The sequence below is a fragment of the Bifidobacterium sp. M0404 genome, assembly GCF_016101415.1.
GTDB lineage: Bacteria > Actinomycetota > Actinomycetes > Actinomycetales > Bifidobacteriaceae > Bombiscardovia > Bombiscardovia polysaccharolytica.
This window is the reverse complement of the sequence record NZ_JACFQP010000002.1, coordinates 57672-115342: the sequence shown is the minus strand read 5'-3', so window position 1 is coordinate 115342 and position 57671 is coordinate 57672. Positions and strand designations below refer to the sequence as shown.

The 57671-nt window shown below is 60.3% G+C and carries 41 protein-coding genes, 2 pseudogenes and 1 riboswitch (2 of these 44 cut by a window edge); of the genes and pseudogenes, 18 read left to right on the top strand and 25 right to left on the bottom strand.

All coding sequences use genetic code 11. From position 1 onward, the window contains the following. The 3 genes from H3T93_RS04590 to H3T93_RS04580 all read right to left on the bottom strand — a co-directional run. Positions 1-941 carry the 5' portion of an MFS transporter gene (locus tag H3T93_RS04590; RefSeq protein WP_232348678.1) on the bottom strand. Its footprint begins 367 nt before the window's first position, so the window shows 941 of its 1308 coding nt (coding positions 1-941); the start codon lies at positions 939-941; its stop codon lies off the left edge, out of view. Between the two features lie 7 nt (positions 942-948). Then, complete coding sequence (locus H3T93_RS04585) at positions 949-3138, bottom strand: beta-galactosidase (protein ID WP_144177870.1); 2190 nt, start codon at positions 3136-3138, stop codon at positions 949-951. 106 nt (positions 3139-3244) lie between these two features. Then, entirely contained in the window at positions 3245-4207 is a 963-nt protein-coding gene (locus H3T93_RS04580) for a LacI family DNA-binding transcriptional regulator (RefSeq protein ID WP_144177872.1), read from the bottom strand. A 314-nt stretch (positions 4208-4521) separates the two neighbouring features. On the opposite strand from H3T93_RS04580, the gene H3T93_RS04575 reads away from it, so the two are divergent. Both H3T93_RS04575 and H3T93_RS04570 read left to right on the top strand, forming a co-directional pair. Further along, positions 4522-4917, top strand: a complete 396-nt coding sequence (locus tag H3T93_RS04575; protein ID WP_144177873.1) for a VOC family protein — start codon at positions 4522-4524, stop codon at positions 4915-4917. 302 nt (positions 4918-5219) lie between these two features. Then, positions 5220-6113: a 3-hydroxyacyl-CoA dehydrogenase gene (locus H3T93_RS04570; protein WP_144177875.1), complete on the top strand. Its 894-nt coding sequence runs from the start codon at positions 5220-5222 to the stop codon at positions 6111-6113. Positions 6114-6294: 181 nt separating this feature from the next. On the opposite strand, the gene H3T93_RS04565 is transcribed toward H3T93_RS04570, so the two are convergent. Genes H3T93_RS04565 through H3T93_RS04555 form a run of 3 tightly spaced genes read right to left on the bottom strand, consistent with a single transcriptional unit; the run spans position 6295 to position 11675 of the window. After that, complete coding sequence (locus H3T93_RS04565; protein WP_144177877.1) at positions 6295-7539, bottom strand: glycoside hydrolase family 1 protein; 1245 nt, start codon at positions 7537-7539, stop codon at positions 6295-6297. Between the two features lie 5 nt (positions 7540-7544). Further along, the gene (locus H3T93_RS04560) at positions 7545-10391 is read right to left on the bottom strand and encodes an alpha-L-rhamnosidase (protein WP_144177878.1); all 2847 of its coding nucleotides are present in this window, start codon (positions 10389-10391) and stop codon (positions 7545-7547) included. Positions 10392-10406: 15 nt separating this feature from the next. Then, entirely contained in the window at positions 10407-11675 is a 1269-nt protein-coding gene (locus H3T93_RS04555; protein ID WP_144177880.1) for an MFS transporter, read from the bottom strand. Positions 11676-11949: 274 nt separating this feature from the next. Here H3T93_RS04555 and H3T93_RS04550 point away from each other — a divergent pair, with 274 nt between their 5' ends. Both H3T93_RS04550 and H3T93_RS04545 read left to right on the top strand, forming a co-directional pair. Then, positions 11950-12756 (top strand): IclR family transcriptional regulator, encoded by an 807-nt coding sequence (locus H3T93_RS04550; RefSeq protein ID WP_144177882.1) that lies wholly within the window; start codon positions 11950-11952, stop codon positions 12754-12756. A gap of 338 nt (positions 12757-13094) precedes the next feature. Further along, positions 13095-14738, top strand: a complete 1644-nt coding sequence (locus tag H3T93_RS04545) for an MFS transporter (protein ID WP_144177884.1) — start codon at positions 13095-13097, stop codon at positions 14736-14738. Positions 14739-14747: 9 nt separating this feature from the next. On the opposite strand, the gene H3T93_RS04540 is transcribed toward H3T93_RS04545, so the two are convergent. Beyond that, on the bottom strand, positions 14748-15158 hold the full coding sequence (locus H3T93_RS04540; RefSeq protein WP_144177886.1) for a DUF4186 domain-containing protein: 411 nt from the start codon (positions 15156-15158) through the stop codon (positions 14748-14750). 189 nt (positions 15159-15347) lie between these two features. Between H3T93_RS04540 and H3T93_RS04535 the strand changes: the two genes are divergently transcribed. Beyond that, positions 15348-16637 (top strand): class I SAM-dependent methyltransferase, encoded by a 1290-nt coding sequence (locus tag H3T93_RS04535; protein ID WP_045935925.1) that lies wholly within the window; start codon positions 15348-15350, stop codon positions 16635-16637. A gap of 113 nt (positions 16638-16750) precedes the next feature. Here the strand turns inward: H3T93_RS04535 and H3T93_RS04530 are convergent, their stop codons facing one another. From H3T93_RS04530 to H3T93_RS04495, 8 genes are all read right to left on the bottom strand, one after another. Continuing rightward, positions 16751-17296, bottom strand: coding sequence for an FMN-binding protein (locus H3T93_RS04530; protein WP_144177888.1), 546 nt, complete (start codon positions 17294-17296; stop codon positions 16751-16753). 1 nt (position 17297) lies between these two features. Then, on the bottom strand, positions 17298-18125 hold the full coding sequence (locus H3T93_RS04525; RefSeq protein ID WP_110426047.1) for an ABC transporter ATP-binding protein: 828 nt from the start codon (positions 18123-18125) through the stop codon (positions 17298-17300). Positions 18126-18169: 44 nt separating this feature from the next. After that, on the bottom strand, positions 18170-19336 hold the full coding sequence (locus H3T93_RS04520; protein WP_186363955.1) for an ABC transporter permease: 1167 nt from the start codon (positions 19334-19336) through the stop codon (positions 18170-18172). Between the two features lie 16 nt (positions 19337-19352). Then, positions 19353-20663, bottom strand: a complete 1311-nt coding sequence (locus tag H3T93_RS04515) for an ABC transporter permease (protein WP_144177892.1) — start codon at positions 20661-20663, stop codon at positions 19353-19355. Between the two features lie 21 nt (positions 20664-20684). Continuing rightward, positions 20685-21959, bottom strand: coding sequence for a DUF2318 domain-containing protein (locus H3T93_RS04510; protein WP_144177894.1), 1275 nt, complete (start codon positions 21957-21959; stop codon positions 20685-20687). Between the two features lie 13 nt (positions 21960-21972). Beyond that, entirely contained in the window at positions 21973-22596 is a 624-nt protein-coding gene (locus tag H3T93_RS04505; protein WP_144177896.1) for an iron transporter, read from the bottom strand. Then, positions 22593-24407, bottom strand: a complete 1815-nt coding sequence (locus H3T93_RS04500) for an FTR1 family iron permease (RefSeq protein ID WP_144177898.1) — start codon at positions 24405-24407, stop codon at positions 22593-22595. The genes H3T93_RS04505 and H3T93_RS04500 overlap by 4 nt, the downstream gene beginning before the upstream one ends. 159 nt (positions 24408-24566) lie before the next feature. Continuing rightward, positions 24567-26057 carry an amino acid permease gene (locus H3T93_RS04495; RefSeq protein WP_144177900.1) on the bottom strand — a complete coding sequence of 497 codons (1491 nt, stop codon included), beginning with the start codon at positions 26055-26057 and terminating at the stop codon, positions 24567-24569. Positions 26058-26359: 302 nt separating this feature from the next. On the opposite strand from H3T93_RS04495, the gene H3T93_RS04490 reads away from it, so the two are divergent. Next, positions 26360-27823, top strand: coding sequence for an amino acid permease (locus tag H3T93_RS04490; protein WP_144177902.1), 1464 nt, complete (start codon positions 26360-26362; stop codon positions 27821-27823). A gap of 15 nt (positions 27824-27838) precedes the next feature. Here the strand turns inward: H3T93_RS04490 and H3T93_RS09265 are convergent, their stop codons facing one another. Together H3T93_RS09265 and H3T93_RS09315 are read right to left on the bottom strand one after the other, a co-directional pair. Then, entirely contained in the window at positions 27839-28636 is a 798-nt protein-coding gene (locus H3T93_RS09265; protein ID WP_332468167.1) for a substrate-binding domain-containing protein, read from the bottom strand. 66 nt (positions 28637-28702) lie between these two features. Beyond that, positions 28703-28819, bottom strand: a pseudogene (locus tag H3T93_RS09315) (helix-turn-helix domain-containing protein); the annotation flags it as partial. A gap of 156 nt (positions 28820-28975) precedes the next feature. Here H3T93_RS09315 and H3T93_RS04480 point away from each other — a divergent pair. The 4 genes from H3T93_RS04480 (at position 28976) to H3T93_RS04465 (ending at position 34833) form a co-directional block, all read left to right on the top strand. Then, on the top strand, positions 28976-30241 hold the full coding sequence (locus H3T93_RS04480) for an MFS transporter (protein WP_144177904.1): 1266 nt from the start codon (positions 28976-28978) through the stop codon (positions 30239-30241). A 49-nt stretch (positions 30242-30290) separates the two neighbouring features. Next, positions 30291-31157, top strand: coding sequence for an alpha/beta fold hydrolase (locus H3T93_RS04475; RefSeq protein ID WP_045925026.1), 867 nt, complete (start codon positions 30291-30293; stop codon positions 31155-31157). 214 nt (positions 31158-31371) lie between these two features. Beyond that, positions 31372-31550: riboswitch (Lysine riboswitch) on the top strand. Between the two features lie 180 nt (positions 31551-31730). Beyond that, positions 31731-33122, top strand: a complete 1392-nt coding sequence (locus H3T93_RS04470) for an amino acid permease (protein WP_411675001.1) — start codon at positions 31731-31733, stop codon at positions 33120-33122. Positions 33123-33327: 205 nt separating this feature from the next. Next, on the top strand, positions 33328-34833 hold the full coding sequence (locus H3T93_RS04465) for an amino acid permease (RefSeq protein WP_144177906.1): 1506 nt from the start codon (positions 33328-33330) through the stop codon (positions 34831-34833). Between the two features lie 311 nt (positions 34834-35144). Here the strand turns inward: H3T93_RS04465 and ilvC are convergent, their stop codons facing one another. The 6 genes from ilvC to fbaA all read right to left on the bottom strand — a co-directional run bounded on the left by ilvC (position 35145) and on the right by fbaA (position 42134). Then, the gene (gene ilvC / locus H3T93_RS04460) at positions 35145-36194 is read right to left on the bottom strand and encodes a ketol-acid reductoisomerase (protein ID WP_015022635.1); all 1050 of its coding nucleotides are present in this window, start codon (positions 36192-36194) and stop codon (positions 35145-35147) included. Between the two features lie 266 nt (positions 36195-36460). Beyond that, a complete protein-coding gene (locus tag H3T93_RS04455; RefSeq protein WP_195760154.1) occupies positions 36461-37717 on the bottom strand; it encodes an MFS transporter in 1257 nt (418 codons plus the stop codon). 399 nt (positions 37718-38116) lie between these two features. Beyond that, on the bottom strand, positions 38117-39085 hold the full coding sequence (locus tag H3T93_RS04450) for an FAD:protein FMN transferase (protein WP_144177909.1): 969 nt from the start codon (positions 39083-39085) through the stop codon (positions 38117-38119). A gap of 9 nt (positions 39086-39094) precedes the next feature. Beyond that, complete coding sequence (locus H3T93_RS04445) at positions 39095-40396, bottom strand: adenylosuccinate synthase (protein WP_144177910.1); 1302 nt, start codon at positions 40394-40396, stop codon at positions 39095-39097. Positions 40397-40538: 142 nt separating this feature from the next. Then, positions 40539-40877: a hypothetical protein gene (locus tag H3T93_RS04440; protein WP_144177911.1), complete on the bottom strand. Its 339-nt coding sequence runs from the start codon at positions 40875-40877 to the stop codon at positions 40539-40541. Between the two features lie 192 nt (positions 40878-41069). Further along, positions 41070-42134, bottom strand: coding sequence for a class II fructose-bisphosphate aldolase (fbaA, locus tag H3T93_RS04435; protein WP_144177912.1), 1065 nt, complete (start codon positions 42132-42134; stop codon positions 41070-41072). Between the two features lie 273 nt (positions 42135-42407). Here fbaA and H3T93_RS04430 point away from each other — a divergent pair, with 273 nt between their 5' ends. The 8 genes from H3T93_RS04430 to rlmB all read left to right on the top strand — a co-directional run bounded on the left by H3T93_RS04430 (position 42408) and on the right by rlmB (position 54947). Next, complete coding sequence (locus tag H3T93_RS04430) at positions 42408-43400, top strand: nucleoside hydrolase (protein ID WP_144177913.1); 993 nt, start codon at positions 42408-42410, stop codon at positions 43398-43400. A gap of 13 nt (positions 43401-43413) precedes the next feature. Continuing rightward, on the top strand, positions 43414-44817 hold the full coding sequence (locus H3T93_RS04425; RefSeq protein ID WP_110425990.1) for an MFS transporter: 1404 nt from the start codon (positions 43414-43416) through the stop codon (positions 44815-44817). A gap of 846 nt (positions 44818-45663) precedes the next feature. Further along, a complete protein-coding gene (dcd, locus tag H3T93_RS04420) occupies positions 45664-46245 on the top strand; it encodes a dCTP deaminase (protein WP_110425991.1) in 582 nt (193 codons plus the stop codon). A 247-nt stretch (positions 46246-46492) separates the two neighbouring features. Beyond that, positions 46493-50551 (top strand): fibronectin type III domain-containing protein, encoded by a 4059-nt coding sequence (locus H3T93_RS04415; protein ID WP_144177915.1) that lies wholly within the window; start codon positions 46493-46495, stop codon positions 50549-50551. After that, the gene (locus H3T93_RS04410) at positions 50541-51989 is read left to right on the top strand and encodes an MFS transporter (RefSeq protein WP_186363946.1); all 1449 of its coding nucleotides are present in this window, start codon (positions 50541-50543) and stop codon (positions 51987-51989) included. The genes H3T93_RS04415 and H3T93_RS04410 overlap by 11 nt, the downstream gene beginning before the upstream one ends. Continuing rightward, positions 51986-53068: a LacI family DNA-binding transcriptional regulator gene (locus H3T93_RS04405; protein WP_232348713.1), complete on the top strand. Its 1083-nt coding sequence runs from the start codon at positions 51986-51988 to the stop codon at positions 53066-53068. Before H3T93_RS04410 ends, H3T93_RS04405 begins: the two co-directional genes overlap by 4 nt. 18 nt (positions 53069-53086) lie before the next feature. Next, positions 53087-53863, top strand: coding sequence for a carboxymuconolactone decarboxylase family protein (locus tag H3T93_RS04400; protein WP_144177921.1), 777 nt, complete (start codon positions 53087-53089; stop codon positions 53861-53863). A 91-nt stretch (positions 53864-53954) separates the two neighbouring features. Then, positions 53955-54947, top strand: coding sequence for a 23S rRNA (guanosine(2251)-2'-O)-methyltransferase RlmB (rlmB, locus tag H3T93_RS04395; RefSeq protein WP_144177923.1), 993 nt, complete (start codon positions 53955-53957; stop codon positions 54945-54947). A gap of 417 nt (positions 54948-55364) precedes the next feature. On the opposite strand, the pseudogene H3T93_RS04390 reads toward rlmB, so the two are convergent. Next, positions 55365-56726, bottom strand: a pseudogene (locus tag H3T93_RS04390) (DUF4032 domain-containing protein); the annotation flags it as partial. A gap of 171 nt (positions 56727-56897) precedes the next feature. Further along, positions 56898-57671: the 3' portion of an ABC transporter ATP-binding protein gene (locus tag H3T93_RS04385; RefSeq protein WP_144177927.1), read on the bottom strand. Its footprint extends 354 nt past the window's final position; only the last 774 of its 1128 coding nucleotides appear in the window; its start codon lies beyond the right edge, outside the window; the stop codon is at positions 56898-56900.

Sequence of the window (57671 nt, the reverse complement as noted above, 5' to 3'; positions counted from 1 at the left end):
GAAACAGGACCGGCGCCGATGCACATGACGATTGCGGTCACCATCATGATCATGGAAATAGCCGAGACATATGCCTGCAGAGCGTTGCCTTTGAGCATTACATAGTCGGTCAATATGTAAAGCTGATATCCAGAAATCGCGAATGAAGCGGTTTGTATGCTGAGCTTACCGAACAAGGCCAGGTAATAGTCCCGCACATGATGGGTCGGGAATACAAAATTATCGGAGAACGTCTTCCACGTTACCGGAGAAACAGGCATGTTTTTAGTCGAACCTTCGCGCAGTATCAGAGCAGCCACAGGACCCGACAATAAAGACATGACTGCCAAAACCAAAAATCCGGTCTTAGGCATAGGCAGGAAGAAAGAGGCCAACATCTGCCCACCGTATTGTCCGGCCGAATTGCCGAGTGCGTAGACGGAAGATATCGTTCCACGGTACTTCGGCGCAGTCCGATCGGCAATAACCGCAATCAACGGCGCCACAATCATATTCAGGAAAATCATATATACCGAATCCGATAGGACCACTTGCCACACGGCAGAACATTGGCCCCAGAACAGCACACAGACAAAGGTCCCAACTGATCCGGCGACGATCCATGGCGTCCGACGACCCCATCGAGAACGTGTCCGATCCGACAGGCCGCCTTCCACGATGTTGGCGATAGTGGATACGATCATGGCCACCGTCGACATCAATGCGATATCGCCCGTTTTATTGGCAGGATCTATTCGCGCCACTTGCTGAGGAACCAGAACACCTACCAGGCCGAGATACGGTCCCAACCAAAGCAGGACACCAAGTGCGAGCGCCACACCCGTGCGCACAGGAACGCGATGCTGTTGATCATCACGGGGAGTCATCCAGGCAGCAGAGGGTTCATTATCCGTCTCCGCAGTCTTCCCTTGCGCACTGTTCATTGACCTTGCGGAATCCATATCATCCTCACCTTCCTGAATCCATAGGATTGTCGGCAAGGACCTGCGTCTCCTGTAGTAGAACCACGTCCCAGGGGCCCAGCTCAACACTGCTCAAAGGCTCATTCTTGCCCAGCAATGTACATGAAACAGGCACGGCGATCCTGTGCGTCTGCCAGCTCCAGTTGAAGAGGAAATGCAGCCGTCGGCCATATCGATTGACTGCCGAGGAGTGCGATATTGTCGTCTGACCAGCCAACCACGGATCGTCTGGAAGCAGATAGTCGAACAACGAAGCAGCCAGAGCCTCGTTGGGGACCGTGCCGATCATCGTTACTCTTCCCTGACCGGCAACATGGCTGGTGATCAGGGGAAATTGTGAGAAGTGGGGGTGGTTGCTTGTAGCCAGAATTTCCGCTCCCTCGCTCTGTAGACAATCAATCCACTCAGTGGCAGCAGATCCAGGACGCAATTTAAATGAGTCCGTTCCCTTAACTGATATAGGGGATTTGATATTGGAAAATTCCTGATAGTCCGCGCCAGCAAGATCATCAAGCATTGACGGTTTGGTTTCCATACGCGCACGTGCGTACTGATCCGCATATGCCGTACGCGGTCCCAGGACCAGATGCCCGCCGGCTTTTACATATTCACGCAACCAGGAGAGCAAGGCATCAGAGCATATATACGCCCCTGGAACCAGCAGCAGGGGGTACTGGTTGACGAATGCAGTCGGCGCGACTACAGGTTTTTCAGCAGAGCCATCGATAAGATGCGTATCCTGAATCATTCGCACCTGATGCCCAGTGCGGAATGCACCACGATAAAAAGCCGTAAGCATATGATCATACAATCCGGCATTGCGTGCACGGTGAGCATCTCCTGCACCATTTATCGCTGTGTATGGTTCGAATGTCAGGCCCCAACGTGACCCGACTGAATACAGGATGGCCACATCAGCATCCGGCTTAAGGTCCGTCACTGCATCGCCGGCAGCTGCCAGCTCTCCGCCAAGCTGAGATATCTCCGCATAAACACGTCCCGGCTTGCGGTCATGGGGGAGAATACCTCCCCAATACATCTCAGTACCATAATGCAGCTGCTGCCAATGCCAGTATTCGATGAGATCCGCTCCACGCGAGACGAATTGCCAACCAGCTTGGCGCCATTGCCCCTTATAGCCAGGGAAGTTGTCTGCGGAGCCGCCGATGGGTCCGCCGTCCGTTTCCAGCACAAAGAAAGGAGCGGATTTCAGCGAATACGTCCTATCGGCCATCTGGGCAATCGTCCAGGGGCCAGAAGGATACCAAGCATCTTCTGCCATATCCGGTTCAGGCAATTGCAAGCCGTCTTGCATATGGAAATACGGATCTGAACCTGCTACATCCAAATGCTCGGAAGACCTGGCCTCATCAACAGCCTCACGCCCCAAAGCCATATTCACCGTGATGAATTGATCGGAGCGACAATGCTGACGGATCAGGCGACTTTGCCAGGCGAGCATATCATCGGTGAGCAGCGCCTGATAACGATGCCAGGCAATATCGTATTGTGGCTGGCAGTTGCCTTCGGGCTTCCATAAGTCATCCCAAGTAGATAACTCATGAGACCAGTACGTCAACCCCCATGCCTTATTCAGATGTTCCACGCTACCGTATTCTTTACGCAGATAATCTTTAAAACCTTCGAAGGCATCTGTGGAATAGTTCAGCCGTAAGCCAGGTTCATTATGTAATTGCCAGCCGATGACTGATGGATGCCCGGCATAGCGATCCACAATCTTGCCGATAAGCCTGGCTGCGTAATACCGAAACACAGGGTGGCTATAGCTATGCTCCTCTCGCGAGCCGAAAGGAACCTTCTGACCATGGTCATCGCTCAAGGCAATCTCTGGATACTTACGCACCATCCATTGAGGTATGGCAAAGGTCGGCACCCCAATAATCGCTTGGATATTGTTCTCAGCAGCCTTATCGAGAACCGGCTCCAGCCAATCTAGTGAGAATTGTCCGTCTTCCGGTTCCCAGTGTGACCAGCTTCCTTCGCCCACACGGATCACATTGATATGGGCTTTACGCATGAGTTGCATGTCGGCATCAAGGTTCGAGCTGGGTTGATATTCGTCATAATACGCAGCGCCGAACAGTATATGGTCGAGAGACTTCATTGCCTTCCCTTTCTTAAGTGAACGTTCACTTAATAACTGCAAAGAATGCATAGCAATAAGTTAACATTGAATTACAAGCAGCTATGCATGTTATGCAGCAGTTGCATAATAAGCACGTTCACATTTACTGTCAAACGCATGTGGGGGCGCCGGAACGCTATCCTCTTGTCGACTCCCGGATGATCAGTCGAGGCTGCATCAGCAATTTCTTGACGCTTGCTCCATGAATCATGTCGATCGCACGTGAGACCGCCCGACTGCTGAGCGCGTCAAAATCCTGCTGAACGGTGGTCAGGGATGGAATCGTATAAGCCCCCATAGGAACACCATCGAAACCGGCCACCATCACATCATCAGGCACACGCAATCCACGATCACAAAAAGCTCTGATAAGCCCTATGGCCATTTGATCATTTGCCGAGAAGACGGCATCCGGCAGGTCATCGGCCATATCAAGACCAACGCGATAGCCCGACTCCTCGCTCCAATCACCTCGATAAACACGGCCCGCTGTCAGTGCGTAACGCGATGATGCCTGCATCCACTCCTCTAAACGGGCTTCAGACGAATACCATCCGTGGGGACCAGAAAGGTGGTCGATGCGTCGTGCCCCTTGAGCCACCAGATGATCCAACAAAGTGCGCACACCCTGTTGCTGATCAGTATCGACCACGGAGAATTGTCCTTCTTGGGCGCAGGAGGACCCGATACTGACAAGGGGCAGGTCAGCAACCATTCTGACGACAGGCTCTATCCATGTCTCTGTTGAGAGCACAATAATTGCCGAGACGTCATATTCAAGCAACTTGCCGACAGCTCGTTGGACATCATTGTCATTGTTGTTTTTCAGCAGGGATATCTTTGCCAAATACCCTTGTTCACCCGCAGCCTTTTCTACATTCCACAAGAGCTGACCTGGCCCAAACTGCTGCGAGTCCGAAGCGAGGACACCGATTCCATTAGAAACCGAGCTCTTCAGAGCCCTAGCATTCTCATTACGGTGATATCCAGTTTTCCGTATGGCAGCTCTGACCGCTTGCAACGTTTTTGGGCGCACAGATCCAGGGTCATTCAACACTCGAGATACTGTTTGATGGGAAACGCCGGCCACGCGTGCCACATCCACAATGGATACGGACCGTTTCCGTCCTTGCCCACTCCGCACAGTGTTCACACCCCTATTATTTGTGTCCTCTGCCTTGCGTACTCCCGTGAACTGCCAGCACAGAATATACGCACTATATTGCTTAGTGTACCGACGACGCTCTATGAGGCAGCTTTCCGCTGCTTCTCCAGCGGTAAATCACGTGTATTCATGTTTATCACCTCGCCGTATGTCTGCACCGCAGAACGCACCCACATCTGCCAGAACGACCATCGCCTAGAGTAGATAAGGAAGCATCGCAGCATCAAGGTACCAAAGGAGCGGCCATCATGAGACCAATGTCGGACTATGCCAAGGACCTGCAGCACTCGGGCATGATCGCCCGTGATCTGGACGAGACCATCGACTTCTACACCAACAAACTCGGGTTCGAGCTGGTCGGCATCTACCCCAACGGAGAGAACCGCTGCGCCTTCCTGCGTCTGGGACATTTGACCATCGAAACCTGGGAGGGCGAGCCTGCGCCCATGAGCACCGGAGCCATCAACCACTGGGCCCTGGACGCGCCAGATATCGATGCCGCTTACGAGCATGCCCTGGAGATGGGATTGAAGATCAAAGAGGACTCCATCCAGTCCATTCCCACCTTCTGGCAGCGCGGAATCCGCTACTTCAACGTCATCGGCCCCAACCAGGAAACCATCGAGTTCTGCCAGATTCTCTGAATCTTCTCTTAATATCCAGTAACTCTCTACTCTTGCAGACACCGAGGAATGCAGATGGCCAATCGCGTAATATAGCAGCCCTCGCCCCCCCCCCAACGACGACTGCCGCATAACATTCATGTGAGCAAAGCGACAAAATTCTCAGGGTTCCCCTCAGTTAATTGAGTGGTTGGATAATCTGTGTCTTCGCGCCTTATTCCAAGCTTCCGGCAATCTAGGAACGCCCAGAATAACCCCAGTCACCGCCGGTAATATGGAAGAAGTATCCAAAGATGGATGCATTGCAATGAAAAGAGGTTTCTATGACGAACATTCATAATGTCACGGTTGCCGGCGGCGGGGTGCTTGGCAGCCAGATTGCCTATCAATCAGCCTTCAAGGGTAAGAAGGTAACGATCTACGACATCAACGACCAGGCTGTGGCGGCTGCCGAGGAGCGCGTCAAGAACCTGCGCGATTCCTACAAGCACGACATCAATGCCACTGATGAGCAATTCGACGCCGGGCTGAACAACATGTCCTTCACCGCCGACATGGCCGAGGCCGTCAAAGACGCTGACCTTGTCATTGAAGCAGTCCCGGAGAAGCCCTCGATCAAGCATGACCTTTATCAGAACCTGGCCAAGCTGGCTCCCAAGGACACCATCTTCACCAGCAACTCCTCCACCTACGTACCCAGCACCTTCGCAGCCGATACGGGCAGGCCGGACAAGTTCCTGAACATGCACTTCGCCAACCAGGTTTGGCTGTACAACACGGCTGAGATCATGGGTACCGATCAGACCGACCCTAAGGTCTTCGACGAAATCGTGAACTATGCCAAGGAGATCGGCATGGTTCCCATCGTCCTGAAGAAGGAACAGCCTGGATACGTCCTGAACACCCTCCTCATCCCCCTGCTTGAAGCCGCCTCCTACCTTTGGGGTCAGGGCATCGCGGATCCGGAGACCGTGGACAAGACCTGGATGATCGCAACAGGCGCACCCATGGGACCCTTTGCCATCTTTGACGTTGTGGGACTGCGGACCGCCTTCAACATCACCAAGGAACAGCGGGGAGACAACCCTGACTTCAAGCCCTTCCTGGAGAAGATCCAGAAGATGATGGACGAGGGCAAGACCGGCAAGGATTCGGGAGAAGGGTTCTACACCTATCCCAACCCCGCCTTTGCGGATCCTGACTTCCTGAAGGCCTGACAAGGTACGGCAGGAATACGGCAATCCAGACAGTCGGCCAGAGGACAAGCGATTGATCGCTGAACTGTAGTCCGACGAAAATCGAATGACCCCAACGAACTCCTTTCACGGAATCCGCTGGGGTCACCTATCAGAAATCTCCGAACCGCCATACAACATGTCGTACGGTCGGACCCTGGTTTCAGATAACAGTATTGGTCACGATGTCGTGGTAAACTCCGGCACTCTTCTTGGGGGTGCGATCGAAGGTACCGTGCTCACGGTCCACTGAGCAAAGGCCAAAGTGAACGTCGAAGGCACTGATCCACTCATAGTTGTCCAGAAGCGACCAGTGGAAGTAGCCGAGGACCGGAACACCATCACGGACGAGTTCAATCAAGGGCGGTATGGACGCTTTGAGGAAGCGGCACCGCAGCTCATCATCCTGCGTGGAAACACCATGCTCGGTGACAACAACAGGCAGGCCCGTCAGATGATGGATGTAATTGACGGCATTGACCAGCGACTCGGGGTGGAGGGCGGTACCGGTCTCGTTGACCTCTTCGCCTGGCTGAGCTGGGATGGGACCATCGTCGCCGAATATCTCACGCTCATAGTTCTGGACGCCAACGAAGTCGTCTCCCTGGACGGCCTGAGCCCAAGGACCATAGCAGGACCGACGCTTGGCCATGGCTAACTTCTTACCCTCCTCAGTCCTATAACTTTCGTCAATTACAGCCAGGGAGAGGCCCACTGGCAGTTCGGGACGGACCGAGCGCACAGCCTGCACGGCAGCACGATGGGCGCGGATGAAGCCGAACTCCAACTGGGTCACCTCTTCAGGGATGACCACATTGCCTGAACGGTACTGTTTCACACCGGCCTTCTTAGTGGCCGCGTTGATGCATGCGCGCTGAAGGTCCACCGCCTCCTGGGGCAAGCTCCCGTTGTCCAGAATCCTAGGCAAATCAGGTTCATTGAATGTGACGGCCAAAGCCACCCGGTCCCCAATCCGGTCCAGAACACGAACGCACTCATCGGCGAACATGGCGGGAGCATCATGATTGAGCCACCCTCCCTTGGCTGCGAACCAGCTAGGAATCGTGAAGTGGCAGAGGGTGATCGCAGGATCAATCCCGCGCTCCAGGCACCCGTCCACCATACGATCGTAATGATCCAGGGCATCCTGGTCGACATTGCCCTCCTCGGGCTCAATCCGCGCCCACTCGACGGAGAAGCGGTAGGAGTTGAGTCCCATCCCTTTAATCAAGTCCAGATCGTCGGCCCATCGTTCCCAACTCCTGCAGGCATCTCCGGCTGGTTCCTTGAATACCGAGGGAGAAACGCTCTCCAGGAAGGTGGTATCGGCAGCGGTGTCACCTCCGTCCACCTGATGGCCGGCCGTAGAGGCCCCCCACAGAAAATGATCAGGCAGGATTGCTGTCATGGTAATTACTCCTTTTCCTTTGTGTGCAAATCTTGTTTTTTCAGACCAGCCAGAAAGCTCCTGCAGACCCGCTCTATCTCGTCTGCTCCCGGAACGTACCCCTGCTGGGAGGCGACATCGGGCAAACGGTCCAGATCCGCATCCAACCACGGCTTAGCCGCTTTGGTAAAGGCCACATCCGCCTGATCACCTGCATAAACCGGCGATCCGGATAACGTCAGAGCTTCGGTCAACCGGTCCATGGACACGGTCGAATCAATCAGGTCGCGAATAGTTCGGATCGGACTCGATGGCCCGCAGACCTGGTCTAATGGAATGTCCCAGGCATACCGGCCATGTCGGCAAGTCTCTTCCCTCGCTCCCGGCAGAGCTACACAGGCCTGGACGCCGACAGGAATCTCCAGCTCCAGATGGAATATTTGGCCGCAGATCGCCCAATTCAATCGAATAAGCCCGTAGGGCGTCTCCTGACTGATATCGACATGGGCGATTGCGGGATCGACAACTGGAGATACACAGACCTTCCTCCAACCTGGTTCGCGCATCTGCAGGCCGGCCAGACCCTCAAGCATCCAATGGACAATGGCACCCAGAGCGTAGTGGTTGAACGAAGTCATCTCCCCAGGGTTGATTGAACCGTCGGGCAGCATGGAATCCCACCGCTCCCAAATGGTGGTGGCTCCCATTGTGACTGGATAGAGCCAGCTGGGGCACCGGTCCTGCAGAAGGAGACGAATGGCCAGGCGTGGATGCCCACTTTTAACCAGGGCCGGGCATACCAGGGGTGTGCCGAGGAAGCCGGTGGAAATACGGAAACCGCTGACCCGAATGATGTCAGCCAGGCGATCACCCGCACCCTGACGCTGGTCTGGGGTCTCCAGAAGGTCCCAAACCAGCGCCATGGCGTAGACCGAGGCACAGTCAGAAATAATTGCACCGTTGGCAGTCACGTATTCTTCGCGGAAGGCACGAGCCACCTGGTCGGCCAACAGACTGTAGTGATCAGCCTGGTCCTCTTCTCCCAGTGCCTGGTGCGCCCGAGCCACCAGACGGGCCGAATGAGCAAAGTACGCAGTGGCCACTACATCCGGGTCGGCTTTGGAACCCCCGGGATTGTCTGGCGGTGCATCCGGATCCAGCCAATCACCAAACTGAAAGCCTCCACGCCAGAGACGGGAGCCCCCGCAATGGACTTCGACACCGTCTACGAACCGGTCCATCATGGGCAGGAAGCGACGCAATACCGCCTTATCCCCTGTAGCCTGATAGATCGCCCAAGGGACAAGTACAGCCGCATCCCCCCAGCCACAAGTCAGTTTGGGTCCGTCCAAAACGTCTGGCACTACTACGGGGATCCCCCCGTCAGAAGCCTGGGTGTCAGCCATATCCTCCAACCAAGATGCCAGAAATCCTCCGGCACGGAAGAGGGCGAGTGCCGTTGGAGCGAACATGGCAATATCGCCAGTCCAGCCCAGGCGCTCATCACGCTGGGGGCAATCAGTGGGAAGCACGATGAAGTTGTCCATAGTGGACCAGCGGGCGTTCTGGAAAAGCCGATCCAGCTCGGCTCGCGAGGACTTGAAAGTTGCCAGAGGCTTCATCTCGGCTGAGACCAGACAGGCTTCCAGATCCTGAGCCTGAAAATCCTCCACACCATCCACCTGAACATAACGGAAACCATGCTGGGTGAAGAGGGGCTCCAGGTCTTCCTCGCCTCCGGAGAGGATGAAACGATCTGTCGCCTTCGCGTTGCGAAGAGGACGAGTACCTAGTTCACCTTTTTCAAGCACCTCGGCATGGCGGAGGATCACTTCCTGCCCAAGTTGCCCGTGCCTGATGTGCATGCGGACCCAGCCGGACACGTTCTGGCCGAAATCCACAATTTTCCCTCCGGATGGGGTTGTAATGATCTCCAGGCCTGGCAAGCGATCAAGAATCCGCGCGGACGGTGCCTCCTGTGGTCTGATCCGCGCCGCCGGCATCGGCAAGGCCCGAACCGGGTGGGTCTGTCCCCCCTGGTTGAGCAGCGGAATGCGCATGTCCCGGGTTTGCCCGTCATAGAGGTCATTCGCCAGAATGGGCGAAGACCTCCACGTCCAATCCTGATCGGTGGCAAGCCTGTGCTCCCCATCCTGGTCCCGCCAGAATAGATTGGCCAGAAGCCAGAGATTCTTCCCATAGACTTCGGTTCGGCAGGTCCAGGTGAGTTGACCACGGTACCACCCGTTGCCCAAGATGACTGCAAGTTCGTGCCGGCCCGGAGCAAGCACCTGTGTCAGATCGTAGGTCAGAGCATTCATTCGTTTTCTGTAATCAGTCCAACCGGGCGTCAACTCATCGCAACCGATACGGCATCCATCCAGATAGGGGATGAAAATACCTCCCGCTGTCAAATCCAGGCGACCCAGATCACACCCCTGACCCACGGTAAAAGACCGCACCATGATAGGCGCTGGATCTTCCCGGCCAACACCCGGATCAGGCTCAATCGGTGAACCCGACCAGTCCTCATTGCTGAGCAGTCCGGTCTCCACCAGAGTTGGGTCGGACCAGGAGGACCAGTTACCGTCTTCTCCTGCAACCCGAACTCGAACACGGGCGCACTGACGCGACTTCAAAGGGGTGCCAGGCCAAGGCAGGCAAATCTGATCCGCTCCTTCAAAGTCGTGAATCTGAGGTGGCTGCCCACCCTGGGCGATCTCAACCTGGGCTCGATGCTGCTCCCAGCCGTGAGGAGCTGAAAGAATCCTCCACGAAAGAGAGGGCCTCCGATCCTCATATCCTATGACCCGATCAGCTACAGGGTGTTGCCCGAAACCAACCTTGCCGACGGTCACTGCTGTCATGGTCATGCACCCTTCCCCTTCCTACTTGACTCCCCTGATGAGAGGCATTATGACTACACTGCAGAGACTGAGCACTGCACCGATGAACCAAAGCAGCGGGTAATTGTTCCCACCGGCGCTGTTGATGACAATAGGGGCGACGGCGGGCACCAGAACGTTGGCCCCGTTCAGAGCCAGTGCGAAGACGCCCATATCCTTGCCAGCATCCTTGCTCTCAGGCAGGACGGCGGCGCAAAGGGCCAGATCCACGGTCAGATACATGGCCTGCCCCACGCAGAAGATCTCCCAAGCAATCAGGAATTGAGTGAAGCTATGGGATGTCCCGCCCAAGCAGAGAGCACCAGCCATTATGATGGCGGCCAGAATGACAAAGGGCTTCTTCCGACCCAGACGATCGGTCAGAAATCCCGAACACGAGAAGAAAATGACCGATATTGGCGCCGAGCACAGCGTAAGCAGTCCGGCCTTGCTCCCCACTTGGTTGAGGGGGACGCGCAGACCGGAGATCAGGTAGTAGACGAAGTAGGTCTGCATGGAAGCCATGGCCAGACCGACAAGGAAACGCGCCAACCAGGTCCATCCGAAGTTGGGATGTTTGCGGGGGTTGACGAAGAAACCACCAAAGAGTTTTTTCAGGCTGAGCGGTGGCACCTGGCTGCGCTTCTTAACCGGGTCACGGTATAGGAGAAGCAGAGGAATCGAGGTGAGCAAACCAAGCAGTATGGGCACTGTCATGAGCAGAAGGCCGTTGCCCACCAAGGCACCCGTGAAGTAGGTGCCTGCCGAAAACGAAAGGGCCCCAAAGAGTCCCATCAGCCCCATGACTGTTCCTCGTCTATTCTCCGGTACTCCCTCCACGGCGATGACCGAGTAAGCGTTGAACCCGGCCTGCATGAAAACAACAGCGATCACATAGGCAACCCCCATGATCCAGACGTTGGTGGAAAGGCCCACGACTGCTGCCGCCGCGAGACAGACCAGGAGGCAACCTACAATCCAAGGCCGACGGCGACCGAATCTGCTTGTCGTCCTGTCTGAGAGACCTCCGACCAAGGGAATGAAGAAGAGCATGAGCAGAGAACCTACCGAAGTTATACGGCTGTAGACCGTATCTTTCTGGTCCGGCATGACTGAAGCTACTCGTAGGGAGAGCGCCGTACCCAGACTCATGCACATGATGTAGAGACCAACTGCGGCAATCAGGACTAAAGCGATGGTCTTGCGCGGGTCGGGATACTCAGAAGGTAGATACCCTGGATCATGATCCGGCTTCCTGCCTGGTTCACTCATGTCAAGTCCTCCTTTGGACTGTAAAACTCGTTTACTTCTTTCCCGGGTGCATGCCCTCCGTAATCTGCATCCAGATCCGGTCACCGTTGCTACTTCGCATCGTCGTTTCCTGGCCACCAGCTCCCTAGATCTGATCCAACCCGGGTACACATCCGTTTTTATTCGTCCTGTGAAAGGAGCATGAAGTTGATTCCCACTCAATGGAAAAGACTTGGTTTGACCCAGTAGATCTTCGTATGGTTGCCGGTAAAGGATATGGGAGCATATTAGAGCTATGGCAGCAACTCATTATTCCGGCAGATCTACACGCAGCGGTGTGCTTGACCGCACATTCGCCATATTGACTTGCTTCACCTCTGATCAGCCCTCACTGACACTGACCCAGATCATGCACCGGACTGGCCTACCTGCCAGCACCACCAGCCGGTTGCTAAAGGAACTCACCTCTCACCAGGCTCTGAGCAGGGACCGGTCAGGCTCCTACTCCATTGGCCCCTTGCTGATGGAGATCGCTCAATACGCCCAACCCATGCTCTACATCCGTGAGGCAGCCTCCCCGGTCCTGGACAAACTGTCAAGAATGACTGAAGAGCACATCCAGCTGGGAGCCCTAGACGGCCAGGAGATGGTGGTCCTGGACAGACGAGAGGGGAGACCTCGGATTCCGGTCTACTACCATATCGGCGACCGCCTGCCCGTAGTCCCCACAGCCGTTGGCAGGGTTCTCCTGGCCTATGCCGACCCAGACACAATCGACGATATTCTGGATCAAGAACAGTTCACTTGGCCCACATGGCAGACACCACGCCCTCCCTCCAAAGCGATCCGCCGTGAACTGGAGAAAATACGCCAGCATCAAGTGGCTCTTCTGAGGACGCCCAAGGCGTCGGTCCATTCAGTGGCATCCCCCATCTTCGGCCATACCGGGGCTGTCATAGCGGCCATAAGCATCGTAATGGGCTCCGACGAGCAACGTCTGGAGCAATATGTACCAATTATCAAGGCCGGGGCCAGGGCCATCACCCATCGGATCAGCGGGCCAAGGCCCTCGCGCATCCTCCCACCCTGGGATGGAGAATGACCTATTCAAGCCACCGCCAGACATCACTACTCCAACCCTCGATTGCATCCCCATCCCGACAGACTTGGCGTCAGCAGCTTTCGATTGCCGAAGTTAGAAAGCGAAACCAACCCAACATGTAAAAGCATATTGGTCAATACCTAACCGTTTCCCTCCATCATTCGACGTTATGTCTCACGGCCGCTCCCGAGCTCACTGCAAAGAATGAACTGGGAGAAAAATGGCCTTGTGGTAAAATGTACATTTATGACATTTTTGTAAAGCATTCGAGAGGAGACCGCTGCGGCAGAAGACAGACCTCGGAGTAGTACAACGGCCCCATGGCCGGAGAAGGAATAATGGTACAAGACGAAACAAATTCGACCAAGCATGACGGTCTCAGCGAGAAACAAAGCAAGAAACAACTGAAGAAGCAGCAGGCCGCGGCAAAACGCAAGGCCCGTAAGCAGAATCCCAGGCCGCATCGGGGCTGGAGCGAGCGCCTGCATTTGACCGACATCAACGTAGTGGACAGGTCCACCCTCAAGCGGGCCATCGCCGGCACCGTGGTCGGCAACTTCATGGAATGGTACGACGTGGGGGTCTACGGCTACCTGGCGGTGACCATCGGCCGTGTCTTCCTGTCCGACGCATCCGATGCCGTGCAGCGGCTCTTCTCTCTTGGTGTTTTCGCCGTCACTTTCGTTGCCCGACCGCTGGGCGGCGTGGTCCTGGGCCAGCTGGGCGACAAGGTCGGCCGTCAGCGCGTTCTGGCCTTCACCCTGCTGAGCATGTCTGCAGCCACCCTGCTGATCGGCCTTCTGCCCAGTTATGCGGCCGTCGGTCCCCTGGCACCTATCCTGCTCATCCTGCTCAAGCTGATCCAGGGCTTCTCCACAGGCGGCGAGTACGCGGGCGCCTCGACCATGGTCACCGAATACTCACCGGACCGGCATCGTGGCTTCTTCGCCTCCCTGCTGGACGTGGGATCCTACCTGGGCTACGCCTTCGGAGCAGCCTTGGTCTCCCTCCTGGAGTTCTCCATCTCCCCAGAAGCCATGCTGGCCTGGGGCTGGCGCATCCCCTTCATCATCGCCCTGCCGCTGGCTGCCATCGCGGTCTACTTCAGGGCCAAGGTCCAGGACACCCCTGCCTTCCGTCAGGCCCAGGATGCAAGCGACGAGAAGACCAAGAGCCAGCACAAGAGCCTGCTGGACCTGATCCGGGGCTACTGGCGGGAGCTGCTCATGGCTTTCATCCTGGTGGCCGCGGCCAACACCCTGAGCTACACGCTGACCGCCTACATGCCCACCTACCTGTCGGGCACCCTGCACTACAACACAGCCCAGGCCAACCTGCTCTCCCTGCCGGTCCTGCTCATGGTGGCCTGCTGCATCCCCATCACCGGAGCCCTTTCCGACCGCTTTGGCCGCAAGAAGGTGCTGTTTATGGGAGCATTCACTGGACTGTGCCTGTCCCTGCCCGCTTTCCGACTGTTGGAGCATGAAACCACGGGTGCCGTCTTCGGCGGACTGGTCCTGCTGGCCATCCCAGTCATCTTCTTCGTGGCCAACCTGGCATCCACCCTGCCGGCTCTCTTCCCAACCGCGTCCCGTTACGGCGGCATGGGACTGTCGTACAACCTGGCCGTAGCCGTCTTCGGCGGAACCGCGCCTGTCATCATGGAAGGGCTGGTGACCGCGACCGGCAAGTCCCTGGCACCTGCCTACTGGATCATGTTCACCTCGACCTGCGGTCTGATCACCGTGCTCTTCCTGGCCGAGACCGCCCGGCGCCCCATGCCCGGCACCCTGCCCACCGTGCTCAACCGGCAGGAGGCACGCGACCTGGTGGCCACACAGGACCGCAATCCCGACCTGGACGTGAAGACCATCATCAAGGATGCCGAAGAGAGTGGCGTGCGCAAGACACCGAAAAAGCTGGTTGCCGAGACACGCAAACTTCTGGGCATTCCCCGCTCAGGAGCCAAGAACAAGAAGTAACGACCGCCGTCAGGCCGAGCGAACCGGATGATTGACCAAATCGCGCTCGATCCAGGCCATGACCAGCCTGGCCAGGGCGTCCACCTCCGCATCGGTCAGAGCCCGTCCGCGCGGAATGTGGTGCCAGCGCTCGATGCACCCCCGGCAACAGGTGGCCGTGGCATGCTGTGCCGTGAAAACCGGATGCCCCCGGTAGGGGGTCTGCTTGCCGTCCTTGAGCGGATGGGCCGGCCCCACACGCTTGGCCAGCATCTCATGAGCGTGGCGGTCGATGGTATCCCTGCCCTTGGCGCGGGCGTAGGCGCGATCCTTGGCCGACAGGGAGAAACCAGCCCGGAAGCGTGAATGCCCCAATCTGGCAAGAGTGTCCTGGACCCAGGCCTCATCTGGCCTGGCCGCCGCTGATCCGCTGCTGGACATTTCCCGCTCGCCTCCAGGTTCAGCCTTACCAAAGAGTCTGTACCCAGGCAAGGTTCCCCATGCGGAATAATTCAGCGAACATGACACCGATAGGGACCAGTGTCAGGGGTAGGGTGAAGACAGTACTTGTATCCACCAACTACCAGACCCGCCATGTTCGGTCATGTCCGGGTCACACAAGGGGGCTTTATGGCCAAAAGCAAGATGACTGTAGCCGAGATGATCGGGCTCTTCCTCACCCCTGACGCGCCTGTGCAGGTGACCGCCTTCGATGGGTCGGTCTTCGGGCAGGACCAAGCGCCACTGCATCTGGAAGTCAAGAATTCCCGTGCCATGTACTACATCACGGAAAATCCCAACGACCTGGGTCTGGCCCGCGCCTACCTGCAGGGCGATCTGGATTCACCCGAGCTGCTGCCGGGCAACCCCTACCAGGTCCTCAAGGAACTGATGGGCCTCAAGCACTTCGTCAAGCATCCCAGCAAGATGGAGCTGGCCCGGGCGGCTGGAGCCGTCTTCTCGCACGGAGTGCGCGTGCCCGAACCGCCAGCCATCGAGGGACCTTCCCTGGCCAAGCGACTGACCGAAGGCATCCGCCCCCACACCCGCCGTGGCGACGCAGCCACCGTCAGCTACCACTACGACCAGTCCAACGACTTCTACCGGCTCTTCCTGGGCTCCTCCATGACCTACACCTGCGCCGTCTTCGAGAAGGAGGACGACAGCCTGGAGGACGCTCAGTGGCACAAGCTCAACATGGTCCTGGACAAGATGCACCTGAACAAGGGCGACCGTCTGCTGGACGTGGGCTGCGGCTGGGGCTCCATGGAGATTGCGGCCGCCCGCCGCGGCATTCACGTCATCGGCGTGACTCTGGCTGAGGAGCAGGTGGAGTGGGCCCAGAACTGGATCCGCCAGGAGGGTCTACAGGATCTGGCCGAGGTCAGGCTGATGGATTACCGTGACGTGCCCGAGTCCGGCTTCGACGGAATCTGCTCCATCGGCATGATGGAACATGTGGGCTACAAGCAGTACCCCTCCTACTTCAAGGAGATGATGGACAAGCTGCGTCCGGGCGGCATCCTGCTCAACCACCAGATCACCCGCACCAACTCCCACGACCACAAGCGGGCCGGCGGATTCATCGACCGCTACATCTTCCCCGACGGTGAGCTGGCCAGCCCGGCCGAGATCGAACTGGCCATCCAGGACACCGGCTTCGAGGTCATCACCCAGGAGAACCTGCGTCAGCACTATGCGCTGACCCTCAAGCACTGGACCGAGAACCTCCAGGAGCATTGGGGCCAGGCCAAGCCCATGGTGGGCGAGCCCAAGGCGCGTCTCTGGGGTCTGTACATGGCCGGCGCGCGGCTCAACTTCGAGCTCGACAACATTCAGATACACCAGTTCCAGTGCATCAAGCCTGATCCTGAAACCGGCACGGACACCTATCCGCTGCGGCCCTGGTGGGATCGGTAGTTGGTCTGAGGCGACCGATATAACTACACGACCTATAATATAGAAGGCTTGAAAAGGGGCGAGGAATCAAATCCTCGCCCCTTTTTGTTTCTGCCACCCGTACGGCCCGGTTCTCAGGAAGACCTGTCCGCCGAAGCTTCCAGCCGAGCCAGATCCAAGGCCTTGTTGAAGGCGTCCGAGGTCCAGCTGGCCCCAGCCACCTTGTCCACCTTGAGGTCCTTGAGTGGGCGCCCCTGGACTACTCCAGGCACAGCCCGGGCGAAGCGTTCCATGTGGCCGCGCGAGATGGGCGAATCCGAATGCCCCTGGACTTGGACCCGGGTCACCTGGCCTCCCGACAGGTCCAGATCCACATCAATGCTGTCAGCCCCGTCATGCCCGTATTTGCCCGTCAGAGCGTAGGTGCCATCGTGATAGTTGCCCGTGTCAGCCGGGGCGGTCGGCAGTCCATCACGGGAGACGGCGGTGGGATTACCTTCGCCCGCAGAGCCGGCTCCTGACTCTGGCGCAGAGCTGGACTCTGCGCCCGATCCGGCGAACTCGTCGTCCATGGGCTTGGCCTGCTGACTTCCACAGCCGCCCAGGAGGGAGCCGACCGCCACAAAGGTCGCCAGGGTTGCCGAGGCCGTGGCCAGTCCCCGAGACTTGCTTTTAGCCATTTCAACGCCCTCCTTCTGCATCAGCAGCCGATCCCGGCAGGGAGCCGCCGGTCTTGGCCGTCTTGGTGGGGTCATGGAAGCCCACCGGAATATCCTGGTCCCCGGAATCGACAGGAGTTCCACTGAAGGCCGGACGGCCTCCGGCAGCAAGGTAGGCCCGCTTGGCCTCCTCATCATTCCACTGCTCGCCGGCCAGCACACCGTGGTTGAGCATGATCTCCCGCTGGGCGCAGGAGGCCACCAGGGCATCGTGGGTGACCACAATCAGGGAGGTTCCCTGGTCATGCAATTGCCTGAAGAGGTCCAGCACAATCCGCTCATTGGCCTCGTCCAGGTTGCCAGTGGGCTCGTCAGCCAGGATCAGCTTGGGCTCGTTGATCAACGCCCGGGCCACGCAGACCCGCTGCTGCTCGCCACCCGAAAGCTGACTGGGCAGGTGGCGGGCCCGATCCGCCAGACCCACCCGGTCCAGAGCCTTCATGGCCTGGTCCTCGTCCACCACCGAGTGGTAGTACTGGGCCACCATGACGTTCTCCAGGGCGGTCAGATGCGGAACCAGGTAGAACTTCTGGAAGACCAGGCCGATCACGTTCTTGCGCACATCGGCCAGCTGCGACTGGCTCAGATCCTCCAACGGCCGCCCCTGCAGACGGACCGAGCCCCGGCTGGGGGTATCCATGCAACCCAGAATGTTCATCAGCGTGGTCTTGCCTGAGCCGGATGACCCCACCACAGCCAGCCACTGACCTTGCGGGACGCTCAGATTCAGGTCATCCAGGGCATGCAGATCGCCGTAGATCTTGGATACATGGTCCAGATCCAGCAGCATGCCGCCGCCCGACGGGGACTCGTTCGCCTTTGCCTGCGTCATTGTCATTCCTCCCTCAAAACCAGGGCCGGGTCGATACGCGAAGCCCGGAGGACCGGCCGGATGGATGCGATCATGGATATGGCCACGCTCAGCAGGACCGTGCCCAGGGCCAGCCACCAGTTGAAGCCCAGCGGCCGTTGGAAGACGGACAGGCAGAGCAGCCGGGCGAAGCCATAGCCCAGGGCCGTGCCGATCAGGCCTCCTGCCAATCCGTAGCAGGCCGATTCCGCCAGAAACTCCATAGCTATCCCCCGCGAGGAAGCGCCCAGGGCCTTGCGCAGGCCGATCTCGCTGCGCCGCTGGGAGACGATGGAGGCCATGGTGGTCCCCACGCCCACAAAGGTCAGGACCAGCACCACCACCGAAACCAGCCAGAAGAGCGACTGGAGCATGGCGATGGTATGGCTGTCGCCCGCTGTGATCCTGGTGACCGGCCGGGCCTTGACCCCCATGGAGGTCATGTCGTTGATGCCTGCGGCAATGGTCTTTAGCCCCGAGGTCATGGTGTTGACCGAGTATTCGATGACATCGGTACCCCGCTTGGCCCCGGTCAGGAGCTCCAGATCAGACAGGTCGGCGTAGATGATCCGATCCTCGGGACCACCGGTATCAACAATGCCGCCCACACGAAAGTCACGGCCCTGGCCTCCGGCCTTGCCCGTGTTGGTGACCTGTCCGGCCGGATAGCCGATGGTCATCTGTTTGCCAGTGGTCAGCCCAAGCGAATCAGCCAGGTCCCGCCCCACCATGACCGAACCGGGCCGGGGCCAGGAACCCTCCACGCTCCAGTGGCGGTTGAGCCGACGCACTTGGTCAGGGTGGATGCCGGCCATCACGCGGGCCCCAGCATTGACCTGCACCGTCTCGTATCGATAGGTGGCGTACCTTGCCGGAGCCTTGACGGTCACCATATGGGTGGTGTGGTCCACCATGCCCTGTTCGATGCCGGATCCGGACCGATTGCCCCCCTGAATGGGCGAGACGATCAAATTGGCCCCGTAGGAACGCATCTCCTGGTTGATCTGTCTAGGGGCCTCGATGCAGACCGCCGCCAGGCAGAAGAGTGTGGCCGCCCCCACCAGGGAGGCCACCACCGCCATCAGGGCCCTGCCTCGACGACGGAAGACGGCCCCGAAGAGCATGGTCAGGAACATGCGGGTATTGGTCATATGGCTCTTATGGCGATCAGCGGCCATGAAGCACCTCCGCCGGCCGAAGCCGCAGAATGGATCTGATGGACGAGATGGATGCCAGCAGCACGGTCAGGGCCAGCAGCACGAAAACCAGCACGAAAACCATGGGCCGCATGGTGATGCCTGAGCCGAAGACCACCCTGCCCACGATCTGAGCCACTCCGGAGCCCAGCAGAGCACCGACCAGAGCCCCGGCCAGGGCGATCAGGGCCGTCTCGGCCAGCACCAATCGGGACACAGCCCCGTCGGTGGCGCCCAGAGCCTTGAGCAGGGCGAACTCCGAGGATCGCTCGGATATGGAGGACGCCATCAGGTTGGCCACGGCGATGGCTGCCGCCAGCAGGCTGAGCACGGTCATCAGAATCATGACCGCCTGGGTCTTCTGCAGAACATCGCCCTGCAGGGCAGCCACCTGCCTGACCTGCTTGGCCATGGACCCGGGGATGGCCTCCTCGATCTGGTAGGCGATGGATGAGGGATAGGCCGTGCAGTACCAGGTCTCCCATTCGTCCTGGGAGAGGGCAGCAGGGTTTCGCGCAGCCTTGCGCGCCAGATCGTTCTCGGGCGTGGTCAGGGCCTTGACCTCCACCTGGTCGATCTGATCGGTCAGGCCGGACATCTCCTGTAGCGGCCGGGTAGGCAGGTAGAGGGAGGAGGCATCGGCATCACCGGAGTCGAAGATGCCTACAATGGTGACGGTCCGCCGCTGATCGCCCAGACCGACCTTGACCTGGTCACCAACCTGACTGCCGCCCAGTCGTGCCGCCAGCTCTTTGCCCATCATGGCCTCGGTCCCGCCGCCGGACCCAGCCTCGTCCTTGGGCCAGCGTCCTTGAACCTTCCACCAGGGTCGAAGACCTTTCAGACCCGCAGTGCTGCTCTCGCCGCTGTCCACCTTGACGGTCCGGCCGAACCAGGTGCCCACCAGAGGGGCGCCGACCTGGTCCACAGTGCCACGAAGGTCCAGGCGGGGGGCGAAGTCGATGATGTTGTAGGCCCAGAAGATGGTCTTGATCTTGGGCACCTGGGACTCCTTGAGGAAGGCGGTCGGCGTTGACTCATCGCCTGAGGGGCCGCCCTCCTGGTCGCCGTAGAGGTCGGAGACCACGGCATCCGCCTTGGCCTGGACCGTGATGTTGGATCCATAAGTAGACAGTTCCGCGTTGAGCTTGTCACCGACGTCAAAGACCACCCCCAGCATGGCCGTAGCTACGCAGGCCGACAGGCAAACCGTGACGGCGATGAGCATTCTTCGCCCAAACTGGCGGCTGAATGACCGCAGCATCATTCGCATGAAGAACATACCAACCGCTCCTTCCCTATGTCAGCTCTTGAAGTGCGAGGACAGAGCATCCAGATCGGCGGTGCTGATCAGTATGGCCCCCCGACCGGTCTTATAGGGCAGAGGGACGGGATTGCAGCCGCCCTTGAACCCGATGGTGGCCAGGTTGATGGCTACGTCGCACTTCTTGCAGATGATCTTGCCGTCTTTTTCGTAATAGCCCGCATCACCGCAATTATCGCAGGCATCCAGCCCGACACCATAGGCTGCGCCGTTCTTGCGGATGATGATAAAGCGCATCTCGGTGCCGTCCTTGGCCCGGTAGCTGAATCGATGCAGGTGGCCATCCTCCACCTGGGAGAAACGGATGGTAGCCGTATCGGAGGTCAAGGAATACCGCTCCGGCGGCGAGAGCACAGGCACCTGGTGGGCCTGGGCCGTGCCCACAGTCAGAGCCAAGGTGACGCCAATCATGGCCACCAGACTCCAGACCGCTGATGCCAGGGCCCTTCGGCGGAAGGCACGATGACTGCGGTCGTCAGCTGTGGAGGCTCCGGTCACCGGCATGCGCCAGCCTGCGACCAGGCAGGCCAGGACTGGAATGATGAAGACCAGAACCTGGGCAAGCACCAGGATCAGGTCGGCGTTGTAACCCAGGGCCATGACCCGGAAGGCCCAGCCGTGCAGAAGAACCAGGCCGGTGGTCTGCATCAGGGCCACCAGGGCTACGCCGTGCCGGACCAGCAGCAGGACCACCATGAGCAGGGCGGCCAGACGGAAGGCTATCCGGGGGCAGGAGGTATGCATGGTCCTCAGAATGGCAGCCACCGTCACAGCGGCAGCCAGGCCGAGCAGGAAACCCAGGGCCCGCAGGAGCATGGCCGAGGTCAGCACCGGCTCCCCCGGCTCAACAAAGGCCGTAAGCTGCAGGATGACATCGGGCAGGGCACGGAATGTGGTCAGTGCTATGGCCAGGGCCGCCAAGGCGTTGGCCAGATCCATGGCCCAGGGGCGGCGATGCCAGTCTGAAACCAGCCGGTCGGCGGCCAGCACCACTACGATGGCCGCCAGATCGGTCAGAACGCAGGCTACCAGGGTCGGGTAGTTGACCATGGTCCGGCGATTGATGATCACGGTGGCGCGCAGGAGGGCAAAGACCAACGCCCCCAGCACGCCGACCCCCAGGCCTATCAGCCGCCAAGAGGAGGAACGGGGCCGATCTCGGCCCTCGCCAACCCCCAAAAGCACGCTGAAAACCATGACCAGGAGGGCCGGGGCCAGCGTCCCCGGCAAGACCGTGACAAATTGCTCAAGCATGGCGCATAGCAGCTTACCACTGGTGGGGCGTGTAGTCCCAGTCCCAGCTGACCACGATGGGCTCGGTCCAGAAGTGTCCCTTCACGCCGGTCTCCGGGTCTACGTGTAGCATCCAGCCCTTCTTCTCCGGAGAGTCGATGGAATAGGTCAGCTTGTAGGATCCGGCCTTCTCCATCTTGATGTTGGCTCCGTAATGCGGGCCATCCGAGGCGTTCATCTGCATGAAGGTGCCGGATTGCTTGTCGTTGGGGTCATCCTTGTTCTGGATGGTGTAGTTGACGGTCAGATCCGGAACGAACTCGCCCTTGGCATAGCCCAGGTCGTTGTTGGGCAGGGCGTGGATATCGGCCTCAAGATGCAGGCTGGCATCGGCCGCCTTCAGACCCATGGATGCGGGCTCCATGTCGATGGGCTGGAAGAAGACCGTGCCGATGTTCAGGGGGCCCTTCTGCTGATCGTCGGGCGGGATGGGGATCTCCTCGAACCCGGCCCCCTTGCCCGCCGAGGACTGGGAGGAGCCGGAAGCCTCAGGCGCGGGGGCCTCACGGGTGCCTGATCCGCCGGAGCCGCACCCCGCCAGGGCCAGGGTGCCTGAGAGCACCAGCGCGACCAGGGCGGCCAGTTGTCTTTTCTTCATGATTGTCCTTCGCTCTTTGGTGTTTGCATGGATGCCGTGACCTCAGAAGGCACAGCCCCTTCGACGGCCTGATCGGCTTCCGTCTGATGGACGGCTGTCGACGGCGACCCGCCGGAGTCCTGATTCGACTGCGCCTGCTCCTGCTTGTGCAGGCGGTGGGTCGACACAATTGCCAGCACGACCACGACCAGGGCGGCCAGGATCTGGGCGCCGATGGTCTGTGTGTAGGGATACAGCCCGATCCAGTCGCTGGTGGGCACACCGGGCAGATAGGTGGCCGGCACCAGATCGCCCTCGATCAGGGCATGAACCCCGCCCCCGGCGAAGATGACCACCATGACCGCCATGAGCAGGCTGGTGATGATGAAGAAGGGCCGGATGGGGATCTTGACCGAGGTGAAGCGAATGAGCACGAAGACGATGACCAGGACCACGGCGGCAGCTGCAAAACCGGTCCAAATCTCCCGTCTGCCACCGGGAGCCATGGCGAAGATAGCCTGGTAGAACATGACCGTCTCCGCCCCCTCCCTGAAGACCGCCAGGAAGGAGAGCAGGGCCAGGGAGATCACGCTGCCCTTCGAGATGGCCGCCACCGTCCGGCTCCGGATGTAGTGGTTCCAGGATTCCACAGAGGACTTGGACAGCATCCAGTTACTGGTGTAGAGCAGCATGAGCATGGCCACCAGGGCCACCACGCCCTCCAGGATCTCCTGCTGGGGACCGTTCCCGTTGAAGAGCAGAGTGAAGAGCAGGGCCACCAGCCCGCTGGCCACCAGACCTGCCGCAATGCCCCAGTAGATGTGCCGAATCTTGTCTTTATAGCCGGCCTTGACCAGGTAGGCGATGATGGCCGCCACCACCAGGATGGCCTCCAGACCCTCCCTCAGCAGAACCACGAAAGCCTGGCCGAAGGCGGAAGTCAGGAAGGACGTCCACCCATTGACCTGGTCCGCAGCGCCTCCGTCCAGAGTGGCTGCGTCCTCGACCAGCATGCTCTTCAGGTCGTTCACCAGGGTCTTGGCGGGTTTGCCCGCCACCATGGCCATCCGGGTCTCCTTGAACTGGTACTCGACCTGGGAGACCCTGTTGCCGCTGATGGCATTCATGACGTTCTTTTCGAAGCCCAGCTTCTCGTAATACTGGTAATAGGCCTTGTTGACCAGGTCGGATCCCGCCTGGCCCTGTCCTTTGGACGCCTGGGCGAGCGCCTGGTCGAGAATCGGCGTCATCTCATGGGCCACCTGGGTCCAGGTCCGGTCGCCCTTGCCCTTGTTCCGATGCTTCTTGGCCGCGTCCAGCCGTCGACGGTCCGCCTTGATCTGCTCCTGCTGAGCCTTGGCATAGGCACGGGGATTGGCCAGCCCTTGGGTGGCGTCCAGCTGGGTGGCCGCAGCGGCCAGATCAGCCTTGAGCTTTTCGCTACCCTGGGTCAGGGCCTGCCCGGCATCCGGGGCATAGGCCTGGTTCTGCAGGCCTTGGAACTGCACGTCCAGGGCGTTGCGCCTGTCCTGCCCCAGGGTCGACTCCACGACCGAGACGAATCCGGAGCCCACATAACCCACGTTGTAGGCCCCCATGAATTGCGAGGCAGCCCCGGCGCGATCCCCCCGGGCATAGTCCTTACACCCCTGATCCAGCTGACCAGATATGGAGTCAGCCACCTGGGTCCAGCTGCCATAGTCCGTGGCCCCGCTCGCCGCCATGGCCGACTGCGGGGTTTGCAGGACCAGGAATATCAGGGCCAACAGCAGGCATGAGAGCAGAGAGCCAGCGGTCCTGGCCACTCGCGTCCTGCCGACCTGTGCAACCATGGGCGATGATCTCCTTCGTCAGTCCCTCGTAATCGAACCTGCGAGAAACGAAGGCCGATTTGACAACTACCGAAAATCAATCTAGCCCAAGCACAAATGGAAAAACAGACTTGTTTATAGCCTTTTGAGGCCATATAATGCGCCCGCGCTCGCAGACGGTCAGTCGACCGACAACGGCTCACCCTTATGCTTCCACAGGCAGATGCCACCGAATACCAGTAGCCAGACCAATCCCAGTATGGCTGGATACCGGGTGTCGGGAGCCAGGAAGAGCGAGAGGTAGATCAGGACGAAGAAGGCGATGGCAACAGCTCCAGTCACCCGGTAGGCCGGCATGATGAACCCATCGGGCATGAAGTCCGGGCTGGTCCGGTAGCGACGGTGAGCAAGCAGGGTCAGGATGTAGATGAAGATGATGACCGCGCTGGAGCAGGAGGTGAACAGGACAAAGGTGTTCTCGAAGCCGGGCAGCATATGCAACACCGGGGATAAGAGGATCAACACCCCGGACAGAACGATGGCCCGGGCGGGCACCTTGCCGCGGCGCGAAATCGTATGAAGGCTGCGCATCACAGGAGAGCGGCCGGCCGCAGCCAGCTGGAAGAGGTTGCGGCCGGCGGAGTAGAGCAGGGAGTTCAGCGAGGAGCTGGCTGCCGTGATGACCACGAAGAAGACCAATGCGGCCGCCCAGTCCACCCCGGCGTAACGAAAGACCATGACGAAGGGTGAGGTGAAGCTACCGTCGGCGTTGGGGCGGAAGGATCGCCAGGGCACGATCAGCATGATGGCGACCAGGGCACCCACGTAGAAAATCAGTACGCGCAGGATGATCTGATTGATGGCCTTGGGCAGGACCTTGCGGGGATTCTGGGTCTCGGAGACGGTCACCCCTACGAATTCGATCATCTCGTAGGCGAAGAAGACCATCTGGAAGCTCATGAAGAAGGCCATCCACCCGTTGGGCGCCAGACTCAGACCGGTGGTGATGTTGTCAAAGCCGGCATGCCCGGCCGGGCTGATCCGATCCTGTCCCGGCATGTGGACGGCCGGATAGTGGAAGCCCGTGATGACCATGACCACAGCCGTGACGATCATGGCCAGAATCAGGGTGATTTTGATCATGGAGAACCAGAACTCGGTCTCCCCGAAAACCCTCACGGCAATCAGGTTGATGCACACCATGGCCGTCAGGAAGCAGAGCTCGATCAGACCCCGCCAGGCGCTCAGATCAATGCCGAAGGTGCCGAAGAAGGTGACGAAGTAGGTGCCCACGGCGGTCAGCTCGGACATGCCGATCAGGATGAGCACGATCCAGTAGGACCAGCCGGCGAAGGACCCCCACCCCTGGCCCAGGTAGCGGCTGATGAAGGCGATGAAGGTGTGCTGGACGGGGCTGCGATACATGAGCTCGCCAATGGCCCGCATGAGCAGGTACATGATCAGCCCCACGCCGATGTAAACCAGGATGATGGAGGGACCGGTCAGGGCTATGGACTTGCCCGACCCCAGGAAGAGCCCGGTGCCGATGGTGCCGCCGATGGCGATGAACTGTACATGACGGTTGCTCAGACCGCGTTCCATGCCGTCGCCTGCCGAGGCGCTGTCACCTTGATTCTGCTGCGCCAAAGGGCCATTGCCCGTACGGTTCATGCGACTGCACCTCCTTGTCTTCACAACCCATTAATCATCGCCGCCCAGGAAGAGGTATCCCATCAAGGCCGGTAGGACAGCAATACCACAGAGGTGTCGATAACCGGGAGCAGGCGGCAGGCACCGACGCCCATGGTAGGGCCTGACGGTCACCATCCGGTGAATTGACCATCTCATATGGCGGACGCTTCTGTTCCACAATGCAAAGGCATGCTCATTTCGTTCGGACCGGCTCCTATAGGGTTGGCCCTGTCAGCCGGTCACATTCAGCTGACCACTACCACCTAAGGAATGACATCCCCATGGATCAACCCAAGGAGTCGCAGAGCAAGGATCTGCGCAAAACCCTGAAGAACAGGCACATCCAGCTCATCTCGCTGGGCGGCGCCATCGGAACGGGACTCTTCTACGGGTCCGGGGAATCCATCTCATTGGCAGGGCCGGCCATCATCATCGCCTATCTGATAGGCGGTCTGGCCATCTTCATGATCGTCAGGGCCATGAGCGAAATGAGCGTGGAAGACCCCAAGTCCGGCGCTTTCAGCTACTACGCCACCCGCTACTGGTCCAAGCGGGCAGGGTTCGTTTCTGGGTGGAACTACTGGATGAACTACGTGCTGGTATCCATGGTTGAGCTGTCCGTGGTGGGCACCTTCGTCAACTTCTGGTTCCCGGCAATCCCAGCCTGGGTCTCTGCAGCCTTCTTCCTGGTGGTCATCACGGCGGCCAATCTGATGGGAGTCAGCAAGTTCGGCGAGTTCGAGTTCTGGTTCGCCATCATCAAGATCGCGGCCATCGTCGCCATGATCATCGGAGGCCTGGCCGTCGTGGTCATGGCCCTGCCCACGGCCAACGGACTGCGGGCCTCCTTCGCCAATTGGTTCACCGTGGGTGGCGGCTTTCTGCCCAACGGACTCATGCGTCACGGGGCCAATGGCCAGTGGACCGGTCTGCTCATGTCGCTGGCGGTGGTCATGTTCAGCTTCGGCGGCACCGAGCTCATCGGCATCACCGCCGGGGAGGCCTCCGATCCCCGTCGGACCATCCCCAAGGCCACCAACGCCATCATCTGGAGGATTCTGGTCTTCTACATCCTGACGCTTGGAGTGATCATGGCCGTGGTTCCCTGGAACGCCATCGGCAAGCCCAATGCCCAGGGCATGGTCGTCAGCCCCTTCGTCCAGATCTTCGACTCGGTGGGAGTCCACGCAGCCGCAGGCATCCTCAACTTTGTCTGCCTGACTGCGGTCATGAGCGTTTACAACTCGGCCCTCTACTCCAACTCCCGCATGCTCTTCTCCCTGGCCCGGCAAGGCAATGCCCCCCGGTACCTGAGCCGCCTGTCCAAGGGAGGCGTGCCCTATGCAGGAGTGCTGACCTCAGCCTGCATCATCGCCCTGGCCGTGGTCGTGGTCTTCCTCTGGCCGCAGTTCGCCTTCAACTACCTGATGAGTATCGCAACAATCTCGGCCATCATCAATTGGTCCATGATCATGGTGACCGAGATGCTCTTCCGGCGTGCCGTGGCACGAGGCGAGGGGCCGGGCGACCTGGATGGCAAGACCGGTGAAAGCGCTTTGAACGCCTTGCACTTCAAGCTGCCCTTTGCCCGGGTGACCCCTTGGGCGGTCCTGGCTTTCCTGGCCTTCGTGGTGGTGCTCATGTATTTCTCCCCCAGCTACCGGGTGGCGGTCATCGCCGGGCCCATCTGGCTGGCCATCCTCTTGCTGGCCTACCAGCTGACCCATCGGCACAGGCGCGACTAAGGGGCCCGGCCCAAATCAGGCCGACTGTCTCTCAACGACCCATATGCGTGGCGTATGATTCAATGTCTTACCAAGATTGTCCCCACATTCGCTGGCTTCAACAATGGCATCGATATAAGCAAAGACAACATTGTCGTAATCGATACTTGTCAATGATGGCTGCAGATAGGCAGCAATGGGGTCATTATCGACTCCGATGATGCGCAGGCCTCGGGGAATTTCGATGCCCTTGTCCTTGACCCTGGAGATCAGAAGCGCGGCCAGCTGATCATTGTAGACGCAGACCCCATCGCATTTGTTCTCGACCAAGCAATTCACCAGAGCGTCTGCCGACTGGCCGTGGTCATGCAATGAGATATTGGCATTCAGTACCAGATTCCGCCCCCCTGCAGCGAGTCCTCGTCGTACACCTGCCAGCCTCGACCCACAAATGGAGCTGTTGCTCGAGGTTGTGGTACCGACATAGGCAATGCGCTCGCAGCCCTTGCCCATGAGGTATCCGGCCTGTTGAGCGCCAACGGATTCCTGAAAATCACCAAACAGCTCTACGGGAGGCAGGCCGTTGTACTTTTTCCTGGAAGGCCGGAAGAACTCGACCAGAGGAATATGAAGCCTCTTCAGAAGGTCCTTGTCTTCATTAGATAGCTGGAAGAAGGGAACCACAACGCTGGGTGTGATTTCTTCCAGGAGCTGCTTCAACGGAGTGGTCGATCCTGCGGTCTTCGAAAAGAGGCAGGTCAGCCCTCGGTCGTGGAGACTCCGGCTCAGTACATTCGTTGCTTCATCGGCCTTGAGCGAGGGCTCGGAATCCACGGTAAGGCATAAGACAACGGTGCCCCTGCCACGTTGCAGTACCCTCCCGGCCGCGGAAGGAACAAACCCCAAGTCATCGGCTGCCTTGATGACTTTCTGCCTGGTCTTCTCAGGGATCGATGCGTCACGATGATTGAGAACGAGGCTGACCGTGGTACGCGAGACACCGGCTTGATCAGCCACATCCTGGCTACGAACCACCCTCTTCTTCGCCACTGGGTCGCTCCTTCCCGGAGGTCTATTTGACAAATCTATCAATCAGTATATTATTACGTGGTAACACGTGTTAGTAGCACGCGTTACCACACTTCATGCCATGTGCGGCCAAAGGAGCTCGTCGTGAATGAAACTACCCAGAAACCGGCCAGAGACAAGGTCAGCGTCAATCGAATACTAATACTGCTTTTCCCAACCATCATCGGTGTATATGGAGTCTATCAGGCCATAGGACAAGTACTGCTGCCGGCCCAGATCGTCAGCATCGACCCCACAAATAAGGTGCATGATACAGCCATGATCTCCTTTGTGGAGTCACTGGTCGGAACCATCATCCTCCCTGTGGGTGCCGCTATTTCGGACCGGACACGGAGCAGGTTCGGCAGAAGGACTCCCTGGCTCATTATCTCCGCACTTGGAACAGCCCTGACCTGCATAGGCATGGGCTTCATGACCGGCATCGCAGGTCTGGTCGTCATGGCCGGCCTGGTCTGGTTGTTCGCCAACTGGTTCCAAGGTGTTATCTATGCAGTCATTCCGGACAGGATCCCTGAAGACAAGCGCGGGGTGGCATCATCGGTGACCGGAATGGGGGTTCCCGTGGGAATCCTCGTCTTTGTCAATCTCGCCTCCCGAACAGGTCAGCACTGGGGATACCTCCTGGTCGGACTCTTCCTCCTTGTAGCAGCAGTGGTGTTCTGCATATTTGCCCCCGAACCTTCATCATTGGAGAACCTGCCCCAGGAACCGAAGGAGAAGAAGTGGAAGACCTTCAACTTCAAAGCAATAGGCCATTTCTTCTCAGCCTTCCTGCATTGGGACTTCACCATGGCCTTCATCTCCCGATTCACCTTCTACTTTGCCGCCTTTGCCATTTCAAGCTTCACCTTCTACGTGCTGACCGACTACATCGGCACAAAGAACATCCCGGGGCAAAACCCGACGACCGCGGTGGCAACCATTTCATCCATACAGACCGTGGCCCAGATCATCGCCATCATAATCTTCGGAAAACTCGCTGACATGCTGGACCGCCGTAAGTTGGTCGTGGCCATGTCGTCAATCGTCTACATGGTCTCCTTTATAGTCCCCCTGGTCATGCCGAACTGGATCGGCATGGTCATCTACGCCATCATCAATGGTGCAGCCGGCGGGGTCTACTTCTCCGTCGATATAGCCGTCATGTCCCTCGTCCTTCCCTCCAAGGCCGACGAGGGCAGGGACCTGGGCATTCTGGCCGTTGCGACTTCCGTACCGGCCGCCCTTTCACCCCTGGTCGGATCCATGCTGATCAGCGCCACCGGCACCTACGCAGCAGTCTTCGTCTTCGGGATTCTCACGTCATTCCTGGGAGGCGTATTCACCATGCTGATTCGCTCGGTCAGGTAACCACCGCACAAGCCGCCACTAACCATAATCAGAGAAAGGAAATACCGTCATGCCCTACGCAAAGAACGGCAATATAACCATTTACTACGAATCTGCAGGCCCCAAGGACGGGGCACCCCTTATCCTGGTCGCCGGGTATACCTCCCAACTAGTCAGCTGGGATAAGGACCTGACCAGACTTCTCAATCAACAAGGAATCCGGACCATAGTCTTCGACAACCGCGACGTCGGACTGTCCAGCCAGACCGGGTCACCGGACCAGACCGGCAAACTCTACGATGTGACCGACATGGCCAAGGATGTTCTGGCCATCGCCGACGCCGAAGGCCTTGAACGGTTCAACATCATGGGTGTTTCCATGGGAGGCATGATTACCCAGCAGATTCTGGCCGAGTATTCCCAACGGATATCCTCGGCCATCATCGGGTTCACCGCCCCCTCCCAACATCTCGAATGGTTGACTTCCAAGGAATCCGCGGCCGACGAGGGTGGCAACGTGGGATTGGATGTGGCCTCATCACGGGAAGAAGCCGTCAATCTATTCGTCACCCGCGAGCGAGCCTGCCATACGACCTCGGCTTATCCCTTCAATGAAGAGAAAGTGCGGGAACAGGGGATCCTCACCTATGACCGCTGCTACCGTCCGGACGGCTGGAGAAGACAGCAGGCGGCCATCGCGGACTTCATGGCCGATGAGGACAAACTGGCTGCGCTCGATCTGCCGGTCGCCGTCCTCCATGGCAGACGAGACCCCTTCTTCAGCCCGAAAGCCGGCATCCATATCGCCTCGCTCCTGAAGAACTCCGAATTGCATATATACCCGGGCATGGCTCACGAACTGCCGGAAGCGCTCTGGGACGACTTCGTTCGCATCATCACCAGGACTATAGAACGGGGCCAGAAAACCGAAAAATAAGCAAATCGGTGGGTGCCAAATTCGCAATTGCCGGATTTGGCACCCACCGATAAAACCGATACCCGACCGGCCATCACCGTACATGTTCCGCCATGGCCGGTTTATTATCGCCTGCGATCCAACCACCACCGGAGGCATCCACAAGCTTCGGGCCTGAATGCGGAACACGGGCGGTCCTTGTCGGAGAAATACTCTAGGCTAGTCTATGATTGCAAGTCACTGAAGAGGTTGCCGAACCTATCAGTACCCGGGGTCAGACAGTGCGGTGTCGACCATCCCCGGCGAAAGGACGTTCGGCCGAAACGGTCCGGCCCCGCATAGCCGGCTCGTTGGGTCCGGGTTGAAGAAGTCCGGGACTGTCGCAACCCGATGTTGCGGAGCGCTATGTGCAGTGTCACAGACAGGCAACCCGCCTGGATTCCGCCTGAGCGGAACTGGCCGGAACCGTCGTCATAGGGCTCTCAGGTCAGTTCGAGGAGAAGAGCAGTCATGGCGACCAGGCAGGGCGGAAAGGTCAGCCCCCCCACATCCGACGACCGGGTCCAACGCAACCTCAAGACCCGACACGTCACCATGATCGCCCTGGGCGGCTGCATCGGCACCGGCCTGTTCATGACTTCCGGCTCCACTATTGCCAAGGCCGGACCGGGAGGCGCGCTGGTGGCCTACGCGGCCATGGGCCTCATGGTCTACTTCCTGATGACCAGCCTGGGCGAGCTGGCCACCCACCTGCCCACTTCCGGTTCCTTCGCCGCTTACAACGCCCGCTACGTGGATCCGGCCCTGGGCTTCGCCATGGGCTGGAACTACTGGCTGAACTGGGCCATCACCGTGGCTGTGGACATCTCCACCGCCGCCCTGCTGATCCAGTACTGGCTGCCCCACACCCCAGGATGGATCTGGAGCCTGCTGGTCCTGGTGGTCATTTTCCTGATCAACGCCCTGACCGTGTCCACCTTTGGCGAGACCGAGTTCTGGCTCTCCCTGATCAAGGTGGTGACGGTGATTGTCTTCCTGGTCATCGGTCTGGCCATGATCTGCGGCATCATGTTCCGCCCGGCCGTGGGCCTGGGCAACTTCACCTACAAGGATGCGCCTTTCGTGGGCGGATTCCCCGCCATTCTCAACGTCTTTTTGATTGCCGGCTTCTCCTTCCAGGGCACCGAGCTGATCGGCGTCACGGCCGGCGAGTCCGAAAACCCCGGCAAGGCGGTACCCAAGGCCATCAATGATGTCTTCTGGAGGATCCTGCTCTTCTATATCCTGTCCATCTTCGTCATCGCCGCGCTGATCCCCTACACCAGCCCTAATCTGCTCAGCTCCGCCGAGGGGGACATCGCCATGTCGCCCTTCACCCTGGTCTTCCAGCGGGCCGGCCTGGCCTCGGCAGCCAGCGTCATGAACGCCATCATCCTGACCTCGGTCCTCTCGTCCGCCAACTCAGGGGTCTACGCCTCCACCCGGATGCTCTACGCCCTTGCCAAGGACCATTACGCCCCGGCCTTCTTCGGGCACACCACCCATCATGGCATCCCCATGGCCTCGCTGGTCGCCACTCTCGTGGTCTCCCTGGCCACCTTCGCCGCCAGCATCTTCGGCCAGCGGATCTACATGTGGCTGGTGGCCGCCTCGGGGCTCACCGGATTCATCGTCTGGATCGGCATCGCACTCAGCCACTATCGCTTCCGCCGCGCCTGGGTGGTCCAGGGCCACCAGGTTGAGGAGCTGCGCTACCATGCCAAGCTCTTCCCCCTGGGGCCCATCCTGGCCCTGATTCTGTGCATCATCGTCATCGGCGGGCAGAACATCGAAGCCTTCGTCAACTGGAACTGGCAGGAGATCGGCGTCACCTACATCAGCGTGCCCCTGGTGCTTGCGCTCTACCTGGGCTACAAGATCCGATACCATACCCGTATCGTTCCCCTGGAGGCCATGGATTTGAGCGGGGATCCTGAATCGCTATGAAAGATTTGCCAGCTGATATGACACATTGTGACCACGGGAGCCGAAAGGCCATATCAATGGCATAGACTCCCTAAGCGTTCGAGGACCGGCTCAAGGACCCGGCCATATGAATCTATTCCGACATCCAGCCGGCAATATCAGGAATCACAATTTCAGTACGACCCCGGACTCCCCGGTGCGTCGCCCAGCCAAAAGGAGGAGAATCATGACGCAGAACACCAGCAATACAGCGTCGAACACCAATCAATCCGACCGGGCCGGGCAAGAGCATCATGGCTACGGCAGCGTCAAGCGCAACCTCAAGACTCGCCACATCTCCATGATCGCCCTGGGCGGCTGCATCGGCACCGGACTGTTCATGACCTCCGGCTCCACCATCTCCACTGCAGGCCCCGGCGGCGGACTTCTGGCCTATATAGCCATGGGTGTCATGGTCTACTTCCTGATGACCAGCCTGGGCGAGCTGGCCACCCACCTGCCGGTGTCGGGATCCTTCGCCGCCTACAGCGCCCGCTACGTGGATCCGGCCCTGGGCTTCGCCATGGGGTGGGACTACTGGCTGAACTGGACCATCTCGGGTGCCGTGGACATCTCCACCGCAGCCCTGCTGATCCAGTACTGGCTGCCGCACACCCCAGGATGGATCTGGAGCCTGCTGGTCCTGGTCGTCGTCTTCCTGATCAACGCCCTGACGGTCTCCGCATTCGGCGAGACCGAGTTCTGGCTTTCCCTGATCAAGGTGGCCACCATCATCGTCTTCCTGGTCATCGGCATGGCCATGATCTGCGGCATCATGTTCCAACCGGCGGTCGGTCTGAAGAACTTCACCTACAAGGATGCCCCCTTCGTGGGAGGATTCCCGGCCATCATGAGCGTCTTCCTGATCGCCGGCTACTCATTCCAAGGCACTGAGGTGGTGGGCGTAACCGCCGGGGAATCCGAAAACCCCGGCAAGGCCGTTCCCAAGGCCATCAACGACGTCTTCTGGCGGATCCTGCTCTTCTATGTGCTGTCCATCTTCGTCATCGCCGCGCTGATCCCCTACACCAGCCCCAACCTCCTGGGAGCCTCTGACGGGAACATCGCCATGTCGCCCTTCACCCTGGTCTTCCAGCGGGCCGGCCTGGCCTCGGCGGCCAGCGTCATGAATGCGGTGGTGCTGACATCCATCCTCTCGGCCGTCAACACCGGAGCCTATGCATCCAGCCGCATGCTCTACGGACTGGCCAAGGATCACTATGCTCCGGCCATCTTCGCCAAGACCACCAAGCGGGGCATCCCCCTGGCAGCTCTGGTAGCCACGGTCTGTATGTCCCTGGCCACCTTCGCCTCCAGCATCTTCGGCCAGTCCTTCTATATGTGGCTGGTGACCGCAACTGGGTTGACCGGGTTCATCGCCTGGATCGGCATCGCCCTGAGCCACTTCCGCTTCCGGAGGGCCTTCAAGCTCCAAGGGCACGACCTGAGTGAGCTCAAGTACCACTCCAAGCTCTATCCGTTCGGTCCGGTCCTGGCCATGGTGCTCTGCGTCATCGTCATCGCCGGACAGGATATCCCCTCCCTGCTCAGCCTGAACTGGTCGCACATGGCCATGACCTACTTCAGCGTGGTTCTGGTCCTGGTCCTCTACCTGGGCTTCAAGTTCGTCAACCACACCAAGATCGTGCGCCTCAAGGACATGGACGTGTCCGGTGCCGAATCCGCCCGCTGAATCAGAAGGACACAGCAGGCACGGAGGACACCTTGTAAAAAACCGCGTCCTCTATAACCAATGGTGCCCCACCCAGATGAATTGACCATATGGGTGGGGCACCGCCGTACATCCTCTGGCATTGCATATTGCACATATCCACATGACCGATCCGGTCAGTGAAACAATCCGACCACACGATTGAAACGTAAGCGTCGGGTCATGATAACAAAATGGCCGTTCCTTCATCGGCATTGCATCCGGATGAGGGAACGGCCATTTGCTGAATGGTCAGTCGGACCAAACAAGGTCCTCCCAACAGAACCTAGAGGTCACTGCACCTGGGAACGGGCGATCTTGCCGGTGAAGGACTGAGCCTCGTCGGCATCCTTGACGTCCTTGTTCCAGGAGAACATGGCACGCAGCTTGGGGCCGACCTCCTCGATCTTCTCGTGGGAGTACTTCTCCTGCAGCTCCTTGAACTTGGGGGCGCCGGCATCCTGGTCGTCGATGAACTCCTTGGCGAAGGAGCCGTCCTGAATGCGCTGCAGCTGGTGACGCATCCTGTCCTTGGTGGACTCGTCCACCACAGTGGAGGTGAAATCGCCGTACTGGGCGGTGTCGGAGCAGGACCAGCGGGCCTTGTTCAGACCACCCTCGTTCATCAGGTCGACCAGCATCTTGAGCTCGTGGCAGACCTCGAAGTAGGCGATCTCCGGCTGGTAGCCAGCCTCGGTCAGCACCTCGAAGCCGGCCTCGACCAGGTGGTTGACGCCGCCCATGAGCACATCCTGCTCGCCGAAGAGGTCGGTCTCGGTCTCTTCCTTGAAGGTGGTCTTGATGGCGCCGGCGCGCAGGGCGCCCAGAGCCTTGGCATAGGCCAGGGTGATGTCCCAGGCGTCGCCGCGCGGATCCTGCTCCACGGCCACGACCACGGGCACGCCACGGCCAGCGACATACTCACGACGGACGATATGGCCCGGGCCCTTGGGGGCCACCATGAAGACCGGGTGGTCGGCACTGGGCTTGATGTAGCCGTAATGGATGTTGAACCCGTGGGCGAAGGCGACGGCCGCACCCTCCTTGATGTTGGGCTCGATGTCGTCCCGCCAGATGTTGCGCTGGTACTGGTCAGGGGCCAGGATCATGACGATGTCGGCCTCCTTGGTGGCCTCGGGCACGGTCTTGACCTCCAGGCCCTGCTCCTTGGCGAAGGGCACCGACTTGGAGTTGGCACGCAGGCCGACCACAACGTCCACACCGGAATCACGCAGGTTCAGCGCATGAGCATGTCCCTGGGAACCGTAGCCGATGATGGCCACCTTCTTGCCATCCAGAACCGAAAGGTCCCCATCCTTCTCATACCAGATCTGTGCTGCCATTATCTACACTCCTTTATGTGCGGTCCAACCGGACCGGCTCTTCCAGGCCGGGGGAACGCAAAATACTGTGAATTCCTGTTGTTGTTCCAGGCGGACGATGCTCTTTTCGACCGGGGCGACGGATTTTGTCCTTGACCCCGATCCGTACCCTATGGATACGGTATGCCTCCAACCATACTCGTGATATGGCCAGATGGACTGTCCGCAATTCGTTGTTCGGACACCGGCGCGATTCGAGGAACCGGCCGGCGGGATGCGTCCAGGGCTTACTTGGTGAAGTCCACATCCTTGGTTTCGTGGCAGGTCAGCACTGCCACCAGGCAGCAGACCGCCATAACGGCCAGGTAGAGCCCGACCGAGCGCACTCCCCAGTGGGAGGAGAGCCAGGTGGCGATGGTAGGCACGAAGGCCGCGCCCACGATGGCCGCCAAGTTGTAGCCGATGCCGGAGCCCGAGTAACGCACGTTGGCGTCGAAGAGCTCCGGCAGGAAGGCGCCGATAGGCCCGAAGGCGATGCCCATCAGGGCGAACCCGACGCAGAGGAAGACCATGACCTGGAAGGTGTTGTGATGGGCCATGAGCAGGTAGGGGAAGACCAGGCTGAAGACCACCAGCATGACGGAACTGCCGATCAGCACCCGGCGACGGCCGATGCGGTCCGCATAGACGCAGGCCAGCACGATGAAGAGGGCGAAGACCAGGATGGAAACCATGAGCATGAGCAGGTACTCCTGGTTGGTGAAGCCCAGTCCGCCGCCGCCCTGGGACTTGGGCTTGGTGCCGTAAGCCAGGGACCAGGTGGCCAGGGTGTAGAAGAGGGTGTAGGTGACCGCAACCAGGAAGGTGGCCTGGAGCACCTGGCGCCAGCTCTTGCGGAAGACCTCCAGCAACGGGGTCTTGACGACCTTCTGCTGATCCAAGGCCATCTGGAAGATGGGTGTCTCTTGCATGGAGACGCGCACAGCCAGACCCACGACCACCAGTATGGCGGAGAGCAGGAAGGGCACACGCCAGCCCCAGCTCAGCATCTGCTCAGGGGTGCAGAACATTTCCAGCAGGAAGTAGGTTCCGTTGGCCAGGAAGAAGCCGATGGGGGCGCCCAGCTCAGGGAAGGAGCCGTAGAGCGCCCTCTTGCCTTCCGGGGCGTTCTCGGTGGCCACCAGGGCTGCGCCGGACCACTCGCCGCCCAGGCCAATGCCTTGCACGAACCGGCAGAGGCAGAGGACCACCACGGCCCAGAGCCCCCAGGTGGCGTAGGTGGGCAAGACACCGATCAGGACCGTGGAGCAACCCATGGTCAGCAGGGAGACCACCAGGGTTGTCTTGCGTCCCTGGCGGTCACCGAAGTGTCCGAAGATCAAGGACCCCAAGGGCCGCGCGATGAAAGCGATGGCGAAGGTCAGCAGGGATGCCAGCAGGGCCACGGTCGGATCGGTCTTGGGGAAGAAGAGCTTGGGGAAATAGTTGGCCGAAGCCGTCCCGTAAGCGTAGAAATCGTAGAACTCGATGGCCGTGCCGACCATGGAAGCCCCGATGACTGTGCGGACCGAGCTGCGGGTCACACGGGTGCTACCGGGCACGGAGGCTGCCGAGGCCGGGGAAGCAACACTAACGTCGTTTGCCGTCACTTCATCTCATCTCCTTATAGAAAAACCCCGCTGTTGGCAGGGTCTGATGCGATGAAGCCTATGCGTCCAGCCCCGCCTTCCGACGGGGTCGAACAATGAAGATTGTCGAGTCAGTCCGCCGGTGAGGACGGGCTAATAATTCGTGCGGACACGGTGCCGAATCGGCGGGTGTCTGTCAAGCTGGTCATCACGGCGAACCTCCCTTCATCATCCTCGAATCGGATGCGTTCTCTGCACATCCGCATTGGTGCCGACCATAGGCCTGATCTCGGCCGGTCCAGCGAGACTGGTCCACTATGTGGACGGATGGATATTGGGGTCAGTAAAGAACCGACCCGGAAATTCGTCGGAGATCACGGCCTGACGGTCGGCATACATCAGGGCGCAGGAGAAGGAAAATCCGGCAGCCAGCACATCCGGCGACACTAGGAACAAGGCGGTGGCCAGACCATCAGCCAGGCCCGTGGGGTGTTCATTGTCCTTTTCCTCAGTCACCACCCAGGAGGCCAGCACACGGTCAACTGGACGGCCGTCAATGGCGTCCAGGATGTGGTGAAGTGCCGTTAACCCTGCCGCTGCAGCATCCTCGGACCGGTCGGCCCAATGGCGGCGGCTGGGTGCCGAGGCGCACAAAGAACCACAGGACAGCTCAATCCGACCCACGCCTGCAGACAAATCACCGGGATCTTCCATAGCGATGGAGATCGGGTGAGAGGTCCGCATACGCATGTCGCCGCCAGCATCGATCAGATACTCATCGACTTGAGGTTCGAGCAGATCGGCAAGCAGATCAACCAAATAGCCCTTGCCGACTGCCCCGAAATCAAGGCTGACCGGACCGGCAGTCATAAGGACAGCACCCTGACGTCTGAGGTCATTGCCCCAGGTAGGCCGCCCATGGATCCGTCCCAGATGACCGGCGGCATCGGCCTGCAGCCGGAAAGTGGGCTGCATGCCATATCCCAGACGGGTCAGATCCTCGCCCACCATGGGGTCCAAGGCCCCGTCGGTGGCAGAATACAGCCTGTCATATAAGTCAAAGAGCCCCTGGCAGTAGTCAGGAAAGACGAACCTACCTCCATGAGTAGCCTGGGCCATTTGCGCAGGTATGGCATCCTGTCTGAACCTTGACAGGGCACGCTCGTAATCCTCGATCAGATCGGCAATGGCCCCGTGCAGCCTTTCTCCCAGAGGCCTGTCCGTAGAGATGATGATTCCTGTCCCGACCGCCCCCGGGAAGGCAGTCAGGCAGGGCAGACCCATGGATCTTCCTCAGTCGATCAGGGAGTGGATCTGCACGATCTGGTCGCGGCCCGGGCCCGAACCCACAGCAGAGATGCGGCAGCCAGACAGATCCTCCAGACGGTGGATGTAGTCCTTGGCCTTGGTCGGGAACTCCTCGAAGCTCTTGGCGCCGGAGATGTCCTCGCGCCAGCCCGGCAGCTCCTCGTATACCGGCTGGGCGGATTGGAACTCGGCCTGGTCCACGGGCATCTGGTCCACCCTGACGTGTGAGCCGTCGGACCGGGTGATGTCGTAGCCGACGCAGACCGGAATGGTCTCCAGGCCGGAGAGGACATCCAGCTTGGTCAGCACGATGTCAGTCAGGCCGTTGATCTGCACTGCATACCTGCTGACCAGCGCATCGAACCAACCGCAGCGGCGGGAGCGGCCGGTGGTCACCCCGTACTCGTGGCCCTGACGGCGCAGCCATTCGCCCTGCTCGTTGTCCAGCTCCGTGGGGAAGGGCCCCTCGCCCACACGGGTCACATAAGCCTTGGCCACGCCGACCACACGGTCGATCCTGGTCGGGCCCACGCCAGTGCCGGTGCAGGCGCCCCCGGCCGTACAGTTGGATGAAGTGACAAAGGGGTAGGTGCCATGGTCCACGTCCAGCATGGTGGCCTGTCCCCCTTCGAAGAGGACGTTCTTGCCCTGCTCCAGAGCCTGGTTGAGCATCAATGAGGTATTGGCCACGTAAGGCTTGAGCCGCTCGGCGTATCCCGCCAGCTCTTCAACGGTGGCCTCCACCTCGATGGCCCGGCGGTTGTAGAGCTTGACCAGCATCTGGTTCTTCTGGTGTAGGCTGGCCTCCACCTTGTCGCGCAGGTGGTCGACATTGAACAGGTCGTGCACACGAATACCCACACGGTTGATCTTGTCGGCATAGGCCGGGCCGATCCCGCGGCCTGTCGTGCCGATCTTATGCTTGCCCAGGAAGCGCTCGGTCACCTTGTCCAGCGTCCGATGATAGGGGGCGATTACGTGCGCGGACTCGCTGATCCTCAACCGGCTGCAATCAACGCCACGGGACTGGAGTCCATCGATCTCCTCGAAGAGGGCGGCCGGGTCCACCACGACACCGTTGCCGATGACCGGGGTAATGGCCGGGTGAATGATCCCCGAAGGCAGAAGGTGGAGGGCGTATTCCTGATCGCCCACCACCACTGTATGGCCGGCATTGTTGCCTCCGTTGAACCTGGCGACGTAGTCCATGTGCTCGCCGATCAGATCCGTTGCCTTGCCCTTGCCCTCGTCGCCCCACTGGGCCCCGACGATCACGATTCCCGGCATACGATGCTCCTTATCCACTGGTCGCCATTCAAGGAAAACAAAGGCAGACCATCCATAGACGAGCCTAACCCCATGTATGGAGCTGGAGATCTTTCAGACCTTTCAAATCAGCATGGGCAGATCCGCAATGGGAAAAATCCGGTCAGGTCCTGGAACCGACCATGGTGTCCCTGCCCCGACAGAGCAGGAAGGCCGCACTGACGAGCAGCCCTAAAATGACCGGGATCAGGGATGCTTCGATGCCGAATGATCCACCGGTCAGCAGGGTCGGCCCTTGAACCTTCATGACCATGAAGCCATATATATGCTGGCCGGAGACCGGAATTCCCAACAGGGCCTCAGTGAGGTTCCACCCTATATGAAAGCCTATGCAGACCCAGAGATTATGCCTGGATACCATGATGGAGCCCAGCATAAGACCGGCTTCGATGGCTATGGCCAGGCACGAGAAGAGGGTAGCCCCAGGGTTGAGAGCATGCATGAACCCAGATGCCGAAGACCATGAGGAGGATGGCGACCAGTAACTTCAACGACTGAGCCCATACGGCCTGCCCGCTCATCGGGGTCGTTGAGGAATCGAGCATCAGCAATACGCCGAACCCCAGAAGTCCCCAAGCAGCAGTCTTGTGCATTCCCTGTCTGGGCTGGCATGAATTAGATTGCGTATGCTGTTTCATTTCATGGCCCGCCCTGCGCTGCCCAGCTGCTGGCAAGCCTGGACTACGCGCGCCGCCATGCCGTCTTCAGCCTTGCGCCCCCAGGAACGGGGGTCGTACTCGCTCTTTTCGCCGACCTCCCCATCCACCTTGAGGACCTTGTCGTAATTGGCGAACATGTGCCCTGCCACGGCCCTGGTGAAGGCGTACTGGGTATCGGTATCCACGTTCATCTTGACCACGCCATGAGCGACGGCCGATGCAATCTCTTCCGGCTGCGAACCAGATCCCCCGTGGAATACCAAGAGGAAGGGCTTGTCGGCAGGGGCGCTCGGGGAGGGGATGCCGCCAACCTCCCCATCGGATATGGCTTTGGCGGTCCTGGCCTGGATCTGCCCCAGCAGATCAGGACGCAGCTTGACTACACCGGGCTTGTAGGACCCGTGCACGTTGCCGAAAGTGAAAGCCACCATGTAGCGGCCGCGTTCGCCCAGACCCAAGGCATCAACCACCCTTGGGCCATCCTCGGGCGATGAATAGAGCCGCTGATCAATAGCAGCCGAATGACCATCCTCCTCGCCCCCGACAGTGCCCACTTCGATCTCCAGAACGGTGTGGGCGGCCCGGGACAACTCCAGCAGCTCTGTCGCCGTGGCCAAATTTTCCTGTAAGGGCAACCCGGAGCCGTCCCACATATGCGACTGGAAGAGCGGATCCTGACCGTGAGCCACTTGCTCCTTCTCATAGGCCAGCAAGGGACGAACCCACTCGTCCAGGTATTGCGGGGCGCAGTGGTCCGTGTGCAGAGCCACGGTGATGCTCGGATAGCGGGCGATCACCTCGTGGGCGAACTTGGCGAAGGCGATGGAACCGGCCACCCGGTCGGCCAGGCGCTGTCCCGACAGGTAGGCGGCACCTCCCACGGAGACCTGGATGATCCCGTCGGACTGGGCTTCGTCCAACCCCTGCAGAGCCGCGTTCAAGGTCTGCGTGCTGGTCACATTAATGGCGGGATAGGCGTAGGACCCCCGTCTGGCCGCATCAAGCATCGCCACATACTGTTCAGGAGTCGCTAAAGTCATACCCTCATTATCGTCGGTTGCGCGGAAAAGCGGCCATCAATCCACGAATGCATGATCACCAACAGATTTGCAGGTCTCTGCCCTGATGGCGAACACCCCCCGACGCGCTTTGACAAGCCTCCAAGCCGCAGGTAGTTTAGCTCCGTACAGTTTGATGAAACGTTACATCAAACAGGTTGTTTGTTTCACGGCAGTAACGAATCAGCCTAGGGAAGGCACGACATAGGTAAGCAGAAGGTTGGGGTCGCCCATCCTTCTGGGAAGGAGACCAACGTGTCAGCAAGCAAGGAAACCGTCCGCAAGATCATCCTGGATCTGGACACTGGCATCGATGACACGCTGGCTCTGTCCTACGTCCTGGGCTCCCCGGATGCCGAACTGATCGGAATCACCGGCACCTACGGCAACGTGGTGCTCGACCAAGGCGTCGACAACGATCTGCGGCTGCTGGCCATGTACGGCAGGGAGGACATCCCGGTCTTCAAGGGGATCGATCACCCCAGCACGGCTGACTCATTCAGCGTTCCGCCGGACTCCGAGATCTTCCATGGGGCCAACGGCACCGGCAACATCGAAATCCCCGCACAGACCGACCGGCAGGCCAGCCAGCAGAGCTCAGTCGACTTCATCATCGACGCAGTCCGCCGCTATCCCAAGGGCGAGCTGGTCGTGGTACCCACCGGCGCCCTGACCACCATCGCCGCCGCCCTGGAAAAGGCCCCCGACATCGTCGACCGCATCAGCATCGCCATGATGGGCGGCACGCTGACCCAGCCGGGCAACGTGGGCCCCTTCGCGGAGGCCAACATCAACCAGGATCCCGAGGCCGCCAACCGGGTCTTCGCCACCACCGCAGACATCACCATGGTCGGCCTGGACGTGACCACCCAGGCTCTGATGAGCCGCGAGGACACCGAGGCCCTGCGCGCCACAGGCACCAGCGCCGGCCGCTTCCTGGCAGACATGACCGACTACTACATCGACATCAGCGAAAAGGAGAGCGGGGTCTACCTGGGCGGCTGCAATTTGCACGATCCCCTGGCCGCCGCTGTAGCCATCGACCCCAACCTGGTCACCACCTTTGCCACCAACCTGATGGTCGAGACCGAGGGACCACAGCGGGCCCGTACCATCGGCGACCCCAGCAGGCTCCTGGACACGGTCAAGAACACCAAGGTGGCCCTGTCTGTCGACACCGAGCGGTTCACCCGGCGCTTCATGGACAGGCTCCTGACCCTGGTGCGCAAGACCGAGAGCGAACGATAGAAGGACGGCAGTCATGAGCGAATCCATCACCACAACGGCTACCGAAGCGACCGTGGAGGAAAACCGCCGCAGCACCAAGCGGGCCCTGCCGGCCCTGCTGACCATCTTCCTGCTGGGCACACTGATGATCCAGGCCTTCAACCTGGTCTTCCAGAACGTGGGCGACTCCCTGGGGATGTCCGCCAACGCCTCGCTGATCAGCACTTTGCCCGGCATCGTCCTGGGTGTGGTCTGCATGCTCTACGGCACCCTCTGCGACTACATCTCCCCCCGTAAGATGACCCTGTTCGGAGTGGGCGCCCTGATCATCGGCAGCCTCCTGGGTTTCTTCGGCGCATCGAACTTCTGGGCTGTCGTCCTGGCCCGCATGATCCAGACCGCGGGCGGTCAGGTGGCCGGCTCGGTCTTCCTGGTCATGGCCATGAAGTACCTGAGCGACAAGGAGCGTGCCTTCTACCTGGGCATCTTCAACGCCGTCTACTACGCCTCCTCCGCTGTGGGCATCTTCGCCGGCGGACTGATCACCTCCATCGACTGGCGCTACCTTTTCCTGGTACCCCTGGTCTCCGTCCTGCTGATTCCTCCGGTGCTCAAGTACACACCTGACACCGGCATCAAGGGTGAGCGCATCGATGTCTTCGGCATCGCGCTGTTCGCGCTTATCGCCGGATTCGTGGCCGTCTACTTCTCCTTCCCGGCCACCTGGATGTTGGGGGTGCTGGCCGTCCTGATCCTGATCTTCGCCGGCTATGTCTGGAAGGGCGCCAACCCCTTCCTGAGCCGCGGGTTCGTGACCAACGGCGCCTATATGGCTGTCCTGCTGGCCCTCTTCGTCTTCTACTTCTTCAACTTCGCCTGCGTGCCCATCTACAACGTGATCGGCGACCGCATCTACGGGATCTCCCTGAGCCAGGTCTCCCTCTGCCTGACCATCGTCTACATCGTGGCCACCCTAGTGGGCTGCCTGTCCGGAGCCATCATGAACGCCATGGGACGCCTGCCCATGCTGATCCTGTCCGCCCTGCTCATGATCGCTGGAGCTGCCGGTTCTGCCCTGATGCTCACCTCGGGCTTCTGGGTCCTGACCGCGCTGGCCTCGGTCTTCATTGCCGGCATCACCATGTCCTACACGCCCCTCTACGACTCCTTCTCGGCCACTTTGCCCGTGGACCAGAACGGCCGCGGCATCGGGATCGGGGATCTGATGATGAACACCTCGGCCTCCATCGGCATGGCTGTCTACAGCGGACTCATGGCCAATCCCCAATTCGGGTCGCATGCTCTAGCAGGCGTAAAGACCGGCATCCAGGCCCAGGTGGCCAACATGTTCTGGGTCATGGCGCTGGCCGCCCTGCTGGCCCTGATCATTGTGGCCGTCTTCCATAAGGCCATGTCAGCCAAGGCTCCCCAGGAGTAAGGCTGGTGTGACCCACACATACTTGGTCGGATAGCCGCGCTGCTTGGTCCACTCTTCCTGTCCTCGGGAATGAGTCAGGCCCAGCACCGGCACCCGGCCGCTCGAACCGGGGAGGGAGCGGAGTTCGGACTGCTTTCGGCAAAGTGATAGTCCCCCTCTTCCCTCAGCCGCCGAAGGCAAGAAGAACGCCGCCCCTCCCCACGGTGAAGAACCCCCGTCATAGCCATAACTGACGGGGGTTCTTCCATATCTTCAACCGCTGCCTTTAATTTTGTGCCTATAGTTCGAGCCGCGCATCGGAGCACAGCCTATACAGATGCCAGAGAAGAAGAACTTGAATCTTGAGAATGCGACTGTGCAAAACTGACGATTCCGTCTTTGAGATTCGTCTACCTTGAGTTTCGAATCCAGGAGAGGCAGAAGTCAAAAGAGCAGATGACCGGCACAGCCAAGCACTAGACAACTCTTGGATTTGCAAACGCCCTACCGTCCTGTATAAGACTCAACGAACTCAATCGAGTCATTGGCCATGCGGTTTCACGTGAAACGTCGGTGCACTGATACTTCCCCCAAAATGAAGAGAACCCGGCGGTGCGTGAACACCGCCGGGCGAGAGAGAAGAAAGGGAAATCAGTTGTCGGGCGGAGGTCAACCGCCCATCGGTTTTTTGAGCCGACATCTATAGTAAAGAACAGCTACCTTATGGTGACGATAGCGTTATCTGAAAATTCTCTGTGAATACAGCCAGATCAGAAAGCGGGTATAGGGCCGGTTAGACTGGATTCAGAATGGTTTCCCGCCAGAGGAGAGACCCTCGACCGACGAACCTAAAGGAGATACCCCGGCATGCTGCTCAGCGACCATGACATCCTGGATGCCCACCAGGCAGGACACCTGAATCTGGACCCGTGGACGCCGGCCATGGTTCAGCCATCCAGCGTGGACGTGCGTCTGGACCGCTACTTCCGGGTCTTCAACAACCATCAGTACACCTATGTGGATCCGGCGGAGGACCAAGGTGCGCTGACCGAGCAGTTCGAGGTGCCCAAGGACGAACCCTGGATCCTACACCCCGGCGAGTTCGTTCTGGGATCCACCTGGGAGTACGTCAAGCTGGACTCCACCCTGGCCGCGCGGTTGGAGGGCAAGAGCTCCCTGGGCCGTCTGGGCATTCTGACCCACTCCACCGCCGGATTCGTCGATCCCGGCTTTGAAGGGCACATCACTTTGGAGCTGTCCAACGTGAGCACCCTTCCGGTCAAGCTCTGGCCCGGCATGAAGATCGGCCAGATGTGCTTCTTCCAGCTCTCCTCGCCCGCCCGGTACCCCTACGGCTCCAAGCACAACGGCTCCCATTACCAGGGCCAGCGCGGGCCAACCCCTTCCCGCTCCTACGTCAACTTCTACAAGGCCGACGTCTCAGACTGATCAGCCCCGGCCAGGACCATAAGACCTGGCACCAGCATGCCTACCTGCATATTCGCCGACCATCCCAGAATGCTCAGGCGAGAAGCCCGGCTTCAGCCGCCATGCCTGAAGCAACCCTTGACCCCACCTGCACGGGTCCAGATTGGCAATAAATGGCAATGCCTTAATACGATGTACTCTGCCTGTTGACCGGCCACGATGGCCAGTCGGGAACCGACATCAGCGGCAAGCAGCGAGGCGAGGCGGCGTGAAACTCAATCTCAACGGCATCTGGGACTTCCACCCTGACGACGGAGACCGGGGGTATCCCATCATGGTGCCCACCTGGTGGGACAGCCTGCCGGAGACCACCGGCTATCCGGACTCCTGGAGCCAGGATCTGCACCATGGCGTCTACCTCAGGGAATTCTTCCTGGACGCCCTTGACCCGAACGAGGACATGCTTCTGCATCTGGATGCCCTGGCCACCCTGGGCAAGGTGTCGATCAACGCAATCCCAGTGGGGCCGTCATCCACCAGGGGCTATCTGATGACGCTGCTCCCCTATGACCTGGATGTCACGAGGGCGGTTCATGCCGGACGCAACCAGATAAGAATCGAAATCTGGAGCGTCAAATCCCTTCCCACCGATGCCCTGACTTCTACAGAGGGCCCTGACCGGCTGCTCTTCCCCTTTGGCACAGAGAATCTCGTCGGGCGGTTAGGGTTGGGCGGCGACGTCTGGCTCAGCAGCAAGCCCAAGATCCGCATCGAAGATCTGCAGATCATCCCCGATCTGGGCGGCGATGCCGACCCTTCCAACGACCGGCTGGAGCTCAACGCGACGCTGGTCAACACCAGCGGGCGCCCATGCGATCTGCGGTTCAGGGCCGACGTCCGACCCTGGAAATCTTCGATGTCCAAGGGCCGGACCGTGCTGGCCTTCAACCCGGTATCCTGCTCCCTGAATCCCCGCTCCTCCAAGATCATCCGCCTGCAGATGGCCTGGCCGAACGCACACTACTGGTCCCGGACCGATCCCTTCCTGTATGTCATGCAGGCTGTTCTCGACATCGGCAGCCATGTAGTCGACCGTACCCAAGAGCGATTTGGCTTCCGGCAATTCCAGCGCCAGGGAGACCGGTATCTGCTCAACGGCATCCCCATCCGGTTGCGCGGCGACTCCCTCTGCCTGCTCAACCAAGGCAGCCGCGATCTCATCAACGAGGCCGGCGATGCCTATGGGCTGATCCTTGACGACAACCAATCCGGTCAGGACATGACCAAGGCCTGGGTGGATGCCTATCGACATGCCAACTTCAACATCCTGCGCAACCACATCCGCTCGGTCCCCTCGCAAGCCCTGGCCGACCACGCCGACGAGACCGGCATGCTCCTTGAGGAGGAGACGGCCTTCTGGAATCCAGGCTCTCCAGCCAATGTCCAACTGAATCCGCCATTCCACATGAGCTACGGACCTGAAGCCATCGGGCACTATGTCGAGTGGACACAGCGGTGGGTGCGGGCCTACCGGAACCACCCCAGCATCGCCCTCTGGTCCACCACCAACGAGGCATGGAATCCAAAGGATGGCGACCTGCTCATCCCAGCCCTGCAAGCAGCCGTCCATAAGCAGGACGGTACCCGGCCAGTGGTCAATGACGGCTTCAATGCCCCCATTACCGATGAGGATTCCCGCCACTATTACGGTGGGTATCCCTCGGGTATGACCTCGGCTCCAGACATCTATGCCCTCTACGACATCGATTCACCGCTGCCCTTGGCCGCCGGCGAGGAATTCTCGGTCTCCACCGCGGGAATCCCCCGCTACGATGAGCAGGGGCAGATTGCCGACATCTACCATGGCCGGCTCAACGGCGATCCGGACACCATCTCCCGGGCGGACTTCGGCCGGGAGGTCGGACGGGTGACCAGGGGCATACGGACCACACGAGTGGTCGACTGGAAGCCCTTCTGCATATCCGCCTTCATCTACGACAACATCGAGGCCTGCCTGGAACCGGACCGGCGCAGAATCCGCGGGGGGCTTAACCCTAAAAGGTTGCTGCGCCCCCAATTCGATCCCTGGCGCGGCAAGGATGAACCCTGGCAGGAGGGGCCGGCCTTTGGATATATAACCGCCTCCTTCGCAGATGTCGCCGCCTACGACAAGGAATTCGACCGTGAACCGCGCCTGGGGCAGCCCCACAGGATCTACCCGCGCGCAACGACCAGCCGACGCACCATCATTGTCCACAATGACGAAGAGCGTCGGGGAACCGACCTTGAGCTGGTCTGGCAAGTGGCCTGGCAACGTGGCCCAGGGGGCAGACGGATAGTCGTCGACCGAGGACGCCGACGGGTGCAGGTCCCATATGCCTCCTGGCGGACCGTACCCGTGACCATCACCGTGCCCAAGGATCAGGCCAGCCAGGGGGCCCGACTCCTTCTGGTCCTGTGCGTGCGCAAGCAGGGGCGACAGGTCTTCCGGGAGGAGAACTTCCTGGGATGGATAGACTGGGCCGCTCCGCCTCGGCTGGGAACCGCACGCTCACGCATCGACCTTGGCCGGGTGGAATGGGTATCACGGGAGGTCAAGCACTGCATCCATCTGCGTCAGGAGGGCGGCGCAATGAGCGAGCGCTGGACCGCCCAGGTCCTGGAGGATGCCGAAGGCGCCTTCAGCCTGGAAAGCATGAACGGGAACCTGCGCCATGAGCAGGATATCTACTACACTGTCAATCCCTCCGGCCTGGAACCTGGGCATCTCTACCGGGCCCGCGTGCGCTTCCGAGGGGCGCTGCAGGAGACTGCCACAGTGACGGTCACCTTCACCGCCGGGCGGCGGCCTCCCCGACAGGCCCGGGCCAATCTTGCCGCAGGAGCCCGAGTCCAAGTCTCCTCCCAGGCTGATCTGCCAGGATGGACAAGGGCTGCCCTGGTCGACGGGCGTTTCGGAGCCGCTTACGACCGATTCGGCTGGTCCAGCAACGTCAGCAACCGGAACCACCGGGAGTGGATTCTCCTGGAGATGCGACAGGCTGCCACCCTGTCCCAGGTGGTCCTAGCACCCCGGGGCCGCAATCCGTCCGGAGATGCCAGCCAACCCAGCCAGCGATCAGGCACCGATTCCTTCGGCGTGATGGAGTACGCAACCAGCAGCAGATCGACTGACCCCAACCAAGGTCAGGGCTTTCCGCTGGACTTCTCCATCAACCTTTCATCGGACGGCCACAGCTGGACTCGGGTCTGTAGCTGCAACAACTATCCACTGCCGGCGGACGGTCACCCGCAGGCCTTCGATTTCGCCCCAATGAGCGATATCAGGTTCATCAAAATCGAGGCAACCCGGTTGCGCGCCAACCCTTATCAGGGAGGACGGTACGCCCTGCAGCTGAGCCAGATCATGGCCTTCGCCCGCCATCGTCTGCCAGCCATACCCGCAGCTCCCAAGAGCATCGACGCCCAGCCTCACGGACACCGTCTGCGCCTGGCTTGGCAGCACGGACCAATCCGACACCAGGCCGACGCGCCCCACACCGCCCAGGTCCTTCTGCGTGACCGAAAAGGCAGGTCCATGACCTTCCACCTGGACCGGCCTCAAGGACGGGCCCACCTGGACGGAATCCCCTTCGGCTCCTGGCGGATGATCCTGCAGGAGTGCAACTCCACAGGCATCGGCGAACCTGCAGACCCGCTTGAACTGCATATAGGCCCTCAGAAAGCCGGAAGGACTGATCCGGCGCTACCCAGGCCCAGCGACCCCCAGGTCAGCATTGATTCGGCGGACATGACCGTTCGTCTGACTGTTGACCAGGTCCCCCGGGGGTTTTCAGGGTGCGAGCTGACCTTGAAATCGACCGACGACCATGGGCCTGAGCCGACCGTCTGGCTGCCCGCCGGCCGACAGACCCACAGTTTCCGGCAGGTTCCGCCAGGTATCTACCGGGTCATGGCAACCTTTACCACCGAGGATGGCCGGGTCTCGCCCCCTTCTTCCCAAGGCGATCCCTTGATTCTGGGACATGCGCCCGGGCGCCCCGCCAAACCCGGGCTGACCTCTTCCGGTAAAACCATGCAGGCATCCTGGTCGCCCCCGGACGATGGAGGCATCCCTCTACAGGCCTATCTGGTCACCATGCGCGAAATGAGCAGTGGGCAGAGTACAAGACTGCGATTGGCTGCGAAACAGACCACCTTGACCCTCGATGATCTGGAGCCCGGCAAGTACACGGTCAGCGTCAGCGCCATCAATGCGGCAGGAGCCGGACCGGAATCCCCCGCCTCCCTTCCCTGTCTCATCACCGAGGGCGACCATGAAGGCTGAGCCCCTGCCCAGGTCCGCCATTCTGGGCTATGGACTGGGCGATGCCGCCAACAATGTCGGCTGGCAGATGACCAACCTCTTCCTGACCACCTATTACCTCTACTTGGGCATGGACCCCATGCTGGTGGCCGACATCTTCCTGGGAGCCCACCTCTTCCAGGCCCTGGTCTACATGGTCGCCGGAAGAATCACCGACGGACGCGCCAAAGACCAGGAGGGCGGTCTGCGGCGGCTGGTGGTCGTCTTCGGCCTGCCGATGATGATCTCCGTCACCCTGATGTACACCATTCCGGCGGGTGCCCCCATGCCGGTGCGCATCGGCTGGGCCATCGCCACCTACCTGCTTTATCAGCTCCTTGGAGCCCTGGGCGGCGTGCCCTACGGAGCCCTGCTGGGAGCCATGACCCGGGACCCCGACGACCGCCAGCGCCTGGCGGCCTCCCGCACCTTCGGCGGAGCGGCGGCAGGGGTCGTCCTGACCTTTACCTTGGCCCCGCGCGTCAACGACATGGACCCCTCCCGACTCTTTCTTCCGGTGGTCGCCGCCTGCTGTCTGCTCGGCTCCCTGGGTTATCTGATCATGGCCCGGACCACCAGGGAGCGCTACCTGCCTCCGGCAGTCCCTCGCACCTCCCTGAAAGAGGATCTGCGGCTCCTGGCCGGCAATCGCCCCCTGCTGGTGGTCTGTCTGGCCACCTTGTTCATGACCAATCCTGTGGCCTCGCTGGCTCCCATCGTCGCTAAAGAGGTTCTGACCGTCGGCAACCCTGGGCTGACCGGACGAATCACCTTTGCCCTGACGCTGGTGGGCGTCCTTGCCGGGGTGGTTGTAGCCCCCTGCTCGCCATGGCTGGTGCAGCGTCTAGGTAAACGGGGCACCTGGACCTTGGGCGGGCTGATGGTCATCGGATCCTCGCTGGCCTTCATCCTGGTCCGGTCCGCCTGGCCTGCCGTTGCCTGCATAGCCTTGAACGGCATCGGAGTGCAGGTCATCACCCCCTGTATCTGGGCCATGCAAGCGGATTCGGTGCAGTACGAGCAGTGGCGAACCGGCAACGGCAACACTGCCGGAGCCTCCATGGCCGCGCTCAGCATCACCCGCCAGGTCGGAGCGGCCATCAATGGATGGGCGGGGCCGGCCATCCTGTCTTTCCTGGGTTACAGGCCGGGCATAAATGTTGCCCAGGATCCGGCTCTGGGCGTCAACATGCGACTGGCTGTGGGCCTGGTACCGGCTGCCATGTTCACCGTCTCAGTCCTGCTCATCCGTTGCTATCCGCTGACCGAGGAGGTCTTCGGACGCATCAGCGCCGATCTGCAGGCAGGCCGCCTACAATGCCAGTGCAGCCATATCAGGCAAGGAACGGAGCATCAGGCTTGTCCAGAAGATCCCCGGAGCCCGCACAGGGGCGGGAAGGGCACCGACGCGTGCGCATGATCGACGTGGCCGCAAAGGCCGGGGTGTCTCCGTCCACGGTCTCCCGCGCGCTCAACAATCCCAGTCGGCTGAACTCGCAGACAGCCAGCCAGATCCGCTCCCTGGCCCGATCCATGGGATACCCCTTGCCTGATCATCCTCCCAACGGGGATGCGACCGGGCCGGTCATGATAACCTTTCTGGTCCAGGACACCTCCAACGGCATCTCCTCCCAGATCCTTGCCGGCGTTCAGGAAGCTCTTCCTCAGCAAGGTGCAGTCGGCATCATCGAAGCCGGAGCCGAGCTGGGGCATACGGAAGACCTGCTGGAACAACTGGTCGGGCACACCCGTGGAATCATTCTGGCCACTGATCAGGTCCGAGCATCAACGGCTCGGCGCCTGGGGCACCGCCTGCCTCTTGCAATTCTCAACCGCCCCATGGAGGGCCTTCCCTCCGTCCTGCCCGACGCCTCCACCGGCCTGGCCCAAGCCTTGGAACTGCTACGGCGACAGGGACGACGGTCCGTAGTCTACATAGCCAGCCGGGTGGGGGCCTGGTCCGACCGTTCCCGTTGGGAGAGCGTGCAAGCACTCAGCCGAGCTATGGGACTGGAATGCCGACGAATAGGTCCAGTGGATCCTACTGTCCAAGGCGGTAGGCAGGCCGTCGCCGCTCTGGAGCGGAAACCTCCCGATGCTGTGGTCGCTTACAATGACCTGATTGCCGCTGGAGTCATTCTGGGACTGCAATCCAAAGGAATCACCGTGCCTGATAGGGTTGGCGTCATCGGATTTGACAACACCATGGTCGCTCCTGTCGTCAAGCCGGCTGTCGCTACGATTCGGATCCCTCGCCGAGCCATAGGACATGCTGCAGCGGATATTCTGCTTGGCCGGAAGCCCGAAACCGGGCAATCCCGCCAACAGTCCGCCCTGATCGCCCGGCTGCGCAAGGCCGGCATCCCACCTGTCACCGAGGATCCTGGAGCCCTGACCCTGCCTACCTCGCTGATCATCCGGGATAGTCTGGGCATCCTTGACTTCGAGCGCACTCGAAGGAGTATAGCTGAATCTGCCGGAATGACCCGGCCAAGATGATGGCAAGGAGACTAACTCATGGCAATCAAACAGACGGCGGGCCACGACCGGCTCGGTCGGTTCGCACCGCAATTCGCCCACCTCAACGATGATGTGCTCTTCGGCCAGATCTGGTCCCGCGAAGACGAACTTTCAGCTCGGGACCGCAGCATGATCACCTGCGCAGGTCTGATGAGCATGGGACTCTTCCCCCAGTTGAAGAGCCATATGGCCATGGCCAAGGGTAATGGCGTCACCCGCACTGAAATGGTGGCGCTAATCACCCACCTGGCCTTCTATGCAGGCTGGCCCAAGGCATGGTCGGCTTTCGACCTGGCCAAGGAGGTCTACGGTGAGGGCGACCGTGACGACGAGAGCCGGGACACCACTGCACCTGCAACCGCAACTGCTGCCGGGACGGAACCGGATTCAGGGCCCTATCCCTTGGGAGACTCGGCTGATGGACCCAACTTCACCGGTCATGTCTGGCTGCACCGACTGACTGATCCAGACGCAGAATGCGCCGCCAGCAATGTGACCTTCGCACCCGGATGCGTCAACCGTTGGCACACCCACCCGCATGGCCAGCTCCTGATCGTCACCGCCGGGCAGGGGTGGGAACAGGAGGAGGGCCATCAGCCCCGCAGGCTGGAACCCGGCGACGTGGTCTTCTGCCCAGCTGGCGTCAGGCACTGGCATGGGGCCTCGGCCCAGTCATCCATGGCCCACATCGCCGTTACCCCGGCCTCAAGCGGACAGTCTCCGGTCGAGTGGATGGAGTTCCCAGATCCCGATCAGGTGTCCGATCTGGGGTGACTCACACGGCCTGATTACAGTGTGTCCTCGCCCTGCAGATATCGAGGCCGACAGACAACTACCGGTTCCCGCCTGCCTTTACACTGAAGACATGGCTAACAAGAAAGGCCCGACCAAGGGTTCGGGCGGCAAGCACCGCAACAAACTGCGCGGCCGGGGACCTACCCCCAAGGCCGAGGATCGCGTCTACCACAAGGCCTATAAGGCCCGGCAGGCGGCCCAGCGCAGGCAGGCGGCCGATCCACGTCTGGCAGCCCGCCGCCGGGCCGACCGATTCACCTCCGATTCCGATGATCTGGTCATCGGCCGCAATGCAGTCCTGGAAGCCCTGCGTGTAGGAGTCCCGGCCAGCCAGCTCTATCTGGCCGCCCGGATGGAACACGACGACAGGACCAGAGAAATCGTACGGCTGGCCGGACAGGAGGGACTCAACCTGCTGGAAGCCGACCGTCTGGAGATGAACCGCATCGCCAGGTCCAGCAACCACCAGGGCGTGGTCCTCAAGGTGCAGCCCTACCAGTACGCCTCCCTGCAGAGCCTGGTCGACAGGGCCGAGAAGCACGCGGCTGCCCTGGAAGGAGCCGATCAGGCGACCAAGGTTGCCGCCCGTCCGCTGTTCATCGCCCTGGATGGGGTCACTGACCCGCAGAATCTCGGGGCCGTAATCCGTTCAGCAGCGGCCTTCGGGGCCTCTGGTGTAGTTCTGCCTGAGCGACGCAGCGCCTCGGTCACAGCTGCAGCCTGGAAGGTGTCTGCCGGAGCCGCCGCCCATCTGCCCGTGGCCCGCGTGGTCAATCTGACCAAGGCCATCCAAGGGCTCAAGGAGCGCGGCTACTACGCGGTTGGCCTGGACGGCGCAGGCACCACCACAGTAGGCGAGACAGGCTTCGAGACCGATCCGCTGGTGGTGGTCCTGGGCTCCGAGGGCAAGGGGCTGAGCCGCCTGGTCCGCGAGAACTGTGATGCCCTGGCCTCCATCCCCATTTCCAGCTCGGTGGAATCCCTGAACGCCTCGGTTGCGGCTGGCATCAGCCTCTACGCCGTAGCCATGGCACGCCGACGGTCCGCCAGCCAAGTGCAATAGCCCCAGGCAGACACCGGCAATCTGAAGACAGACAAGCCAGGCGGCAACAGCCTACGTGCGGCAACAGCCTGCTGCAGACTGGTTGCCGCACAGACCAAAGAATCAGCTGGAAGCCCAGACTGCATCGTCCTGATCGTCCTGGTCGGCGGCCGCATCCAGGCTGCCAGGGGCGTAGACCGATCTCAGCGAGCTTCGGCCGCCATTCGCGTCCTCAAAGGCCGGCTGCGACGACACCTCCTCGACAGCCCGGTCACGGTCCGTCTGGGTGCCTGCTCCGTTCTGCCCTCCAGCGTTGGTTTGGCCAGTCACCCCACTGTCAGCTGCGTCTTGGCCTTCCACTTCATGGCCATTCGCATCCTTGTCGGTCCGATCGCGGCCGGCTTGCTCACCTTGACCGGCCTGGGCATGGCCGCCCTGCCAATTCATCTCGTCGTCGACCACCCCGGCATCGGCCTCTTCGTTAATGGTCTTCATGTCCTCGGAATCCAGCCGGTACTCGGGCAGGGACTCGCTGATATAGCTCTGCACGGCCTCGGCCATGGGCACATCGTGGCCGGCCTTCTCGGCCATCAGCCAGCGGTGGGTCAGCACCTCATGGAAGAACTGGGCCGGTTCGATCTGCGAACGATATTCCGGCGGGATCATGCGCACAGTAGGCTCGAAGACCTCGCGCATCCAGTCGGTGGCCACGATCTCCAAGTCCTCGCCCTGACGCCAGGTGGAGGCACGATAGGCATCCAAATCGTTGAGCAGCCGCCGGGCCTGGTTCTCCTGCACGTCCAGACCGGTCAGCCGCAGCAGCTTGCGAGAAGCGTAGCCGGCATCGACCACCCTGGGCCGCACCAGCACCCGGTTGCCGTCCTCCTCGGTCTTCATCTCCAGCTCGTCCACGTCGAAGCCCAGATCGTTGAGCCGGTTGACGCGGCGCTCGATCTTCCACATCTCATCCGGGTCGAAGCTGTCCACGTCCGTCAGGGCGCTCCAGAGTGAGTGATAGCGGTCCACCAGCCGGTTGCCCACACCGACCTCGTCCACCTCGCCGGCCAGCAGGTTGCCGGAATCCAGATCCATGAGCTCACCGATGATGTTGGTCCTGGCCAGATCAATGTCGTACTCGCGCTGGCCGTCGGTCAGGCTGGGATGCAGATCGCCGGTCTCGGCATCGACCAGGAAGGCCGAGAAGGCATCGGCATCGCGCAGGAAGAGCACGTTGGACAGGGAAACGTCGCCCCAGTAAAAACCGGCCAGATGGAGCCTCACCAGAAGGACCGCCAAAGCATCGATCAGACGCTCGGCCGTGTCCGGGCGCAGATTGCGGGCGAATAGGGCACGGTAGGGCAGTGAGAACTTCAGGTGCTGGGTGACCAGCATGGCCTCAAGAGGCTCGCCCTCACGGGTGTGTCGACCGGTAACCACGGCGATGGGATTGACCGTAGGCAGCTCCAGTTTTTTCAGCTTGCGCAGAAGTTCGTACTCACGCTCGGCCACCCGCTGGGTGATCTCCTTCATGGCGTAGACATCGTCGCCCACGTGGACAAAGCGAACCACGTGCCGGGAGATGCCTCTGGGCAGGTTGGCCAGCAGATCCCGGGGCCAGGTGGCCAGCGGCCGCTCCCAGGGCAGGGTAAACATCCTGGGGTTGGAGCTGGTGGCCGTGATATGCAGGGCAGCCGGCTCCTGCTCGGAGGAGGGATCGACCGTGGTCTTTATCGAGGTGGCTTTCAGGGCACGAGGGTCCAGAGAGGAGGCCGTCGCCCGGTTGATGTTCACGCTAGTCATGCTTCATCCATCCCATCGCCGCCCATCCTATACGGGAAGAGCCCCGCACGGATGCGCCGCGCGGGGCTCTTGGTCACCCGGTCAACAAGGAAAGGAGATGATATCAATGATCGATACGGGCCCTGCGGCTCGGCGGGAAACCGTGGCCGAACCACAGGGTCACAGAAAGGCTCAGTTCAGCCGCAGCTCACTGGCCGGGGAGAAGAGGTGCATCTTTTCAGGATCGATGTGGATCTTGACCACGTCGCCCACCTTGGGCAGGTCGCGCGGGTTTACGCGGATGGTGGTCAGCTTGTTCTGGTCGGACATGACGATGGCCTGCTCAGCCACGCTGTTGTCGGTCAGAATATTGCCGTAGATGTAGCCGTCAGAGCCCAAATCCTCCACGTTGGCTACCTTCAGGGAGAAGGCATCCGGCTCGGAGGGACTGGCCAGACTGGCATTCTCGGGACGGAAGCCGACGACGATCTTGCCCTGATCCTCGGGGGTCAGCTTGTCGACCGCCTCGCGCGGCAGGCTGATGGTGTCCTCGCCGATCTTGGCCTGGCCGTTGACCACGGGGTGGATATTGATGTTCATGGAGGGCGAACCGATGAAGCCAGCCACGAAGACGTTCTCGGGCCGATCATAGAGCTCGGTGGGCGCACCCACCTGCTGCAGGACACCCAGCTTGATGACGGCGATCCTGTCACCCATGGTCAGAGCCTCGGTCTGATCGTGGGTCACGTACAGGGTGGTGACGTTCAGCTGACGCTGCAGAGCAGCAATCTGTGTACGGGTCTGGACACGCAGCTTGGCGTCCAGGTTGGACAGGGGCTCATCCATCAGGAAGACCTTGGGCTGACGCACAATAGCGCGGCCCATGGCCACACGCTGACGCTGACCACCTGACAGAGCCTTGGGCTTGCGGTCCAGGTACTCGGTCAGATCCAGCACCTCGGCGGC

What these genes read in the sequence shown, in the direction of transcription:
- H3T93_RS04470 (WP_411675001.1), top strand. Translation starts at nt 31,731, where the DNA reads ATGATCGCCCTGGGCGGCTGCATCGGCACCGGCCTGTTCATGACTTCC.
- H3T93_RS04515 (WP_144177892.1), bottom strand. Translation starts at nt 20,663, where the DNA reads ATGTTCTTCATGCGAATGATGCTGCGGTCATTCAGCCGCCAGTTTGGG.
- H3T93_RS04425 (WP_110425990.1), top strand. Translation starts at nt 43,414, where the DNA reads ATGAGCGAATCCATCACCACAACGGCTACCGAAGCGACCGTGGAGGAA.
- ilvC (WP_015022635.1), bottom strand. Translation starts at nt 36,194, where the DNA reads ATGGCAGCACAGATCTGGTATGAGAAGGATGGGGACCTTTCGGTTCTG.
- H3T93_RS04545 (WP_144177884.1), top strand. Translation starts at nt 13,095, where the DNA reads ATGGTACAAGACGAAACAAATTCGACCAAGCATGACGGTCTCAGCGAG.
- rlmB (WP_144177923.1), top strand. Translation starts at nt 53,955, where the DNA reads ATGGCTAACAAGAAAGGCCCGACCAAGGGTTCGGGCGGCAAGCACCGC.
- H3T93_RS04525 (WP_110426047.1), bottom strand. Translation starts at nt 18,125, where the DNA reads ATGCTGCTGGATCTGGACCATGTATCCAAGATCTACGGCGATCTGCAT.
- H3T93_RS04560 (WP_144177878.1), bottom strand. Translation starts at nt 10,391, where the DNA reads ATGACCATGACAGCAGTGACCGTCGGCAAGGTTGGTTTCGGGCAACAC.
- H3T93_RS04500 (WP_144177898.1), bottom strand. Translation starts at nt 24,407, where the DNA reads ATGGTTGCACAGGTCGGCAGGACGCGAGTGGCCAGGACCGCTGGCTCT.
- H3T93_RS04505 (WP_144177896.1), bottom strand. Translation starts at nt 22,596, where the DNA reads ATGAAGAAAAGACAACTGGCCGCCCTGGTCGCGCTGGTGCTCTCAGGC.
- H3T93_RS04400 (WP_144177921.1), top strand. Translation starts at nt 53,087, where the DNA reads ATGGCAATCAAACAGACGGCGGGCCACGACCGGCTCGGTCGGTTCGCA.
- H3T93_RS04585 (WP_144177870.1), bottom strand. Translation starts at nt 3,138, where the DNA reads ATGCATTCTTTGCAGTTATTAAGTGAACGTTCACTTAAGAAAGGGAAG.
- H3T93_RS04440 (WP_144177911.1), bottom strand. Translation starts at nt 40,877, where the DNA reads ATGCATGCTCTCAACCCTGGGGCTACCCTCTTCTCGTGCCTGGCCATA.
- H3T93_RS04450 (WP_144177909.1), bottom strand. Translation starts at nt 39,085, where the DNA reads ATGGGTCTGCCCTGCCTGACTGCCTTCCCGGGGGCGGTCGGGACAGGA.
- H3T93_RS04510 (WP_144177894.1), bottom strand. Translation starts at nt 21,959, where the DNA reads ATGCTTGAGCAATTTGTCACGGTCTTGCCGGGGACGCTGGCCCCGGCC.
- H3T93_RS04495 (WP_144177900.1), bottom strand. Translation starts at nt 26,057, where the DNA reads ATGAACCGTACGGGCAATGGCCCTTTGGCGCAGCAGAATCAAGGTGAC.
- H3T93_RS04455 (WP_195760154.1), bottom strand. Translation starts at nt 37,717, where the DNA reads ATGGTCGGCACGGCCATCGAGTTCTACGATTTCTACGCTTACGGGACG.
- fbaA (WP_144177912.1), bottom strand. Translation starts at nt 42,134, where the DNA reads ATGACTTTAGCGACTCCTGAACAGTATGTGGCGATGCTTGATGCGGCC.
- H3T93_RS04565 (WP_144177877.1), bottom strand. Translation starts at nt 7,539, where the DNA reads ATGACAGCAATCCTGCCTGATCATTTTCTGTGGGGGGCCTCTACGGCC.
- H3T93_RS04535 (WP_045935925.1), top strand. Translation starts at nt 15,348, where the DNA reads ATGGCCAAAAGCAAGATGACTGTAGCCGAGATGATCGGGCTCTTCCTC.
- H3T93_RS04530 (WP_144177888.1), bottom strand. Translation starts at nt 17,296, where the DNA reads ATGGCTAAAAGCAAGTCTCGGGGACTGGCCACGGCCTCGGCAACCCTG.
- H3T93_RS04550 (WP_144177882.1), top strand. Translation starts at nt 11,950, where the DNA reads ATGGCAGCAACTCATTATTCCGGCAGATCTACACGCAGCGGTGTGCTT.
- H3T93_RS04475 (WP_045925026.1), top strand. Translation starts at nt 30,291, where the DNA reads ATGCCCTACGCAAAGAACGGCAATATAACCATTTACTACGAATCTGCA.
- dcd (WP_110425991.1), top strand. Translation starts at nt 45,664, where the DNA reads ATGCTGCTCAGCGACCATGACATCCTGGATGCCCACCAGGCAGGACAC.
- H3T93_RS04405 (WP_232348713.1), top strand. Translation starts at nt 51,986, where the DNA reads ATGATCGACGTGGCCGCAAAGGCCGGGGTGTCTCCGTCCACGGTCTCC.
- H3T93_RS04520 (WP_186363955.1), bottom strand. Translation starts at nt 19,336, where the DNA reads ATGACCAATACCCGCATGTTCCTGACCATGCTCTTCGGGGCCGTCTTC.
- H3T93_RS04465 (WP_144177906.1), top strand. Translation starts at nt 33,328, where the DNA reads ATGACGCAGAACACCAGCAATACAGCGTCGAACACCAATCAATCCGAC.
- H3T93_RS04490 (WP_144177902.1), top strand. Translation starts at nt 26,360, where the DNA reads ATGGATCAACCCAAGGAGTCGCAGAGCAAGGATCTGCGCAAAACCCTG.
- H3T93_RS04410 (WP_186363946.1), top strand. Translation starts at nt 50,541, where the DNA reads ATGAAGGCTGAGCCCCTGCCCAGGTCCGCCATTCTGGGCTATGGACTG.
- H3T93_RS04570 (WP_144177875.1), top strand. Translation starts at nt 5,220, where the DNA reads ATGACGAACATTCATAATGTCACGGTTGCCGGCGGCGGGGTGCTTGGC.
- H3T93_RS04540 (WP_144177886.1), bottom strand. Translation starts at nt 15,158, where the DNA reads ATGTCCAGCAGCGGATCAGCGGCGGCCAGGCCAGATGAGGCCTGGGTC.
- H3T93_RS04445 (WP_144177910.1), bottom strand. Translation starts at nt 40,396, where the DNA reads ATGCCGGGAATCGTGATCGTCGGGGCCCAGTGGGGCGACGAGGGCAAG.
- H3T93_RS04555 (WP_144177880.1), bottom strand. Translation starts at nt 11,675, where the DNA reads ATGAGTGAACCAGGCAGGAAGCCGGATCATGATCCAGGGTATCTACCT.
- H3T93_RS04575 (WP_144177873.1), top strand. Translation starts at nt 4,522, where the DNA reads ATGAGACCAATGTCGGACTATGCCAAGGACCTGCAGCACTCGGGCATG.